At 56.6% G+C, this 57671-nt stretch carries 50 protein-coding genes and 1 tRNA gene; 13 read left to right on the forward strand and 38 right to left on the reverse strand.

The window, feature by feature from the left end; genetic code table 11:
- Positions 1 to 201 precede the first annotated feature (201 nt).
- From J5441_02720 to J5441_02750, 7 genes are all read right to left on the reverse strand, one after another.
- A tRNA-Ala gene (locus tag J5441_02720) sits at positions 202 to 277 on the reverse strand.
- A gap of 188 nt (positions 278 to 465) precedes the next feature.
- On the reverse strand, positions 466 to 2787 hold the full coding sequence (locus tag J5441_02725; protein ID MBO4934067.1) for an FtsX-like permease family protein: 2322 nt from the start codon (positions 2785 to 2787) through the stop codon (positions 466 to 468).
- Positions 2787 to 3488 (reverse strand): ABC transporter ATP-binding protein, encoded by a 702-nt coding sequence (locus J5441_02730; GenBank protein ID MBO4934068.1) that lies wholly within the window; start codon positions 3486 to 3488, stop codon positions 2787 to 2789. Before J5441_02730 ends, J5441_02725 begins: the two co-directional genes overlap by 1 nt.
- Before the next feature lie 84 nt (positions 3489 to 3572).
- A complete protein-coding gene (locus tag J5441_02735; GenBank protein ID MBO4934069.1) occupies positions 3573 to 3743 on the reverse strand; it encodes a FeoB-associated Cys-rich membrane protein in 171 nt (56 codons plus the stop codon).
- A gap of 22 nt (positions 3744 to 3765) precedes the next feature.
- Entirely contained in the window at positions 3766 to 6288 is a 2523-nt protein-coding gene (locus J5441_02740; GenBank protein MBO4934070.1) for a ferrous iron transporter B, read from the reverse strand.
- A 78-nt stretch (positions 6289 to 6366) separates the two neighbouring features.
- The gene (locus J5441_02745; GenBank protein ID MBO4934071.1) at positions 6367 to 6588 is read right to left on the reverse strand and encodes a ferrous iron transport protein A; all 222 of its coding nucleotides are present in this window, start codon (positions 6586 to 6588) and stop codon (positions 6367 to 6369) included.
- Between the two features lie 25 nt (positions 6589 to 6613).
- Positions 6614 to 6826 carry a ferrous iron transport protein A gene (locus tag J5441_02750; protein MBO4934072.1) on the reverse strand — a complete coding sequence of 71 codons (213 nt, stop codon included), beginning with the start codon at positions 6824 to 6826 and terminating at the stop codon, positions 6614 to 6616.
- 214 nt (positions 6827 to 7040) lie between these two features.
- Between J5441_02750 and J5441_02755 the strand changes: the two genes are divergently transcribed.
- The 3 genes from J5441_02755 (at position 7041) to J5441_02765 (ending at position 9513) form a co-directional block, all read left to right on the forward strand.
- Positions 7041 to 7412, forward strand: coding sequence for a metal-dependent transcriptional regulator (locus J5441_02755; protein MBO4934073.1), 372 nt, complete (start codon positions 7041 to 7043; stop codon positions 7410 to 7412).
- 407 nt (positions 7413 to 7819) lie between these two features.
- Positions 7820 to 8683, forward strand: coding sequence for a helix-turn-helix transcriptional regulator (locus J5441_02760; GenBank protein ID MBO4934074.1), 864 nt, complete (start codon positions 7820 to 7822; stop codon positions 8681 to 8683).
- A gap of 2 nt (positions 8684 to 8685) precedes the next feature.
- Positions 8686 to 9513 carry a helix-turn-helix transcriptional regulator gene (locus J5441_02765; protein MBO4934075.1) on the forward strand — a complete coding sequence of 276 codons (828 nt, stop codon included), beginning with the start codon at positions 8686 to 8688 and terminating at the stop codon, positions 9511 to 9513.
- 143 nt (positions 9514 to 9656) lie between these two features.
- Here J5441_02765 and J5441_02770 read toward each other — a convergent pair whose 3' ends face one another.
- The gene (locus tag J5441_02770) at positions 9657 to 10571 is read right to left on the reverse strand and encodes a pseudouridine-5'-phosphate glycosidase (protein MBO4934076.1); all 915 of its coding nucleotides are present in this window, start codon (positions 10569 to 10571) and stop codon (positions 9657 to 9659) included.
- A gap of 18 nt (positions 10572 to 10589) precedes the next feature.
- A complete protein-coding gene (locus J5441_02775; GenBank protein ID MBO4934077.1) occupies positions 10590 to 11501 on the reverse strand; it encodes a carbohydrate kinase family protein in 912 nt (303 codons plus the stop codon).
- A 121-nt stretch (positions 11502 to 11622) separates the two neighbouring features.
- On the opposite strand from J5441_02775, the gene J5441_02780 reads away from it, so the two are divergent.
- Entirely contained in the window at positions 11623 to 12561 is a 939-nt protein-coding gene (locus J5441_02780) for a TIGR01212 family radical SAM protein (GenBank protein ID MBO4934078.1), read from the forward strand.
- Between the two features lie 60 nt (positions 12562 to 12621).
- On the opposite strand, the gene J5441_02785 is transcribed toward J5441_02780, so the two are convergent.
- Entirely contained in the window at positions 12622 to 13305 is a 684-nt protein-coding gene (locus J5441_02785) for a hypothetical protein (GenBank protein ID MBO4934079.1), read from the reverse strand.
- A 15-nt stretch (positions 13306 to 13320) separates the two neighbouring features.
- Positions 13321 to 14013, reverse strand: coding sequence for a DNA repair protein RadC (radC, locus tag J5441_02790; GenBank protein ID MBO4934080.1), 693 nt, complete (start codon positions 14011 to 14013; stop codon positions 13321 to 13323).
- A gap of 188 nt (positions 14014 to 14201) precedes the next feature.
- Between radC and J5441_02795 the strand changes: the two genes are divergently transcribed.
- Positions 14202 to 15149, forward strand: coding sequence for an RluA family pseudouridine synthase (locus J5441_02795; protein ID MBO4934081.1), 948 nt, complete (start codon positions 14202 to 14204; stop codon positions 15147 to 15149).
- On the opposite strand, the gene J5441_02800 is transcribed toward J5441_02795, so the two are convergent.
- The 23 genes from J5441_02800 to J5441_02910 form a co-directional block, all read right to left on the reverse strand.
- Positions 15136 to 16200, reverse strand: coding sequence for an aminopeptidase P family protein (locus J5441_02800; GenBank protein MBO4934082.1), 1065 nt, complete (start codon positions 16198 to 16200; stop codon positions 15136 to 15138). The genes J5441_02795 and J5441_02800 overlap by 14 nt on opposite strands.
- 12 nt (positions 16201 to 16212) lie before the next feature.
- Entirely contained in the window at positions 16213 to 17049 is an 837-nt protein-coding gene (locus J5441_02805; GenBank protein ID MBO4934083.1) for a TIM barrel protein, read from the reverse strand.
- 2 nt (positions 17050 to 17051) lie between these two features.
- On the reverse strand, positions 17052 to 17501 hold the full coding sequence (locus tag J5441_02810) for a YqeG family HAD IIIA-type phosphatase (GenBank protein ID MBO4934084.1): 450 nt from the start codon (positions 17499 to 17501) through the stop codon (positions 17052 to 17054).
- Between the two features lie 101 nt (positions 17502 to 17602).
- Complete coding sequence (locus J5441_02815; GenBank protein ID MBO4934085.1) at positions 17603 to 17779, reverse strand: 30S ribosomal protein S21; 177 nt, start codon at positions 17777 to 17779, stop codon at positions 17603 to 17605.
- A gap of 112 nt (positions 17780 to 17891) precedes the next feature.
- A complete protein-coding gene (locus tag J5441_02820) occupies positions 17892 to 20294 on the reverse strand; it encodes a leucine--tRNA ligase (GenBank protein MBO4934086.1) in 2403 nt (800 codons plus the stop codon).
- A 23-nt stretch (positions 20295 to 20317) separates the two neighbouring features.
- A complete protein-coding gene (gene rsfS, locus J5441_02825; protein ID MBO4934087.1) occupies positions 20318 to 20671 on the reverse strand; it encodes a ribosome silencing factor in 354 nt (117 codons plus the stop codon).
- 24 nt (positions 20672 to 20695) lie between these two features.
- Positions 20696 to 21943, reverse strand: coding sequence for an LCP family protein (locus tag J5441_02830; protein ID MBO4934088.1), 1248 nt, complete (start codon positions 21941 to 21943; stop codon positions 20696 to 20698).
- 144 nt (positions 21944 to 22087) lie between these two features.
- Positions 22088 to 23281 (reverse strand): nicotinate (nicotinamide) nucleotide adenylyltransferase, encoded by a 1194-nt coding sequence (gene nadD, locus J5441_02835; GenBank protein MBO4934089.1) that lies wholly within the window; start codon positions 23279 to 23281, stop codon positions 22088 to 22090.
- Positions 23274 to 23561 carry a YhbY family RNA-binding protein gene (locus J5441_02840; protein MBO4934090.1) on the reverse strand — a complete coding sequence of 96 codons (288 nt, stop codon included), beginning with the start codon at positions 23559 to 23561 and terminating at the stop codon, positions 23274 to 23276. The genes nadD and J5441_02840 overlap by 8 nt, the downstream gene beginning before the upstream one ends.
- Positions 23554 to 24153 (reverse strand): RdgB/HAM1 family non-canonical purine NTP pyrophosphatase, encoded by a 600-nt coding sequence (rdgB, locus tag J5441_02845; protein ID MBO4934091.1) that lies wholly within the window; start codon positions 24151 to 24153, stop codon positions 23554 to 23556. The genes J5441_02840 and rdgB overlap by 8 nt, the downstream gene beginning before the upstream one ends.
- Positions 24150 to 25061 carry a signal recognition particle-docking protein FtsY gene (ftsY, locus tag J5441_02850; protein ID MBO4934092.1) on the reverse strand — a complete coding sequence of 304 codons (912 nt, stop codon included), beginning with the start codon at positions 25059 to 25061 and terminating at the stop codon, positions 24150 to 24152. The genes rdgB and ftsY overlap by 4 nt, the downstream gene beginning before the upstream one ends.
- A complete protein-coding gene (smc, locus tag J5441_02855) occupies positions 25062 to 28652 on the reverse strand; it encodes a chromosome segregation protein SMC (protein MBO4934093.1) in 3591 nt (1196 codons plus the stop codon). It lies immediately after the preceding gene.
- A 43-nt stretch (positions 28653 to 28695) separates the two neighbouring features.
- The gene (locus J5441_02860; protein ID MBO4934094.1) at positions 28696 to 29694 is read right to left on the reverse strand and encodes a radical SAM protein; all 999 of its coding nucleotides are present in this window, start codon (positions 29692 to 29694) and stop codon (positions 28696 to 28698) included.
- The gene (gene rnc, locus J5441_02865) at positions 29684 to 30367 is read right to left on the reverse strand and encodes a ribonuclease III (GenBank protein MBO4934095.1); all 684 of its coding nucleotides are present in this window, start codon (positions 30365 to 30367) and stop codon (positions 29684 to 29686) included. The genes J5441_02860 and rnc overlap by 11 nt, the downstream gene beginning before the upstream one ends.
- 10 nt (positions 30368 to 30377) lie before the next feature.
- Complete coding sequence (gene plsX / locus J5441_02870) at positions 30378 to 31376, reverse strand: phosphate acyltransferase PlsX (GenBank protein ID MBO4934096.1); 999 nt, start codon at positions 31374 to 31376, stop codon at positions 30378 to 30380.
- 16 nt (positions 31377 to 31392) lie between these two features.
- Positions 31393 to 32697 (reverse strand): methylenetetrahydrofolate--tRNA-(uracil(54)-C(5))-methyltransferase (FADH(2)-oxidizing) TrmFO, encoded by a 1305-nt coding sequence (trmFO, locus tag J5441_02875; protein ID MBO4934097.1) that lies wholly within the window; start codon positions 32695 to 32697, stop codon positions 31393 to 31395.
- Positions 32694 to 34802 carry a type I DNA topoisomerase gene (gene topA, locus J5441_02880; protein ID MBO4934098.1) on the reverse strand — a complete coding sequence of 703 codons (2109 nt, stop codon included), beginning with the start codon at positions 34800 to 34802 and terminating at the stop codon, positions 32694 to 32696. The genes trmFO and topA overlap by 4 nt, the downstream gene beginning before the upstream one ends.
- A 60-nt stretch (positions 34803 to 34862) precedes the next feature.
- Positions 34863 to 35963, reverse strand: coding sequence for a DNA-processing protein DprA (dprA, locus tag J5441_02885; protein ID MBO4934099.1), 1101 nt, complete (start codon positions 35961 to 35963; stop codon positions 34863 to 34865).
- Positions 35954 to 36736: an RNA methyltransferase gene (locus J5441_02890; GenBank protein MBO4934100.1), complete on the reverse strand. Its 783-nt coding sequence runs from the start codon at positions 36734 to 36736 to the stop codon at positions 35954 to 35956. Before J5441_02890 ends, dprA begins: the two co-directional genes overlap by 10 nt.
- Before the next feature lie 65 nt (positions 36737 to 36801).
- Entirely contained in the window at positions 36802 to 37149 is a 348-nt protein-coding gene (rplT, locus tag J5441_02895; GenBank protein ID MBO4934101.1) for a 50S ribosomal protein L20, read from the reverse strand.
- A gap of 42 nt (positions 37150 to 37191) precedes the next feature.
- A complete protein-coding gene (gene rpmI / locus J5441_02900) occupies positions 37192 to 37389 on the reverse strand; it encodes a 50S ribosomal protein L35 (GenBank protein ID MBO4934102.1) in 198 nt (65 codons plus the stop codon).
- Positions 37390 to 37406: 17 nt separating this feature from the next.
- The gene (infC, locus tag J5441_02905; GenBank protein MBO4934103.1) at positions 37407 to 38021 is read right to left on the reverse strand and encodes a translation initiation factor IF-3; all 615 of its coding nucleotides are present in this window, start codon (positions 38019 to 38021) and stop codon (positions 37407 to 37409) included.
- A gap of 150 nt (positions 38022 to 38171) precedes the next feature.
- The gene (locus J5441_02910; GenBank protein ID MBO4934104.1) at positions 38172 to 38687 is read right to left on the reverse strand and encodes a hypothetical protein; all 516 of its coding nucleotides are present in this window, start codon (positions 38685 to 38687) and stop codon (positions 38172 to 38174) included.
- Positions 38688 to 39469: 782 nt separating this feature from the next.
- Here J5441_02910 and J5441_02915 point away from each other — a divergent pair.
- A complete protein-coding gene (locus J5441_02915) occupies positions 39470 to 40813 on the forward strand; it encodes an SPFH domain-containing protein (protein MBO4934105.1) in 1344 nt (447 codons plus the stop codon).
- Positions 40814 to 40946: 133 nt separating this feature from the next.
- Here the strand turns inward: J5441_02915 and nifJ are convergent, their stop codons facing one another.
- Positions 40947 to 44486, reverse strand: coding sequence for a pyruvate:ferredoxin (flavodoxin) oxidoreductase (gene nifJ, locus J5441_02920; GenBank protein MBO4934106.1), 3540 nt, complete (start codon positions 44484 to 44486; stop codon positions 40947 to 40949).
- Between the two features lie 480 nt (positions 44487 to 44966).
- On the opposite strand from nifJ, the gene J5441_02925 reads away from it, so the two are divergent.
- A complete protein-coding gene (locus J5441_02925) occupies positions 44967 to 48281 on the forward strand; it encodes an FIVAR domain-containing protein (GenBank protein MBO4934107.1) in 3315 nt (1104 codons plus the stop codon).
- A 113-nt stretch (positions 48282 to 48394) separates the two neighbouring features.
- On the opposite strand, the gene galE is transcribed toward J5441_02925, so the two are convergent.
- Together galE and J5441_02935 are read right to left on the reverse strand one after the other, a co-directional pair.
- Positions 48395 to 49408 carry a UDP-glucose 4-epimerase GalE gene (gene galE, locus J5441_02930; protein MBO4934108.1) on the reverse strand — a complete coding sequence of 338 codons (1014 nt, stop codon included), beginning with the start codon at positions 49406 to 49408 and terminating at the stop codon, positions 48395 to 48397.
- Between the two features lie 24 nt (positions 49409 to 49432).
- Positions 49433 to 50278 (reverse strand): DNA-3-methyladenine glycosylase 2 family protein, encoded by an 846-nt coding sequence (locus J5441_02935; GenBank protein ID MBO4934109.1) that lies wholly within the window; start codon positions 50276 to 50278, stop codon positions 49433 to 49435.
- Positions 50279 to 50462: 184 nt separating this feature from the next.
- Here J5441_02935 and J5441_02940 point away from each other — a divergent pair, with 184 nt between their 5' ends.
- From J5441_02940 to prmC, 5 genes are read left to right on the forward strand one after another with little or no spacing between them, the layout of a single operon-like run.
- Complete coding sequence (locus J5441_02940; GenBank protein MBO4934110.1) at positions 50463 to 51803, forward strand: hypothetical protein; 1341 nt, start codon at positions 50463 to 50465, stop codon at positions 51801 to 51803.
- 48 nt (positions 51804 to 51851) lie between these two features.
- A complete protein-coding gene (locus tag J5441_02945) occupies positions 51852 to 52556 on the forward strand; it encodes a response regulator transcription factor (protein ID MBO4934111.1) in 705 nt (234 codons plus the stop codon).
- Positions 52538 to 53965 (forward strand): HAMP domain-containing histidine kinase, encoded by a 1428-nt coding sequence (locus J5441_02950; GenBank protein ID MBO4934112.1) that lies wholly within the window; start codon positions 52538 to 52540, stop codon positions 53963 to 53965. The genes J5441_02945 and J5441_02950 overlap by 19 nt, the downstream gene beginning before the upstream one ends.
- 34 nt (positions 53966 to 53999) lie before the next feature.
- Positions 54000 to 55160 carry a DUF1385 domain-containing protein gene (locus J5441_02955; protein ID MBO4934113.1) on the forward strand — a complete coding sequence of 387 codons (1161 nt, stop codon included), beginning with the start codon at positions 54000 to 54002 and terminating at the stop codon, positions 55158 to 55160.
- Entirely contained in the window at positions 55153 to 55995 is an 843-nt protein-coding gene (gene prmC / locus J5441_02960) for a peptide chain release factor N(5)-glutamine methyltransferase (protein MBO4934114.1), read from the forward strand. Before J5441_02955 ends, prmC begins: the two co-directional genes overlap by 8 nt.
- Before the next feature lie 30 nt (positions 55996 to 56025).
- On the opposite strand, the gene J5441_02965 is transcribed toward prmC, so the two are convergent.
- The gene (locus tag J5441_02965) at positions 56026 to 56346 is read right to left on the reverse strand and encodes a DUF1540 domain-containing protein (protein MBO4934115.1); all 321 of its coding nucleotides are present in this window, start codon (positions 56344 to 56346) and stop codon (positions 56026 to 56028) included.
- A 67-nt stretch (positions 56347 to 56413) separates the two neighbouring features.
- Between J5441_02965 and mtnA the strand changes: the two genes are divergently transcribed.
- Entirely contained in the window at positions 56414 to 57436 is a 1023-nt protein-coding gene (gene mtnA, locus J5441_02970) for an S-methyl-5-thioribose-1-phosphate isomerase (protein MBO4934116.1), read from the forward strand.
- Positions 57437 to 57671: the final 235 nt, after the last annotated feature.

A 57671-nucleotide genomic window follows, 5' to 3' on the forward strand; every position in this document is an offset into this window, starting at 1 on the left:
GAATCTTCCATGCGGACATGAACCTGTTTTGACATTCTCAACACCCCTGGGAATAAATTCATACCTCTTTATTCCCATTGTAACACAATATCTTAAATAATGCAATAAGATGGGATATATTCGGTATATGAAATTTCCCAGGGAAATCAGTGAAATATAATAAAGGGTTGCTATCCTTGTTAAAATAGCAACCCTTTTTTTTGGTGGACCTGAAGGGATTCGAACCCACGACCTCTCGGATGCGAACCGAACGCTCTCCCAACTGAGCTACAGGCCCAAATTGCCGCCGTTTTTCAGACGGCAAGAGTTAATATACCACATAGCGAAGAAAAAATCAAGAGCGAATTTCAATTTTCAGCAAAAAAATCTCAATAACGGCGTTCCGGCATAGCCGGCCCGGGCAAATCCGCGCGAGAAATCCGCCTTATTCTTACCGGTCGGGAATCATCCGCTTCGGATCATCCCTCATTCCGCGCTTTTCAGCGCTTCGACCATGTCGATCTTCTTATTCTTACGCGCTACCATCCACCCGACAAGTATCGATACTCCGAACGTCAGCAAAATGGATACCGAATACGTCAACGGGCCGAGCATCAGCTTCAGCTCGTATTCGGACGCGAGCGCCGTCAACATCCATTGAAGCGTTCCCAGACCGGCGGGAAGTCCGAGTATCACACCGATAACGGTCAGCCAGACGTTCTGAGAAATCAGCAGGCGCCCGATCTTCTTGCTTCTGAAACCGAGCACCTTCAGCGTGGCGAGTTCCCTGGAGCGTTCGACGTAGCTCATTACGCCGAGGTTATACAGGACCACTATGCCGAGTATGATCGCGGCAATGACGAGTATTAATACCATTCCGTCCATGATCTGAACGAAGCTTGAAAAGCTGTCCATAAGCTGACGTTTGTCCTGCTTGCCGGAAATCAGTTCGGACGGCGGTATTTCGCCCGAGCTCTTTTCTGTATAAACGGCGGAAACGCCGTACACGATGCCGAGTTCGTCCGCGAGTCTGTCGGTCATGGTAACGCTCTCGGTCATAATGGAGCGGTTGTATCCGGCAACCTTCACCCTGTACGTTTTTTCGCCGCCGTAAGGCGAGAACTCGACGTACTCCCCTATCTTCGCTTTATCGGCAAGACGCAGGCAGAGATAAACGCCGTCGTCCCGCAGGTCTATCGGCTCGTTGTCTTCGTCGATAACGCTGAAGCGGCCTTTTTCGTTATGGACGATATCGAGCGTCGCGGTATTCCCGTCTATACTAATGCCTGAATAGCTTTCCCAATCCGCGTCGAGGTCTGATATAAGCCCGGACGCTTCTTCAAGCCCCGTGTTCTCGACAAGGTTGACCTTCGTCGCGTAGTGGGAAACGCCGTTATCGAGCAGATCGAGAAAGCCCGCCATGGTGTCGCGCATACCGAGACCGCCGACGAGAAGGATCATACATCCGATAATACCCACGAGAGTCATAGCGAAACGGCTCTTGTGGCGCATAAGATCGCGCACGTTCCATTTGGTCGCGAAGTTCAGCCTGCCGAAGAACGGGAGCTTTTCAAGAAGCGACTTCTTCATTTTTCCCGGCGTATACGGACGCAGAGCGTCCGCTGCGGTGCCGCGCAGCTGCGCGCGCACCGAAAGAAAACTTATCAGCGCAAGCAGCAGGACCGCGCCCGCTATCACGGGATAGCAGAACGCCGGGGTATCCGCCGTCCAGTCCGGCATATCGAAGTACGTGCCCATCATCCCGTTTTCGCTCATTACCGCCTTGCATACGAAGTATCCGAGGACGGCGCCCAACGCCGAGCCCGCGAGTCCTATGAAAAGGCCGTAAAACGAATAGTGGAGCAGGATGGTGCGGTTCTTGAAGCCGAGCGCCTTCAGTACGCCTATCTGAGTTTTTTCTTTTGTGGCGATACGGTGCATCGTCGTGACCATCGTAAGCACGGCGATCGCGAGGAACAGCACCGGAAGAATTGAGCCCATCGCTTTTCCCTCGTCCGCTTCTCCCATCGCCTCTTTATAGACGACGTGATCGTCCTTCGAAACGACCATAAGCGTTTTGCCGAGCTTTTCCCTGACCGCGTCCTCCAGCTCCGTTTTTTCCATACCGGAGCGCAGATTGATCTGCGAGAAGACCTTGTCCTTCGCTGCTTCGAGCATCTCGGCGGGCGCGGAAGCGGGAAGCTTTTTCAGCAGGATGCCGTCGAGCTCCGCGGGAGAGATATACGCGTACCCGAACGTCGTGAAATCGGGCATCACCTGATTGCTGTCGGCGAGACAGATCATATGCTCGCCGGCTTTTATGAGACCGACGACCTCGATATCGATCTCCGTTCCCTGAAACTCAAGAGTCAGGGAGTCTCCCTCCGCGATATCGTTCAGTTTTGCGAATTTGTCGGAGAGCCAGAGCCCTTCGCCGTTCGCGTCATACTCCCTGCCGCTCATCAGAACGAAGGTCGAAACGGTGTAGTTTTCCGAAACGTCGAGCGCGAGCGCTTTTTTGGCGCCGCCCTTGATTTCGAGATTCACGGAAAGATACCTCGTCGCCGCGTCAACGCCTTCTATCGAAGCGATCTTGTCGAGTTCGTCTTTCGTGAATCCGGTTTCGGAATAGAGGCGGTAATCGGCGTATTCCGTATCGCTGAAGAAGCGCGAGGTATCGTATTCTATCGTTTTCCACTCCATGTTGAAGCCGAGGAAAATGCCGATCCCCAGCGTCATCATTATGATCATGGAGATGAACTGCGCCTTGTAGCTCCACGCCGTGCGGAGCAGTTTACGAATAAGCATCACCATTCCACCTCGTCGGCGGAAAGCGGCTCCGCCTGCTCTTCGATCGAGCGGATCTTTCCGTTCTTGACACGGATCACTACGTCCGCCATTTTCGCTATGCTCTGATTGTGCGTGACGATAACGATGGTCTTGCCGTAATTCTTCGCCATTTCGAGCAGCAGCTTCAGCACCATAACGCCGGTTTCGGAATCAAGCGCGCCGGTCGGCTCGTCGCACAGCAGTATCTTCGGATTTTTGCAGAGGGCTCGCGCGATGGAAATGCGCTGCTGTTCGCCGCCGGAAAGCTCCGAAGGAAAATTGTTCAGGTGGTCAAGCAGTCCGACTTTGCCGATCATATCCTTCGCGTCGAGGGCGTTTTCGGATATTTCCGAAACGAGTTTGACGTTTTCATAGACCGTCAGAGTCGGGATGAGATTGTAAAACTGGAACACGAAGCCGACCGTAGAAGCGCGGTAATCGGCAAGTTCGTTATCGGTCAGCTCGGAAATGTCCGCGCCGGAAACGGTTATCGTTCCCTCGCTCGGACTGTCAAGTCCGCCGAGCAGGTTGAGCAGCGTGCTCTTCCCCGCTCCCGACGGGCCCAGGATCACGACGAACTTTCCCTCGTCAAGCGTAAAGCTCACCTTGTCGAGCGCACGCAGTTCGTGGTCTCCGCTCGTGTATATTTTCGATACGTTTTCAAATCGCACTATAGACATAAAGCGCCTCCGGTTCGGATAATAAGTTTAATGCAGGCCCGGGAACAGACTTCTCGCGTGTTTGTTCCCGGGCCGAGCCATGCGTTATGATTTCTTTTCGCAGCAGGAGCAACCCATTCCGCAGGAGGCGCAGTTGCCGGTGCATCCGCCGCGCTTTTTGCTCTTTACCAGAGAGAGCACCGCGATACCGACCGCGGCAAGCACCGCCGCTATCGCGATTATCGTTACCGCGTTATCCGCGATCCATGCAAACATGGTTTTCAGCTCCTTTCGCCGATCAGACTCTGACTTTCTGCGTAAGCTTCGTCGCCTCGCTGTACTTCTTGAAGAACAGCATATACGCCATCAGGCAGAGCAGCGCGAAAGCGGCGACGAGACTTATGACGTTGACGACAGTGCCTGCGCCGGTGGCGAGGTTTCCGGTGAAGAGATTGCCGAACTGGTTGATCATAAGCGCGATCGCGTAGGCGAAGCCGCATTCATACAGGATTGCAAACCAGGTCCATCTTCTGTTGTTCATCTCGCGCTTGATGGCGCCGATAGCCGCGAAGCAGGGCGCGCAGAGCAGGTTGAACACGAGGAAGGAGAAGCCGGCGATCTGCGGGACGTCGAAGGACGCTCTTATGCCCGCCCAGTCGCCGTAAAGGATGCCCATCGTACCGACGATGTTCTCCTTCGCGACGAGGCCGGTGACGGACGCGACCGCGGCTTTCCAGTTGCCCCAGCCGAGAGGCGCGAAGATCCAGCCGATCCCCTTGCCGATATAGGCGAGGATCGAGAACTCCATCTCCTCTTCGGCGAGCATACGGAACGTGCCGTCAACCCAACCGAAGTAGGATGTGAACCAGACGACGATCGTCGAAAGCAGGATGATCGTGCCCGCCTTCTTGATGAAGGACCAGCCGCGCTCCCAGGTGGAACGGAGCACGTTTTTGACCGTCGGCAGATGGTACGCGGGCAGCTCCATAACGAACGGAGCGGGATCGCCCGCGAAGCGCTTCGTCTTCTTCAGCATCACGCCGGAGACGATTATCGCCGCCATTCCGATGAAGTAAGCCGACACCGCGACCCAGGGGGATTTGCCGAAAAGCGCGCCCGCGATCATCGCGATGAACGGGAGCTTCGCTCCGCAGGGTATGAAGGTGGTCGTCATTATCGTCATACGGCGGTCGCGTTCGTTTTCGATCGTTCTGGACGCCATGATCCCGGGGATGCCGCAGCCGGTGCCGACGAGCATCGGGATAAAGGATTTGCCGGAGAGGCCGAACTTCCTGAATATGCGGTCGAGAACGAAGGCGATACGCGCCATGTAGCCGCAGCCCTCGAGGAACGCGAGCAGCAGGAACAGAACGAGCATCTGCGGCACGAAGCCGAGCACCGCGCCGACGCCGGCGACGATACCGTCCTGAATAAGTCCGTAGAGCCACTCGGGAACGCGAGCGTTTCCGTCCGCGTCGAGGAGGACTTTGTCGAGCAGTCCGGGAATACCGGGCACCCATACGCCGTCGTCCGCCGGATCGGGCTCCTCAAAGCCCTTTTCGCCGAAATACGCGACGGCTTCCTTAAAGGTCATGCCGTTGGTCGCTTCTTCGTCGGCGTCATCGGGCACGGAGTCGTAATAGACGGTCAGAGTCGAGACTTCAAGCGTTTCGTCGTCGGTGACCTCGGTCTCCGCGGACGCCTGATCCGTCGTGAAGCCCTTTATTTCGGCGGCGAGCGCGTCGGCGTCGAACTCTTCGTCTTCGAGGTCGAACTCGAATCCGTAAGCGGCGAGCGCGTTCGTCGCGGCTTCGTAATTCTCCGATTTTTCCGCGTAGGCGCTGCTTCCGATACCGAACAGATGGTAGCCGTCGCCGAAGAGGCCGTCGTTAGCCCAGTCGGTCGCCGCGCTGCCTACCGTCACCATCGAAATATAGTAAACGAGGAACATGATGACCGCGAAGATCGGGAGTCCGAGCCATCTGTTGGTGACGATCTTGTCGATCTTGTCGCTTTTAGTGAGCTTTCTCGCGGTCTTCTTTTTGTAGCACCCCTTGATGACCTCGGCTATGTAGACGTATCTCTCGTTCGTGATGATGCTTTCCGCGTCGTCGTCAAGCTCGGCTTCCGCGGACTTTATGTCCTCCTCGATGTGCGCGAGCACGTCGGGCGCGAGGTTAAGCGATTCGAGCACTTTTTCGTCGCGCTCGAAGATCTTGACGGCGTACCACCTCTGCTGCTCTTCCGGCAGGTCGTGGACGACCGCTTCTTCGATATGCGCGAGCGCGTGCTCGACGGGTCCGGAGAAGCTGTGCTGCGGGATCGTTTTGCCGTTTTTAGCGGCTTCGATCGCCGCTTCGGCGGCTTCGGCTATGCCCGTTTCCTTCAAAGCGGAAATCTCGACGACCGGGCAGCCGATCTGCCGCGAAAGCTCGGCAACGTTGATCTTGTCGCCCTCTTTTTTGACGACGTCCATCATATTGATCGCAACGACGACCGGTATGCCGAGCTCGGTCAGCTGTGTGGTAAGATAGAGGTTTCTCTCGAGGTTCGTGCCGTCGACGATGTTGAGTATCGAGTCGGGGCGTTCGCTGATAAGATAGTTTCTCGCGACGACCTCTTCCAGCGTGTAGGGAGAGAGCGAATAGATGCCCGGAAGGTCGGTGATGATAACGCCGTCGTGCTTCTTGAGCTTGCCTTCCTTCTTCTCGACCGTGACGCCCGGCCAGTTCCCGACGAACTGATTGGAACCGGTCAATGCGTTAAAAAGCGTTGTTTTGCCGCTGTTCGGATTGCCCGCAAGGGCGATTCTCAGATCCATGATAAATGCTTCCTTTCTGCTCTGACGAGCTTTGAACGGTTAGCGTCCGCTAACCGCCGGCTGAAAAAATAGCAGTCTTTATTCCACTTCTATCATTTCCGCGTCTGCTTTACGGATAGACAGCTCGTAGTTCCTGACGGTGACCTCTATCGGATCGCCGAGCGGCGCGACCTTGCGCACGTATACTGGAGTGCGTCTTGTAATGCCCATATCCATGATGCGGCGCTTTACGGCGCCTTCGCCGTGGAGCTTGACGACGGTGGCGGTCTCTCCGATCTTTACGTCTCTGAGTGTTTTCACTTTATATTCCCCCTTGAATAAAATACTAAACCATTATTTTACGTGCGAGCTCATCACTGATGGCTACGCGCGATTCTTTGACCTTGACGATTATGTTTTCTCCGAGAGAATTGACGATCAGCACCTCTCCCCCGACGTTGAAGCCGAGGTTCTCGAGATGCAGCTTGACTTCCGGATTCCCGCCGATCCTTTTTATGATAAGCGGCTCCCCTTTTTCTGCTAAACAGAGCGGTATCATATCATCCTCCGCGTTAGCGATTGCTAACTACCTGTCAAAATATACGGTTAGCCTTCGCTAACCGTATATAATTATAGTTAGCGCCCGCTAACTTGTCAAGGGGTTTTTGAAACTTTTTTGAGATTTTTACAATCTTTCGGATTCATCTTGAAAAATCGCGGTTTTTACGCTATAATAGTAAGCGATCGATAGTTGCAAGCGAGGAGTGAATAGAATGGCGATGCGCGAATCCGGCGAAATGTACCTCGAAACGATACTCGTATTATCGCAGAAGAACGCGAACGTCCGCGCGGTCGACGTGGGAGAGCATATGGGCTTTTCCAAACCGTCCGTAAGCCGCGCCATGGGTCTGCTCAAAAAAGAAGGACACGTTGAAACCGACGCGCAGGGCTACATAAGGCTGACGGAATCTGGAAAAGCGATAGCTAAGAGGATATATGAGAGGCATACGCTCCTCAGCCGGCTGCTGATAAGTCTCGGAGTCGATGAAAAGACCGCGACCGAAGACGCCTGCCGCATCGAGCATTATCTCAGCGACGAAACCTTCGCCGCGATAAAGAAGCACGCGAGCGAATACGGCGGATAATAATCGCGATATAAAAAAACAAGCGCCCGAAGGGGTGCCTTTCATAAAGCAGGTTTTACCTGCCGAAAAAAGCAAAAGGAGTACGAGCGTTTTGTTCGTACTCCTTTTCACGCGCCTTGCTTACAAGGTATAGTGTGTTACACCTTTCAGATGAACTGTCGGGCGACAATGAGCCTCCCTTTACACAAGGGAGCCTTTCTTTTTGTTCATCTATAACTTGTCAATTTTCCTGACAAGCACTGCTTTTGTGGACACAAAAGCCATTTGCTACATTTGGTTGATTGTTGTGCGTTTTATTCTCCAAATCAGAGAAATGATAGAATATCGCTCTGTTGACTCTACTGTTGGTTTCGTGTATAATCTAGTCACAAGCTCCGGAACTTGAATTTTTTCGAGAGGTGAAAAATATGTACGAATGTAAGATTGCAGAAAAATTGGTGGAGCTCCGCACATCAAAGGGAGTAACACAAGAAGATGTGGCACAAAACCTATCTATTTCAAATAAAACGGTGTCCAAATGGGAGAATGGTGCCTCGACACCTGATCTCCCTATGGTTGTAGAACTCGCAAAGTATTATGGTGTCACTACTGACACGCTTCTCGGACTTTCCGAGGATAAAAAGCAAAGCACGACGGAAGAAATCCGCTCTTTGTTTGAAGGGCTTGATCGCCGCGAATCTGTGCTAAAAGCATTTGAAGCGGTAAGAGCACTTATTCCGGCTATGTATGGAACAGTTTCCCAATATAGTGATGATATATATGATAGAGAAAATGTTTTTCCGCCTGAGATATCGCATTTTTATCGTTCTAACATATCGCTTCATGAGTTTTTTGAGTTCGTAGCAAGCTCCGAAAATGCAAACGTGGCGGTAATGATGCTCCGCAACAAAGCTGATTTTGCATGGATGAACGATTCGAATAAGCAAAAAGAAATCGTTAAAATCTTCAAGTTCTTGTCGAGTGAAGATGCTTTGTCCGTTCTTTATTATGTTCATTCCACCGCATGCTCTGAAAGTTTCACGGCAGACTATATTGCAAAGAATACGGGCGTAAAGGAAGAACGAGTTTCCGAAATTCTCGATGAATTCTGTTCTGTAGGAGCATGCCATTGGGTAACAGCGCATCTTGCCGAAGGAGATGTGAGAGTGTATGAATGCCACGGAGACGGTCTTGTTCTCTCCTTAATTTCCTTGGCATTTGAAAGAATGTGCGGTAGAGAGTCCTACGAATACAACTTCAACGGAAGATGCAAAATGATCGGAGGTAAATAACTATGAGTTTATCAGCTAATATCAAAAGATTGCGTCTTGAAAAGGATATGACACAAGAACAGCTCGCTACAAAGCTCGGCGTATCTGCGCAAGCAGTATCCAAGTGGGAAACGAGCGAAACCTATCCAGACGGAGCACTTCTTGTGCCACTTGCCAACGAGCTTGAGGTATCTCTTGACGAGCTTTTCGGGAATGAATCGGTTACAATGGCAGATATTTCGTCCAAAATCGTGAAATTGATTCATGCAACAGAAGCAAATGAGCGTTTTAACGTTGCGCGTGATATCGGTTGGCAGATTGAGCGCGGTTTGTTTAACTGTCGTATGGAAATCGAAAAGAAGTATGATCCCAACGAAATCAAAAATCAGAAAAACGCATCCTATATTCTTGACGATAACGGATTTACAATCGTTTCTAATGGAATAGAACCTTTCTTCTCGGTATTTCCACAACCGACAGAGGGGTACGGACATTTTCTGAATGATAAGGACGACCTGCAAAAAATCTTTGCTGCACTGTCGCATACGGATACAATGAACGCTTTGATCTATTTGTATCATAAAACGGAGAATTATGTTTTTGAGAGCGCAGTGCTTGAGCGAGATTGCGAAATTGCAAGTGATCAAATCAATGCGGTAATAGATGATCTGTTGACGCTAAAGCTAATATGGAAACAGGAGCTTACAATTAACGGTAAAAAATGTGTTCTGTATTATTCTCGACCGAGCCACAAATTGCTTGCCGTATTGTTGATGACAAGAGAGATTGGCTATAAGGGAGCATACAGCCTACAATCACATATCAGAAATACGCCGTTTATTAAAGAATAATGAACCACCGCCGAGAGTAACCGTTTGGTCGCTTTCGGCGGTGGTTTTGTTTGGCTTATAAACCTGCTTTATCGCAGGTACGCCAAGGGCGCTTGTTTTTTATCGTCGTTTTGAGTTTTAATCGGCTTCGCTCCCCCGCTCCGCTACAGCTTCGCGAGCTCGGTGGCGGTCTTCGCGGCGAGCGCGGCGTTGTTCAGCACGAGCTTGATGTTCGCTTCCAGACTGTCGCCGCCGGTGATGTCCTTTATCTTCGCGAGCAGGAAGGGCGTCGTCGCTTTGCCGTGTATGCCGAGGGCTTCCGCTTCCTTCACCGCTTCGTCTATCGCGCCGTTGATGTAGTCGGGATCCATCGAATACTCTTCCGGTATCGGGTTGGTGACGAGTATTCCCCCGCGAAGTCCCATATCCAGCTTCGCCTTGAAAGCCGCGGCGAGCTCCGCGGGCGTATCGAGGCGGTAGTCCACGCCGAAGCCGCTCTTGCGCGTATAGAACGCGGGCAGCTCGTCAGTGCCGTAGCCGATGACGGGCACGCCCTTAGTCTCGAGGTATTCGAGCGTAAGGCCGAGGTCGAGAATGGATTTCGCGCCCGCGCATACGACCATGACGGGCGTTCCCGCGAGTTCCTCAAGGTCGGCGGAAATATCCATCGTCGTTTCCGCGCCCCTGTGTACGCCTCCGACGCCGCCGGTGGCGAAGACTTTTATCCCCGCCATCGCCGCGATTATCATCGTCGTAGCGACGGTGGTCGCGCCGTCCGCGCCCTTCGCAACGAGCACGGGCAGGTCGCGGCGGGACGCCTTCGTTACTCCCGCGCCGGTCTTGCCGAGGTATTCTATCTCTTCGGGAGAAAGCCCCGCCTTCAGCCGTCCGCAGATTATCGCTATCGTCGCGGGCACGGCGCCGTTGTCGCGGATCGTCTTCTCGACGGTAAGCGCCGTTTCCACGTTCTGCGGATACGGCATACCGTGCGATATTATCGTGGATTCGAGCGCGACGACGGGCTTGCCGACGTCGAGCGCCGCCTTAACTTCGGGCGAGATATCGAGATATTTATTCATGGGAACGACCTCCGTTTGTTATTTCAGTTTCAATTCCTTTGCGGACATTACGGCGCTGACGGCGGACGGGCTCTCAAGCGTGAGCTTCGCGGCGCGCAGGCCGCATTCCGCGGAAGCGCGCAGGTCCGCGCCCCTGCCGGAGGCGTAGACGAGCGCCGCTATGAAGGCGTCGCCCGCGCCGGAAGCGCTGACTACGGAAGCGCGTGCCGCGGGGAGCACGAATGCTCCGCTCCCGTCCGCGCAGCAGACGCCGTCCGCACCGAGCGTGATATACACGCGTTCCGCGCCGAAGGAGCGCAGCCGCGCCGCCGCTTCTTTCGCGTCCGATTCGTCCGCGATCTCGCCGCCGGCGAGCACGCCGGCTTCGGTCCTGTTCGCTTTCAGCGTGAAAAGCCGGCAGCCGCCGCGTTCAAGCGCACGCTTCAGCTTTTCCGTCTTCTTGCCGGATACGCAGTCGACGAAGGTCGGCTTGGCGGAGTTTTTCATCAGATACTCCATCGACTCTTCCGTGAGGTTCGTATCGAAAACGACCGCGTCCGCGTCGTTTATATGCTCCAGCTCGCGCTTCAGGTATTCGACGGTCACCGCTTCGCAGATATCCATATCCGCGATACCCGCGACGAGCTCGCCTTTTTCGTCGTTTATGCAGAGGTATATCGAGCTGCGCAGGTCGGGGCGGTAAAGCGCGTGAGAAAGGTCGATTTCCAGCATCGCGCAGTCCTTCGCGATTGTTTCGGCGTATTCGTCGCCGCCGATGGCGGTGAAGAACGATACGTCCGCGCCGAGCAGACGCAGGTTATGCGAAATATTCCTGCCGACGCCGCCGAGCGATTTCGTCACCGCGCCCGGATTCGAGTCCCGCGGCGCGAAGCGCGACGCGGAACGGCCGGAAATATCAATATTCGACGCGCCGATCACCGATACTCTCATTTCAAACACTCCCTGCCGCTATTATAACACCGCCGCGCGATCATGTCAACCGACGATTCCGAGTTGCGCCGGCGGCGAAACGGTGGTATAATTCAGATATAAACGCTAAAGGAGGCGCGCCGTGGACAGCCGGGAATTCATCTTCAGCGATAACGGGAAACGCTATCACACGTACGATTACTACCTGCGGAACCGCTTCGGGCGCAAGGCCGCGAAGCTTTCCGTCGACGGCGGCTTCACCTGCCCGAACCGCGACGGAACGAAGGGAACGGACGGCTGCGCCTTCTGCTCCAGCAGCGGAAGCGGCGACTTCTGCGCCTCCGGCAGCGTCACGCGCCAGCTCGAAACGCAGCGCGGAATCATGCGCGCAAAGTGGGAGGTCGACGCCTTTATCCCCTATTTTCAGGCCGGGAGCGGCACTTACGCGCCCCTGCCGCGCCTGCTCGCGCTCTGGGACGAGGCGTTGAGCTTTCCCGGCGCGGTCGGACTCGCGGTCGCGACGCGGCCGGACTGCCTGCCCGACGACGTCTGCGACGCGCTCGCGGAGATTTCGCGGCGCACGTTTCTCACCGTCGAGCTCGGTTTGCAGACGGTCAACGACGGCGTCGCGCTGAAGCTCGGACGCGGGCACGGCTTCGCGGAGTTCGAAAGCGGATTTGAAAAACTGCGGGCGCGCGGGATCCCCGTATGCGTCCACGTTATAAACGGCCTGCCCGGCGAAACACGCGAGGATATGCTGAAAACCGCGTCCGTTCTCGCCGAGATGAAGCCCGACTTTATGAAGATACATCTGCTCCACATTCTCAAAGGCACTCCGCTCGCGGAGCTTTACGCCGGCGGCGGCTTCGAGGCGATGACGAAGGAGGATTACGTTTCCACCGTCGTCAGTCAGATCGAGCTGTTCCCGCCGGAAACGGTGTTCGAGCGCGTCACCGGCGACGGCAAGGGCGAAGATCTGATCGCGCCGCGCTGGAGCCGCAGAAAGCGCGAGGTCCTCAACGCGATCGACGCGGAATTCCGCCGCAGAGGAACATTCCAGGGCGACGGATACCGCGGGTGACGATTCGTGCGATTCGCGTATACAATACAAGAGGCGGACCGCTTGGCCCGCCTCTTTCGCTTATTCACCTTGCGTTATTCCGGTATCATCGGGGATAACCTTTTCTGCTTCGGCAGCCTCTTTGGCGATAAGATCGAAGACACTGCCCGAACTCCCTGATCCGTATTCTTCACTCGCGGAATCAGCGGTTTCATCCGTCTCCGGATCCGGCACTTCCTTGAGCATCAGCATATCCTGAAGCCTCGCGCCGTATCGCATCATAGAGCTTGTTACCAGCAGCGCGATTCCGGTCGCCATTCCTCCGACCACGCCGAGGCTCTCCGCCTGCGCGACTGAAAACGATTCGCGAAGTATCACCGCCGCCATCTCCGTGGCAAGCGATATAAAGAAAAACAGCATACCGAGAACGCGAGTTCTGTGAGCGCCGCTTTCCGAAAACGGCGTGCCTTCTTTTATCTCCTTATTCAGGCATATAACCGTCGCGATAAGCAGCACGCCGAGCGCAAAAAACGAAATCGCGTCCATGATAAACAGTCCGAGAGTAACGCCGCCACCGCCGAAATCGAGCGCCTCCGCGATTCGGGAAAGGAAGCCTCCTCCGGAGAGATACTCCTCGCCTTTTATTCCCCATACGACCGCGGCTCCCGCCGCGAGCAGCGAAAGGATAACGCAGAGGACCGCGAAAACCGCGAACAGTATCCGCAGCCGCCGGAAGATTTTTTGTACTTTAAGCAGTTCGGTCATTCATACACCCCTATATCACATATCTATGAGGCCGATTTCGCGCATTGACGTACACTTACCGTCAAAACCGACTATAATGTGGTCGATCAGCTGTATCCGCATCTCTTCAAGCAGTTTCCCGATTTTTGAAGTTATGCAGCGATCGTCGCCGGACGGCTGAGCCGACGTCGATGGATGGTTATGCGCGATTATTATCCCGCTCGCTTTGTGCTTTACGGCGCTGTCGATCACCCGCGGAATAACGACGGCGGTTACGGAAGTCGAACCGACGGAGTGTTTTTCGCTGCAAATCACCTTGTTTTTTCCGTCGAGGCATACTACGTAGAACGACTCCACGCTTTCGCCTATAAAGAATCCGGATACGTAATCCGCTATATCATTTATGTTCTTCAAAACTATGCCTTTCCCCTGCTTTGACAAAGAATACCTTTTCAAGACCTCGGGGAAAAGCCTTATCAGAACCGCAGAGTTATAAGATATGCCCGGAACCTCCATAAGCCGCTCCACACTCGCTTCAAAAACCGCGTACAGCGAGCCGAAATGCTCGATAAGGCTGTGGGCGAGTTCGTTTGTATCTTTTCGCGGTACGGAGTAGAACAGTACAAGCTCCAGCACGTTGTGGTCGGCGAAGGATTCGAGCCCCGTTTCGCAGAACCGCTCCCTCACTCTCTGTCTGTGCCCGTTATGTATGCTTTTATTCTCAGACATATAAACACCACCGGAGACATTATACAACAAAAGAACAAAAATGAAAAGATATTCTTTTATTTTTGCTCAAAATGTGCTATATTTTCATTAAAGACGTTCATGATAAGGGCAACGCGGCTCCGCAACTCGGATACCGCCACGTTATTTCAGATTTGCCCGTACAGTATCGATTCAAAAGCGGAGGACACATGAAGGAGCTCGTTATCGGCAAAAACGACGCGGGGCAGCATCTCGACAAGTTTATAAGCAAAGCGTTTCCTTTTATGCCGCAGTCGATGCTCTACCGCGCCGTCCGCACGAAGCATATAAAGCTGAACGGTAAACGCTGCGAACCGTCCGACCGCCTCTCCGAAGGCGATACGGTTACGCTTTATCTCAACGACGACGTTCTGACGAAGAAAGAGCGCGCCGTTGCCGACCTGCCGCCCGTCGACGTCGTTTATCAGGACGAAAACATAATGCTCGTAAACAAGCCCGTCGGTCTATCCGTACACGACGACGAAAGCGGCGATCCCGATACGCTCATTGCCCGCGTGATCAAGTCGCTGACCGACAGCGGCGAATACTCGCCCGAAGGTGAAAACTCCTTCGTTCCCGCGCTCTGCAACCGCATAGACAGAAACACCTGCGGCATAGTTATCGTGGCGAAAAACGCGGAAGCGCTGCGGATCATGAACAGAATGATAGCGGAACGGCGCGTGAAAAAGCACTACCTGTGCCTCGTACACGGCGTTCCCGAACCGAGAAGCGCAACGCTGAAGGCTTTTATCCGCAAGGATGAAGAGAAAAAGCGCTCCTTCGTTACGGACGAGCCGGCAAAGGGCGCTTTGACTATGATAACCAAATATGAAGTTTTGAAGACCGACGGGGATATTTCCCTGCTCACCGTCGACCTGCTGACCGGACGCACGCACCAGATACGCGCACATATGGCGCATATCGGGCATCCGCTCGTCGGTGACGGTAAGTACGGAAGCAACGCGCTTTACCGCAAAAGCGGAAGGCGCTGGCAGGCGCTCTGCGCCGCCTCCGTCACCTTCGATTTCGGCGGCGAGGGCGAAACGCTCGAATACCTCGACGGAAAGACCTTCTCTGTTCCCGATCCCGACTTCGTCGGAGACGTCAGACAACGATAAGCTGCTTTTTGGAGCCGGTAAAGTTGCGAAGTCCCGTTTCGGTGACGAGCACCATATCTTCAATGCGTATGCCGAACTTGCCTTCAAAATACACGCCGGGCTCGACGGTCACCACTTGGCCGGCCTTCAGAATATCCTTCGAAACGGTGCTCTGGTATGGACTCTCGTGGATCTCAAGTCCGACGCCGTGTCCGAGCGAATGGCCGAACTCCTTCGACCAGCCGTAAGAAGCCAAAACGTCGCGCGCCGCCTTGTCCATCATGGCGGCTTTTTCGCCGGCTTTTATGCTGTTCAGCGCGACTTCCTGCGCCGCGAGGACGGCGTTGTAGGCCTCCACGGCTTCGTCCTTAATGTATCCGAGCGCGACGGTGCGCGTCATATCGGAGCAGTAGCCGTCGAACATACTGCCGGTATCCATGAGGATGAGGTCGCCGGTGCGGAACTCCCTGTCGCCGGGAACTCCGTGCGGACGGGAGGTGTTTTCGCCGGAAAGCACGATGGATTCAAAGGCGTTTCCGTCCGCGCCGTTGTTGATAAAGAAGGAGTCTATTTCGTTGCGGAGCTGCCTTTCGGTCATTCCGGTGCGGATGATGGAAAGCGCGTGCATGAACGCCTTGTCGGTTATCTCCTGCGCCTTCGCCATTCGCTCGATCTCGAACGGCTCCTTTACCGAGCGCTCCTGCGTGAAGAGCGCGGAAACGCCGACGTATCTGTATTTGCCGAGCGCGGCCTTGAAGTTTTTGAACTGCGCGACGGTCATGAATTCTTCTTCGTATCCGACGGTTTCAACGTCAAGCTCGGCGAGCAGCTTCGCGAGGCTCTCAAGCTGTTTTTCGTACATAAACACGTCTATGCCGGCCGCTTCGCCGGCTTTTTTCGCGGCCTCGATATAGCGGAAATCAACGCCGAGGAAGCAGCGTTCGGGCGTTACGACAACGTATCCGGCCGTGGATTTGAAATCGGTCAGCCAGCGGCGGTTTATCGGCGAGAACGCGACGACGGCGTCGACTTCTCCCTTGATGCGCTCGGCAAATCTTTTGTAGGTGTTCATATAATCCCTCCGTTATCCTTTTTCGTGTATGCGCTTCATTTCAAGCGCGTCCTCGTCCTGCATTCCCGCGGACTCGGAGATTATCACCGGCTCGGCGCCCCTCTTTTCGAGCGCGCGGCAGAGCGGCTCGAAATCCGGGCCGAACCGTCCGTCACGGAAGTTGAGGTGGCGTTTTTCGCCGCCGGCGGTGTATTCGATATGCGAAAAGTGTATGTGCAGATTTCTCATGCGCTCCGTACCGAGCGCGTCGGCGATCTCGTCGAGAACGGCGAGCGACGCTTCATAGCCCTCGACTTCGCCGAGCGAACGGGCGTAAAGATGGCCGAAATCGACGCACGGTATCAGCCGTTCGTCGAGCAGGCAGAAGCCGCAGACCTCGCCTACGGTGCCGAGCTGGTTCTGCTTGCCCATTGTTTCGGGACAGATCGCGATATGGCCGAGTCCGGCTTCATCGAGCGCGCCGATCGCCTGCTTCAGCGTCTGCGCCGCGAGCGCGACGGCTTCTTTGCGTTCCATGCCGGAAACGCTGCCGGAGTGTACGATTATCCTGCCCGCGCCCATCGCGGCGGCTGCCGCCGCGGACTGCATTATGTAGTCTATGCTGTTGAGCCGCTTCTGCGGATCGACGGAGCTGAGCGAAATGAAATACGGCGCGTGGAGCGAAAGGCGCACGCCGTGCTTTTCCGCTTCCGAGCGGATGCCTGACGCCGTTTCCGGCGAAACGCGCACTCCCCTGCCGCACTGGTATTCAAAAGCGTTTAGGCCTTTTTCTTTCACCCATGAAACGTATGCGACGGAGCTTTTTCCGTCATATCCGTCGGGCGTGCCGGCGGTGCCGAAATACCACATAGTTACTCCTCTTTTTCGCGCTGCTTCAGTTTCGCCGTCGATGTGACGAGAATGCTTTTCATCCCGGCGAGGCGCGCGCCGACAACGTCGTTCCAGACCTTGTCTCCCACCTTGCATACGTCGCGACGCTTCAGCCCCATCTCGCGCGCGGCTCGGCGGAGTTTGAAGGTCAGCGGCTTGAGCGACATGCGCTTGCACGGCACGCCGAGCGCCTCTCCGTATGCGCGGACGCGCTTTTTGTGCGAGTTATTCGAAACGATGCTCAGCAGAAAGCCCGCGGCGACGATGCCCTTCGCCCACTCGACGACCTCCTGAGACGGAAGCGGTTCGTCGTATCCGCCCAGGGTGTTATCGAGATCGACAATTACGCCCTTCACACCGACGGCGCGGAGCGTTTCGGCAGATATTTGGGTTACACGTTCCAAACGGACGTCGGGGGTAAAAAGCTTCAATGTAATCTCCGTTCAGCCGCGTGCGCGGCGATAAAATACAAACAAAAAAGCGGGGACGGCTCCCCGCTTTTTATTCGTGTTGAAACCCGAAAGCGTTTGCCTTACTTGAACTTTCTCTTGCGGGCAGCTTCCGACTTCTTCTTCCTTCTAACGGAAGGCTTTTCATAATGCTCTCTCTTGCGCACTTCGGAAAGAATACCGTCCTTCGCGCAGGAACGCTTAAATCTACGCAGGGCATTATCCAACGATTCGTTGTCCTTAAGCTTAATCTCTGACATTTAATTTTCCCTCCCTTGCGTAAATCAAAATCCTACTACTCTACATAGTAACATTCTAATTATAGCGTTATTTCTGTCTTTGTCAAGAGTTTTTTTGAAAAAAGTCGATTTTTTATCTCGCGACTATATTGACGAGCCTGCCCTTGACGAAGATCTCTTTGACAATCTGCTTGCCCTCGAGCTCGGCGGCTATCTTCCCGTTTGCTTTCGCGGCGGCGATGGCGTCGGCGTCTGAGGCGTCGGCGGGAATCGCAACGGTACCGCGAAGTTTGCCGTTTATCTGTACGGCTATATCTACGACGTCGTCGGCGAGTTTGCTTTCGTCATACGCCGGCCAGCTCTGCTGATGGACGTAACCGCCGAAACCGTTCTGCTCCCAAAGCTCCTCCGTAATGTGCGGAGCGAGCGGGTTGAGCAGGATCAGGAAGGTCTTGAGCCCGTCGGCGGTTATCGCCTTCTCTGCGGCGATCTCGTTGAGAAGCTCCATAAGCGCCGCGATCGCGGTATTCGCCTTGAGCGTCATTATATCCTCGGAGACCTTCTTTATCGCGCGGTTAAAGCTCTTCTCGAGCTTGCCGTAACCCTCGCCTTCGACGAGCAGCTCCGGAAGCGAATAAACGCGGTCGAGGAAGCGCTTGCAGCCCTTTATGCTCTGCGAGGACCAGGGCGCCGCTTTCTCGAAGTCTCCGATGAACATCTCGTAAAGGCGCATGGTGTCCGCACCGTATTCGTTTACGATATCGTCGGGGTTGACGACGTTGCCGCGGGATTTGGACATCTTCTCCCCGCCTTCGCCGAGGATCATTCCGTGGCTGGTGCGCTTTGCGTAAGGCTCCTTCGTCGGCACGACGCCGATATCGTAGAGGAACTTATGCCAGAAACGCGAATAAAGCAGGTGCAGCGTCGTGTGCTCCATGCCGCCGTTGTACCAGTCGACCGGAGTCCAGTAATCCAGCGCCTCTTTTGACGCGAGCGCCTTGTCGTTGTGCGGATCGCAGTAGCGCAGGAAGTACCACGACGAGCCGGCCCACTGCGGCATGGTGTCGGTCTCGCGCTTCGCGGGAGCGCCGCACTTCGGGCAGGTCGTGTTCACCCAGGAATCTATCTTCGCGAGCGGCGAAGAGCCGTCGTCGGAAGGCTCGTAGCTCTCCACCTCCGGCAGACGCAGCGGAAGCTGATCCTCCGGCAGCGGAACGTAGCCGCAATGCTCGCAGTGAACTATCGGAATGGGCTCGCCCCAGTAACGCTGGCGCGAGAACACCCAGTCGCGGAGTTTGTAGGTCACCTTCTCCTCGCCTATTCCCTTTTCGGCGAGCCAGGCGACGATCTTCTTTTTCGCTTCTTCGACGGGAAGCCCGTCGAGGAATCCGGAGTTGACCATTACGCCGGTCTCGCAGTCGGTAAAGGCGGCCTCTTCGACGTTTCCGCCCTTGACGACCTCTATAATCGGAACGTTGAACTTTTTAGCGAACTCCCAGTCGCGGGTGTCGTGGCCCGGAACGGCCATTATCGCGCCGGTGCCGTAGGAAATGAGAACGTAGTCGGAAATGAATATCGGTATCCGCTTGCCGTTGACGGGGTTGATCGCTTCGACTCCGTCGAGCTTGACGCCGGTCTTGTCCTTGGCGACCTCGGTGCGTTCAAAATCGGATTTATGCGCAGCCTCGTCACGGTAAGCGGAAACGGCGTCAAAATTCGCGAGCTTTTCGCGCCACTTATCGATGAGCGGATGCTCGGGCGCGATGACCATATAGGTCGCGCCGAAAAGCGTATCGGGACGGGTCGTGAAGATGCGGAGCGTATCGCCCGCGGTAGTCGTGAAATCGACCTCCGCGCCCTTGGATCTGCCGATCCAGTTGCGCTGCTGCGTCTTGACGCGCTCTATGTAGTCGACGTCGTCAAGGTCGCTCAGCAGGCGCTCGGCGTACTCGGTTATCTTCAGCATCCACTGGCTCTTGGTCTTGCGGATTACCTCGCTGCCGCAGCGTTCGCATACGCCGCCGACGACCTCTTCGTTGGCGAGGACGCACTTGCAGGAGGTGCAGAAATTGACCGCCATCTCCTTCTTGTACGCGAGTCCGCGCTCGAAAAGCTTCAGGAAAATCCACTGCGTCCACTTGAAGTAATCGGGATCGGTGGTGTTGATCTCTCTGTCCCAGTCGAAGGATAGTCCGAGCGATTTGAGCTGGCTCTTGAAACGCGCGATGTTGTTGCGCGTCACGATCTCGGGGTGTATCTTGTTCTTTATCGCGTAGTTCTCGGTCGGCAGGCCGAAGGCGTCCCAGCCCATCGGATACAGAACGTTATAGCCGCTCAGACGCTGCTTGCGCGCGATGACGTCGAGCGCGGTGTAGGAACGCGGATGCCCGACGTGCAGTCCCGCGCCGGAGGGGTACGGGAACTCGACGAGCGCGTAAAACTTCGGCTTCTCGCTGCCGGTCACCGCGGCGAAAGGCTTGAGCTCGTCCCATTTATCCTGCCATTTTTTCTCTATTGCTTTGAAATCGTATCCCATTTTGAACTCTTCTCTCTTGCGGATTATTTATCCTCTATTTCCATTCTCGCGCCCTCGCTGTAAAGGCGTTCGAGGCTGTAAAACTCTCTTGCTTCGGGGTGGAAAACGTGTACGATGACGTCGCCGTAATCCATAAGTATCCACTGTGCGGTGGGGTAGCCCTCAACGCGCTTGGGGTCTATTCCCTGCTCCTGTTTGAGCAGCGCTTCGACCTCGTCGACGAGGGATTTGACGTGAACGTTGCTGGTGCCGCTGGCGAGAATGAACCAGTCGGCTATGTTCGTCAGCTCTGAAACGTCTATAACTTCGATATCTACGCCCTTCTTCGAGTTGAGCGCTTTGACCGCGGTCTCGACGATCTTGTTCTTTTCTTTCATTTCAATCGCTCCTTATGTGTAAGATTATTCACCCTTTGATGATGAAGATGACGCGGACGAAGATGAAGACGAGGATGATGATCCGGCATTCGACGACGAGGATTTCTCATCCTGCGACGACGAGCTTTCGTCAATCACGTCAAAGGAGGACGGATCCTCCTCGGATGAGCCGGACTCACTCTCTTCACCCGACGATCTGCCGCGCGACGAGCTTTCGTCCTCGCTGTCGCTGTCGTCGCTTCCGCCGCTGTCGGGCTTGCCGTAGTCGCCGGGATCGTCGAACTTCACATATTTGCTCGACAGACTCTCCTCGTATGGGTTGAGATACTCGTTGAGCAGCTTGCGCGTCTGGTCGGAATAGCCCTGATAGTAGCAGGTCTTGTTCACCCATTTGTAATTGCCGGGCAGCGTATGGAAATGCAGATTATCCACGCCGATCTCCATACCGTAATGCGCGAAGGTCGTCAGCTCGGCAATCGAAAGGTTTGTTTTCATATGCTCGATCATCTGAGTAACGATGTCCAGCGCCTTCGCGGGATCGTCCTTGCAGGTATCGATACACTTCTGCATGAACACGGTAAGGAACTGTTCCTGGCGTTTCTGCCTGCTCTCGTCGCTCCCGTCGCCGCCGGACCCCTTGCGGTAACGGACGAACTGCTCCGCTTTGTCGCCGTCAAGCAGCTGCTTGCCCTTTTTCAGGTTGATGTTCAGCCCCTGCGTCGGGTCGGAGTATCGCATATCGAACGGCACGTCTATTTCGACGCCACCGATTATGTCGACTATGTTACGGAACGCCTTGAAGTTCAGCGTGACGTAGTAATTGGGGTATATCCCCATTGTGTTGTATATTATCTGCCGGATACCGTCGCTCTTTTTGCGCGCGTAGAAGCTGTTGATCTTGTAATTCCTGCCGTTAGCATGGACGAAGGTGTCGCGCAGAATATGGAGCACGTTAGCGGTCTTGGTATTCATATCGAGCGTCACGAGCATAATGGTATCCGCTCTGAATTCGTCGATATCTATGCCGCAGCAGACGAAGGTGTAAACGTCCTTTTTCTGAGTTCGTCCGTCGTTCATATCGTCGGGGGTCTTGATGTCTATATCCGCCCATTCGCCGTTGTCGTCTATAGGAATCGGCTCGCTGCCGCTGCGGATCTCCTCTTTGAAGACCGAGCCGGTCATAAGCCACGTCAGCAGCAAACCTACGCATACGGTCAGAACGACTATGACCGAAATCATTATGATAAGAAGGCGCTTATCCTTTCTGTTCATATCCTTTTTTTCGGTCTTTACTTTCTTTTTCGCATGAGCGCCTTTCCGCGCCCTCTTTTTCTCTTCAAAATACTCTTTGCTCTTGTCGGTCATTTGTTAAACAGAATCCTTTCGAAGCTCGCGGCGGCTGCCGCATTAATACTTTCAGTTCTTTACCGCGTCTCTGAAAAACGCTATCGCCTCGGCGGTATACGGATGCAGATACGCGCCGCTTTTATCAACTTTTTCCTTCGTCTTTTCAAGTGAAATAAGCATCGCGAGGTCTATATCCTCGAACGCGGCGCGTCTGATCTCTTCAACGCCGTCAAAAACGCGCCCCTCTTCAATTCCGTCGGCGAGGAAGATAATCTTTTCCAATAAGCTCATTCCCGCTCTGCCGGTCGTGTGGTAACGTATCGCATTCAACAGGTCGCTATCGCTGATCAGGAATCTGTGCTCCGCATACGCGGACGCGGTGAACGCATGCGCCACCTTCGGACTTTTATCAAACTCTTCCGCCCCGATTATACCAAACTCACGCGCCATATTCAACTGTTCCTCGTGAGTTTTTCGTTTCGTAACGTCGTGAAGCAGCGCGGCGGCGCGCGCCTTATAAACGTCGGCGCCGTAATGTTCGGCAAGCGCGACGGCGGCCTTCTCAACGCGCAGGATGTGGTTGAAGCGCTTTTCCTCTACGAGCCGCTCGGATTCGCAGCGGTACAGTTTAAGACGGTATTCCTCCGAACGGTAAACGCCCGTCTCGTCAATAATGCCGCGCACCGCCTTCGGGATGAGCCCGCCGACGGGTTTATCCTCGGAGAGAGCGGAACGAAGAACGGTCGAGGACAGGTCGACGTTCGCGCCTTTTATGAAACGCGTTTCCGTGCCGAAATCGCGTTTCAGCCCTTCGGCGTAAGCGCGTATTTCCTTCGAGCTGTGTTCACGGTCGTAGACGCACGGCTCGCAGAGCGCCATAATCTCGGCTGCTTCCTTCCATTCGCGCAGCGTAAGGAACATATCCGCGCCGACGACAAGGAGAATATTGCGGTCCGGGTATTGCTTTTTCAGCTCGCGCAGCGTCTCAACGGTGTAGCTGACGCCGTCTTTTTTCAGTTCAAAGTCGGAAATCTCGACTTTTTCGTCCTTTGCGAACGCGGCGCGGAGCATCCGCAGACGCGCTTCACCGCCCGCGCCGTCCGTTTTATCTTTGTGCGGCGGGATACGGCACGGCATCACGATGAGCTTTTCCGGCTTCATCTGCCGCAGAAAAGCGTGCGCGACACGGACGTGCCCCTTGTGGACGGGGTCGAAAGAGCCGCCGTAAAGTCCGATATTCAGTTTTCCCCTCTTATCAGACAATTATTTTCGGCTCCTTTTTGCGTTTCCGGTAAAGGACGAAGCGCGTGCCGATGACCTGAACGACGTCCGAGCCGGTGCTTTCGGCGGCGAAGTCCGCCGCTTCACGCACGGTCACGGGCGCGGTCTCGAGCAGCTTGACCTTGATGAGCTCTCTCGCTTCAAGCGCTTCGTCGACGGCCTGAACGAAGTTCGCGCCGAGGCCGTCTTTTCCTATTATGACGACGGGATCAATCCCGTTCGCCATCGCGCGCAGCTTTGCGCGCTGACTGCTTTTAAGCATCGTTATCCTCCAGAATGGGTATCAGTTTCTCTTTCAGAAGCGCGAGCGAACGGCCTCTGTGACTGTATTTCGCTTTTTCCACGGGCGAGACCTCGCCGAAGCATTCGCCCGCCTCGGTGCAGAAGAATATCGGATCGTAACCGAAACCGTTGGTCCCGCGTTTTTCAAGGAGTATCTCGCCGGGGCATTCGCCGCGCGCCTGTATGACAGTCCCGTCGGGAGCGCAGTACGTCGCGACGCTCACGAAACGCGCGGCGCGGTCGGTCACTCCCTCGAGCTCGCCGAGAAGCTTATCCATCTTCTCGCCGTCCGAGGCGTCTTCACCGGCGTAGCGCGCGGAGTAGACGCCCGGTCTGCCGCCGAGCGCTTTCACCTCGAGGCCGGAATCGTCGGCGATGCACGGCAGGCCGGTTTCCTTTGAAAACGCGGACGCTTTGATGAGTGAGTTTTCCTCAAACGTCGCGCCGGTTTCCTCCGGCTCCAGCGTAAGCCCGAGCGACGCGGGAGTCACCAGCTCGACTCCGTATTCGCCGAGTAGCGCCTGCAGCTCCTTGAGCTTCTTTTTGTTGTTGCTTCCTATCAGTATTCTCATTCTTCTATCAGCGCTTTCGCGAACATTTCGGGGTCGAACGGCATCAGATCGTCGATCTGTTCGCCGACTCCGACGAACTTGACGGGCACTCCCGTTTCAAGCTTGACCGCGCAGACGATACCGCCCTTCGCGCTGCCATCAAGCTTCGTCAGCACGATGCCGGTAAGGTGCGTGACCTTTGAGAATTCTCGCGCCTGAATGAGCGCGTTCTGTCCCGTGGTCGCGTCGATGACGAGCAGGTTTTCCCTGTCGCAGCCGGGCGCCTCGCGTTCAATTATGCGCGACATCTTCTCCAGCTCGTCCATGAGGTTCTTTTTGTTGTGAAGGCGGCCGGCGGTATCGCAGATAACGATATCGCAGCCGTTGGCTTTCGCGTAGGTGAGCGTGTCGAAAACGACGGACGCGGGGTCCGAGCCCTCGGCGCGTTTCACGATCGCTGCGCCTGCGCGTTCCGCCCAGATCTCGAGCTGAGATACCGCGGCCGCGCGGAAGGTATCCGCCGCGCCGACGACGACCTTCTTGCCCTGCGCCGTGAACATGGCGGCTATCTTGCCTATCGAGGTCGTTTTGCCGACGCCGTTGACACCGATGACAAGTATGACGGACGGCTTGGTATCCGTCTTCAGCGCGATATGCTCATCCTGCATCATCTCTGTCATTATCTGCTTCAGCGCACCGGTAACGTCGGCGGGGTCTTTCAGCCCCTCCGCCTTTATCTTCGCGCGAAGCTCGGTCATAATGTGCTCCGTCGCGGGCATACCGAGATCGGACGTGATGAGTATTTCTTCCAGCTCTTCCATCAGGTCTTCGTCTATTCTCGTGAACGACTTGAGCATCGAGCCGATGCCCGAAAAGAGCGATTCCTTGGTCTTTTTCAGACCTTTTTTGAGTTTATCGAAAAATCCCATTTACTTGTGCTTCTCCTTGAGCTGTTTTTCAAGCTCTCTCATATCCAGCGAAACAACCTTCGATACGCCGGGTTCCTCCATCGTTATACCGTAGAGCACGTCCGCAACCTCCATAGTGCCGCGGCGATGGGTTATCACTACGAACTGAATGTCTTTCATCTGCGTGACGAACTCCGCGAACTTGCCAACGTTCGCCTCGTCAAGCGCGGTATCGATCTCGTCAAGCACACAGAATGGCGACGGATGGGCGCGGAGTATCGCGAAATAGATACAGATCGCGACGAGCGCCTGCTCGCCTCCGGACAGCGCGGAAAGGTTCTTGACGACCTTGCCGGGCGGCTGCGCCTTTATCTCGATGCCGGAATCAAGCGGCGAATCGGCGTTGCTCAGCTCCAGCGAAGCGTTGCCGCCGCCGAACATTTCCGTGAACACCTCGCCGAAGTTCTTGTTTATGACGGCGAACTGCTCGTTGAACATATCGCGCATCGATTCGGTGCATTCGCCGATGATGCCGAGCAGCTGTTTCTTTGATTCTTCACAGTCGCCGACCTGCTCGTCGAGGAATTCGTAACGCTCGGAAACCTCCGCGTACTCCTCGATCGCGCCGACGTTGACGTCGCCGAGAGCTTTGATGCCGCTCTTGATTTCGTTCAGGCGGCGCTGCGCCTTGCCGATCTCTTCGGGGCGCTTGCCTACGGCTTCCGCCTCATTGCGGGTAAGACCGTATTCCTCATAGAGTTTGTCAAGTATATTCTTGTATTCAACGTCGATATTCGCTCTCTTGCTCTCGAGCGTGGTCAGCTCGCGGATGACGCCGTCGCGCTCGGAAGAAACGCTGTCTTTGCGGTGGCGGAGCACGCTTATGCTCTGCTCGCGGCTCTCGCGTTCGGAAAGCATCGCGTCCGCCTTCGCGCGGTTTTCCTCGGCCTTTCTGCGCAGCTCGGCGATCTCGCCGCCGACGTCCTGCGCCTTACCCTGCGACTGAGCGGTGCGCTCGGCGATCTCGCGGAGCTCGCGCTCGTAGTTGTCTTTCGCGTTGTGCAGCTCGGCGATACGCGCCTTCGTGTCGTTTATACGGCTCTGCTGCGCGGAAGCGGTTATCTCCGCTTCGCTGACCTTGAGCTTCAGCTCGTTGACCTTGTCGGTCAGCTCGCGGCGGCGGCCGTCTATGCCGCTTCTGCCCTCGGTGAGCGAGGCGAGCTCGGCGCGAAGAGACTCGCTGTCCTTTTCGGCGGCGGCGATACCCTTCTTCGCGGCTTCGGCCTGCGCCTTCAGCTTCGCGGCGGTCGCGTCGCCGTTTTCGCGTTCGGACGCGATGTTGTCGAGCACCTGGCGCTCGGCTTCGAGCGCGGAGGCGTGGAGGTTTACCTCGCCTTCGGCTTTGAGTATATCTTCGCGCAGGGCGGTCTGCTCGGCGCGGAGCGCGTCGTATTCCGCCTGCGACGATGCGAGCGCGTTGCGCTGCTCCTCGGCAACGGCGGTGAGTTCGTCGGCGGTCTTCTTCGCAGTCAGAAGCTCTTTTTCCAGCTTCTCGATCTCGCCGCGGCGGGAAAGTATGCCGCTGTTTTTGCTCTGCGAGCCGCCGGTGAAGCTGCCGCCGGCGTTGATGAGCTGGCCGTCGAGCGTGACTATCCTGAATCTGTATCCGTATTTCTTGGCGATCTCCGTCCCTTTGTCGAGATCGGCGGCGACGACAGTGCCGCCGAGCAGGTAGGAAACGACGCCTTCGTATTGCTTGTCATAGTTGACAACGTCCGTGCCGTAACCGATGAATCCGGCGCATTTGTCAACCCCGGATTCGTTGAGCTTTCTCCCCTTGACGGAGGTCAGCGGGAGGAAGGTCGCTCTGCCGAGTCCCTCGCGCTTCAGAACGTCTATGGCGCGTTTCGCGGCTTCCTCGTCCTTGACGACGACGTTCTGGAGCCCTGCGCCGAGCGCGGTTTCGACCGCTACGGCGTACTTCTGCTCGACCTTTATAAGCTCCGCGACAGTGCCGATAACGCCCTTGAGGACGCCCGCTTTCGCGCGGTCGGCGACGCTCTTGACGCTGCCGGAGAAGCCTTCCATGTGCTTTTCCATATCGCGCAGGGTATCGGCGCGGTGCTTGAGCGTATCGCATCTGACGAGCGCCTGCTTCTGCTCTTCCTCGGTGCGCGCAAGCTTGGCGCGCTTCGCCTCGAGCAGCTTATCGAAGCCCATGCAGGAGTTGATATTTGCGCGGAGTTTCTTATTGCAGGTCTCCTTCTGCTCCGCGGCGGTCTCGTAACGCTTCTCGGCTTCGGCGAGTTTTTCTTTCGCTTCCGCTTCACGCTGAGCGAGCTGTTCCTCGCGCGGCTTCGCCTCGTCGAGCAGGCGCTCGCAGCCGCTGAGTTCGATGCGGAGGTCAGTGAGTTCGATCTCCTTCGCGGAAAGGCGGCTCTCGAGTTCGTTTATCTCGGCGCCCGCCTTCTCGTCGTCGCTGACGACTGAAGCGAGCTCGGCCAAAACGGTTTCTATCTGCGCGGAAACGCCGTCGCGGTCGGCGTATATCTCCTTCAGCTTGGCTTCCTGCTCGTCGACGGAGGCGAAGAGCTCCTTCGCACGCTCCTCGGCGGAGGCGATCTCGGATTTCAGCTTTTCGGACGCTTCGGCACTTTTCTCGGCGTCGTAGCTCAGCAGCGCCGCCTGCTCGCGCAGCTCGGAGGCCTTCTCGTCAAATGAAGTTGCTTCGCGGCGCAGAGTATCCATTTCCGCGGTGATGCGGTTCATATCGTTGAACGCGTCGTCGATCTGCTTGTCAAAATCCTCGTCGGACTTGATTATGCTGTCGTAACGCTCTCTGACGACGGCTATCTTGCCGTCGTAATCCGCGGTACTCTTCTTCGCCTTGTCCATCCAGACGAGCCAGAGCCCTATTTCAAGCTCCTTTTTCTCATCGCGGAAGGCGTTGTACTTTTTCGCTTTTTCCGCCTGCTCCTTGAGAGGCCCGATGCGCCCTTCGAGTTCGCTGATTATGTCACGCAGACGAACGAGGTTATCCTCGGTGCGCGCGAGCTTGCGCTCGGCGTCTTCTTTGCGGTAGCGGTATTTGGAGATACCGGCTGCCTCCTCGAATATCTCGCGGCGGTCGTCGCTCTTAGCGGCGACGATCTCGGCGATCCTGCCCTGCCCTATCAGCGAGTAGCCGTCTCTGCCGAGTCCGGTATCCATGAACAACTCGTAAACGTCCTTAAGGCGAACGAGCTTTTTATTTATCAGGTATTCGCTCTCGCCGGAACGGTAGTAGCGGCGGGTGACGTTGACTTCGTCGTCGTCTACGGCGAGCTCGCGTCCGGAGTTATCCAGCACCAGCGTGACCTCGGCGAACCCCTGCGGCTTGCGCATAGGCGCGCCGTTCGGACGGCGGGTCCCGTTGAATATGACGTCCTCCATCTTCACGCCGCGAAGGGATTTTGAGGACTGCTCGCCGAGCACCCAGCGGATCGCGTCAGAGACGTTGCTCTTGCCGCTTCCGTTGGGGCCGACTATCGCGGTTATGCCTTTACCGAAACCCATGTCGAGCCGTTCGGGGAAGGATTTGAAGCCCTGTATTTCGAGTTGTTTAAGCCTCATTATCTCACTTGGCCGCGTTGCGCGGCGCTCCCTTTCGTAGTCTTTATATTCGTCTTATCGTGCCCTCCGGAAACTCTCCGGAGACGTCCGTTTTCATCTTCACGCCGAATTCGCCGGCAAGGCGGGTAAAGTTCCTGCGGTTCTGCCCGACGAAAAGCGACACGCCGCCGCTTCCGCAGGATACCGCGTATTCGCCGCCTTTTTCGGGCGGGTTCGCCGCGAAAAAGCGGCGCATGTCGGCGTATTTCAGCTCGCCGTAGACGAGCTCGCCGAAGGCGGGATGCCACGCGCCCGCAACGACGTCGCTTTCGCAGCTTTCGGTGCGCTGCAGACCGAGGCGGATGATCTTCACTCCCGCTTCATCGAAGACGCGGACGAGCTTTACGCAGAGTTCAACGGCTTCGCCGACCGTCTGCGGACGGTATTCGCCCGACGCGTACATACGCGCGAGCGCGGTGTTTTTCAGCACTACGGTCGGATATATCCGCACGCATTCCGGTGCGAGTTTCACAATTTCGTTCGCGGTGAAAAGTGCGCCTTCGTCGTCATCGCCCGGCAGGCCGGTCATCATCTGCAAGCCGAGGCGTATATCCTTCGCTTTTATCAGCGCGGAGGCACGGCGCGTGTCGTCCGCGGTGTGCCCTCTGCCGCTTTTGAAAAGCACTTCGTCGCGCATGCTCTGTGCGCCGAGCTCGATTACCGTAACGCCCGCGGCTTTCAGCTCGCCGAGCACCTCTTCGTCGATACAGTCGGGACGGGTGGAAAGACGTATGCCCGAGAAACCGCCTTTATCGAGTTCTTCCCGCGCCGCATTAAGCAGCAAACGCATATATCCGCGCTCTATCGCAGTGAAGCTTCCGCCAAAGAAGGCAATCTCGGCGTTCTCCGCGCCGGCGTTTCTGACGCGACGTGCGGCGATATGCACGTCCTCCGGCGTCGCGGGAACGGTAACGCCCGCTATCGTGCGCTGGTTACAGAAGACGCAGTCGTTCGGGCAGCCGAGATGCGGCACGAACACCGCGGCTCTCGCTTCAGTTTTCATCGGAGTAATTTTTCAGTGCCTCGGCGGCCGCGCTCTGCTCGGCTTCCTTTTTGCTGGACGCCTCGCCGCGCCCCGCGAGCTTGCCGTTGACGTAAAGCTCTATACGGAAACGCTTGGCATGGTCGGGTCCGTCTTCGCCGGCGAGCACGTATTCGATACGGCTGCCCTTCTTGCGCTGGACGAGCTCCTGAAGCGCGGACTTCGCGTCCTCGCGTCTTATCTCGCGCTTGCGGAATCCCTCGGTAATGAAGGGCAGAACGAATTTCTTCGCCTCATCCATTCCGCCGTCTATGAAAATCGCCGCGATAAGCGCCTCGAACGCGTCGGAGGTCACGGACGGACGCGTTCTGCCGCCGGTCGCCTCCTCGCCGCTGTTAAGGAACAGCTCATCGCCGAGTTTTATCTGCGCGGCGTATTCCGCAAGCGCCTTCTCGTTGACGAGCGCGGCACGAACGCGGGTAAGCAATCCCTCGCGGCTGTCCGGCAACGCGGAATACAAAAACTCCGCAGTTATCACCGAAAGCACGGAATCGCCCAAAAACTCCAGGCGTTCGTTGCATTCCGCGCCCTTGTGCTCGTTCGAGTAAGATGAATGCGTGAGCGCTCTGAAGAGCAGACTCTCGTCTTTGAATTTATACCCTATTCTGTTTTGCAGATCGGTTTTGTCGCTGATATTCACGTTGTTATTCTGCCTCTTCTCCCGCCATGCTCTCTTCTATTATGCCGATAACGTTGTTCTTTTTATACAGCACCGCCTGCCTGACGGCGTTGCAGATCGCGAGCGCCTTGGAGCTGCCGTGCGCCTTGATAACGGGCTTCCTCATGCCCATCATAGGCGCTCCGCCGACGGTGGAGTAGTCCATCGCGCTGTTGACCGCGCGAAGTCCCTTTGAGATCATCAGCGCCGCGCCCTTGGTCATGAAGTTTTTGCCGAACATATCCTTCAGATAGTGCTTCGCCATGAAGCCCATGCCCTCGGTGACCTTCAGCACCACGTTGCCGGTGAAGCCGTCCGCGACGGCGACGTCGCAGCCGCCCATCGGGAGCTCCCTGCCCTCGATATTGCCGATGAAGTTATACTGCGCGGCTTTCATCATCTGATACGTTTCGCGGAGCAGGTCGGTACCCTTGTTCTCCTCGGTGCCGATATTGACGAGACCGACTCTGGGAGCGGGACGCCCCTCGACCTTTTCCATATAGACGCTGCCCATAAGGCCGAACTGCGTCAGCACTTCGGGGCTTACCTCTACCGTCGCGCCGCAGTCGAGCAGCAGGTAGTTGCCGCCGACGCAGGGAACGAGCGAGGCGAGCGCGGCTCTGCGGATGCCCTTTACGCGCTTTACGATAAGCGACGCGCCGAGCATCATCGCGCCGGTGTTTCCGGCGGAAACGTATGCGTCTCCGTCGCCTGCGGCGAGCATGCTCAACCCCTTGACGAGCGACGTCTCCATGCCCTCTTTGACCGCGAGAGCGGGATTGCCGTCCATCGGGAAAACCTCGTCCGCGTTCGCGATCTCGGCGCGTTTGCCGGAGATCTGGTTCTTCTCCAAAACGCGCTTTATTTCATCCTGCTTTCCGACGAGAATCACGTCGACGTCGAACTTCTCGGCTCCCATTACGGCGCCTTTGATTATTTCCAGAGGAGCGTTGTCCCCTCCAAACGCGTCGATTATTACTTTCATTCGTCTTTCCTCCCTATCAAATGTCGTTTTCGGAAATATATCGTTTCAGCGCCGCGGCCGATCTTTCGGAAAGCCGCCTGCGCTTTTCTTTTTTGTCTCTTATGTGCTCTTCCGTGTCCGGAAGTATGCCGAAGTTGATATTCATCGGCTGGAAATCGGCGTTTTCGGACGAAATATACGCCGTTAGCGCGCCGATGCCCGTTTCACGCGGGAACGGCGGGAGCGTTACGCCGTTCAGCCGCTTGAAGCACGCAATTCCCGCGACGAGTCCGCTCATCGCGGATTCGATGTAGCCCTCGACGCCTGTCATCTGCCCCGCGAAATATATGCGCGGATCGCTTCTCAGCGAAAAGTCGTAATCGAGCAGCCTCGGCGAATCGAGGTAGGTATTTCTGTGCATCACGCCGTAGCGGACGAATTCCGCGTTCGCGAGCGCGGGTATCATCGAGAAAACGCGCTTCTGCTCGCCGAATTTCAGGTTCGTCTGGAAGCCGACGAGGTTGTAAAGCGTGCCTTCCGCGTTATCCTGCCGCAGCTGGAGCACCGCGTAAGGGCGGCGTCCGGTCGCGGGATCGACGAGCCCGACGGGCTTGAGTATCCCGAAGCGGAGAGTGTCGGGGCCGCGCTTCGCGGCAATCTCGACGGGCATACAGCTCTCGAACACCTTGCACTCCTTCTCGAATTCGTGCAGCGGGGCGGTCTCTGCGGCGACGAGCTCGCGCCAGAACGCCTCGTATTCGTCTTTGGTAAGCGGGCAGTTGATGTAATCGTCGCCGCCCTTGCCGTAACGCGCGAGGCGGAAACTTTTGGAAGCGTCGACGCTTTCAGCGGTCACTATCGGCGAAGCCGCGTCGAAAAAGTGCAGTCCTTCCCCGCCGGTCAGCTCCTCGATCTTTCGCGCCATCGCGTCGCTCGTAAGCGGACCGGTGGCGATTATCACTTCGCCCTCCGGTATTTCAAGCGCTTCCTTGCGTACGACGGTTATATTGCCGCATTCGGATACCCGCTTCGTGACCTCGGCGGAAAAGGCGTCGCGGTCGACCGCCAGCGCTCCGCCCGCGGGAACGGAAGTAATGTCCGCGCAGGAAAGCACTATCGAGCCGAGCATACGCAGCTCCGTTTTCAGCATTCCGGAGGCGGTGGCGGGATCGTCGGATTTCAGCGAGTTCGAACAGACGAGCTCGGCGAAGTTTTCGCTCACGTGCGCGGGCGAAAACCGCTCCGGTTTCATCTCCCGAAGCTCGACTTCGACGCCGCGCCGCGCGAGATAATACGCCGCCTCATAGCCCGCAAGGCCGGCGCCTATGACGGTCGCTTTCACTTGTTGTCTTCCTTATCAGATCTGGAGCTCTTGTTGAGCTTTTCGTAGCCGCAGCCTTCCTTCAAACAATGCACGCCGACGCGGAATCTGAAGTTGCGCTTGACAAAAAGCGTGCTGCCGCATTTCGGGCAGGACTCCTTTGTCGGATCGTCCCACGTCATGAACTTGCATTCCGGGTAGTTGGAGCAGCCGTAGAACTTCGCGCCCTTCTTGCTCCTGCGCGCGACGATCTTGCCTCCGCACGCGGGGCATCTGCCTTCGGCGTCCTCGGTAAGAGGCTTGGTGTTGCGGCATTCCGGGAAACCCGGGCAGGCGAGGAACTTGCCGTTCCTGCCCATCTTGATTACCATGTTTCTGCCGCACTTGTCGCAGATAACGTCCGTAACCTCGTCCGGCACCTTGACGCGGGTATCGCCGAGCTTCTTCTCGGCGTCGGTCAGCTCGCCCTTGAAACCGTCGTAGAAGTCGGCGACGACCTCGTTCCAAACCTTTTCGCCGTCGGCGATCTCGTCGAGCTTCTCCTCCATGCCGGCGGTGAACTCGGTGCTGACTATATCGGAGAAGTTATCCTCCATCAGCTCCGTGACCGCCTCGCCGAGCGGAGTGGGCTCGAAGAACTTGCCGTCCTTGCGGATGTAGTCGCGCTTGCTGACGGTGCCGATTATAGCGGAATAGGTGCTCGGTCTGCCGATCTCTTTATCCTCAAGCTCCTTGATGAGGGTGTTTTCGGAATATCTCGCCGGAGGCTGCGTGAACTTCTGCTCGGGAATAAGCTTCACAAGCTCCGCGATCTCGCCCTCGGACATTTCGGGCAGCTTCTTGTTGTCCTCTTTGTCCTCCTTCGCTTCCATCCACACGGACATATAGCCCGGGAACTTGACGGTGAAACCGCTTGCCTTGAAAACGCTGTGGTTGGCGGTGATATCTATGCTGACGCTGTCGAGCAGCGCGTTTGTCATCTGGCAGGCGATGAAGCGTTCCCAGATGAGCTTGTAGAGGCGGTACTGGTCGGAGGAAAGACTGCTCTTTATCTCCGACGGCACGAGGTAGGGATCGGTGGGCCTTATCGCTTCGTGCGCGTCCTGGGCGCTCTTCTTGGTCTTGTATACCTTCGGCGAGGACGGCAGATACGCGGAGCCGAAACGCTCGCCGATGAAGTTTCTGGCGGAGTGTATGACCTCGTTGGAAAGGCGGAGCGAGTCGGTTCTCATATACGTTATCATACCGACGGTGCCGCGGCCGGCGATGCTTACGCCTTCATAAAGCTCCTGCGCGATGCGCATTGTGCGCTGCGAGGAGAAGTTGAGGCGCTTGGCGGCCTCCTGAAGCAGCGTTGAGGTCATAAACGGCGGCATCGGCGCACGGGATTTATCGACGTGCTTGATGGAAGCGACCTTAAACTCCGCACCCTTGACGTCCGCGAGGACGGCGTCGGCGTCGGCCTTGCACGAAAGATCCTTCTTCTTGCTGGCGGTGCCGTAATACTTGGCGGTAAACGGCTTTTTGCCCGCGGTGAGCAGGTCGGCGTCTATCGTCCAGTACTCCTCCGGCTCGAAGGCGCGAATCTCGCGCTCGCGGTCAACTATGAGCTTGACGACGACCGACTGCACTCTACCCGCTGAAAGGCCGGGCTTGACCTTCTTCCAGAGGAACGGACTGATCTTGTATCCGACGATACGGTCGAGAACGCGTCTCGCCTGCTGGGCGTTGACGAGGTCCATGTTTATGCTGCGGGCGTTGCCCATTCCCTCTTTAATGGCGGACTTGGTGATCTCGTTGAAGGTCACGCGTACGTCCTTGTCGGGATCGAGGTCCAGCAGAGTGGCGAGATGCCAGCTGATCGCTTCGCCTTCGCGGTCCGGGTCAGGCGCAAGATAGACCTTATCAGCGGTCTTCGCCAACTTCTTCAGATCGTTGATCACCTTCGCCTTGCCCCTGATGGAGATATACTCCGGAGCAAAACCGTTGTCTACGTCTATGGCAAAGCGGGATTGCGGCAGGTCACGGACGTGACCGACGGACGCGGCAATGGTATAGCCCTTGCCGAGGTATTTTTTGATGGTTGCCGCCTTGGTCGGCGACTCGACGATTACGAGTTTTGTCATATCTTCATCCTTCCTCCGGATCGCTCCGGCAAGCTCCTTGGAGCCGGGATTATTAACGTGTTAAAGCGAAAACTTCTTCATTGGGAGAGACTTGCATCTTCCCTTTATCTCGAGCATCGAAAGCGCGGAAAGCGCCTCCTGCACGCTCAGTCCTGTCTTGGCGAGGATTTCCTCAAGCGGCGCCGGCTCCGTCGCGAGCGCGGAAAGCAGCAGCTTCTCCCGCTCGTTCAGCTCCGCGTCGTCGGCGCGCTGCGGCGTTCCTTTTTTCTCCGGCTTCTTCCCTATCTGCGGGAAAAGCCGGACGTATTCCCTGACGATATCGTCGACGTCCGTCACGGCGACGGCGCCGTCTCTTATCAGTCTGTTGCTGCCTACGCTTTCGTAGGAATTGATGTTGCCCGGAACGGCGAAAACGTCTCTGCCGTATTCGAGCGCGTAGTTTGCGGTTATAAGCGCTCCGCTGTTTTCCGGCGCCTCGACGATGAGCGTTCCGACGGAGATGCCCGCCATTATGCGGTTCCGCAGCGGGAAATTGCCTTTGCCGATCTTGGCGGTCGGAGCGTATTCGGAGATCACCGTTCCGCGCTTCATCATCGCGCGGCGGAGCCCGAAGTTCTCGGCGGGATAGTTCTTCGCCAGTCCGCAGCCGAGCACGCCGACCGTGCTTCCGTCCGCGCGGACGGCGCCGGCGAGAGCGGCGGCGTCGATGCCTACCGCGAGTCCGCTGACGACGCAGAAGCCGCGCGCGGCGAGCTTGCCCGCCATAACGTAGGCGGCTTTGCGGCCGTATTCGGTGCAGTCGCGCGTTCCGACAATCGATATGAGCGGACGCGAGTCCGCGTCGAGCGGTTCGCCCTGCGCGTAAAGCAGCGCAGGCGGCGCGTATACGTTCGCAAGGCGCTCGGGATACTCATCCGAGGCGTACGGGATCAGGCGTATGGCGAGGCGTTCGCAGCGTTCGAGCGTATCTCCGGCGGATTTCAGGTCTTTATCGAGCAACGCTTTCAGCGCCTTCTCGTTCGTGACTCCGGCGGCGAGGTAGTCGTTTTTCTCCGCGGCGTAGACGGCTTCGCAGCCGCCGAAGGCCTTGAGGAGCGTATCCATCGTCCTCGTGGCGGGAGCTATCCTTTCGGAAAGCCAGATCGCAGACCTCACTTCCATCCGGATACCTCCCACATCAGTATGCCCCCCGCGACGGCGGCGTTGAGGGACTCCGTCCCCTGCGCCATCGGGATACGGACAGCTTCGTCGCACGCCGCGACGGTTTCGCCGTCGAGCCCGTTGCCCTCGTTGCCGATCAGAAGCAGCAGCTTATCCGCGAAGCCGACGCTTCCGAGCGAAACGGCGTCCGCGTTCAGCGCGGCGGCGTAAGCTTTGAAGCCCGCTCCGCGCATTTCGCGCACGAAGCCGCGAAGGTCGGCGACCGACACCACGGGAAGTCTGAACGTCGCGCCCATCGCGCCGCGCAGCGCCTTGACGGAATAAACGTCGGCGCAGTCGGCGGAAAGGACGACGCCGTCGAAGCCGAACGCGGACGCGCTTCTGATGAGCGCGCCGACGTTGCCGGGCTCCTGCACCCGCTCGAGGCAGAGGTATCTGCGGCCGTCTTTCGGCAAACCCGAAGATTTATACGCAAAAACCGCCGTAATGTCCTGCGGCGTTTTGCTTTCTGTTATTTTGTTCATTATCGGCTGCGTCACCGCGTAGACGGTGCCGCTGACCGACGGAAAAAGCGCCTCGTACGCGCCGAGCGCGTCCTTGAGCACGAACAGCTCGAGCAGTTCGCAGCCGCCCGCAAGCGCCTCTTCCACGAGCTTTCTGCCCTCTGCGACGAAGGCGCGGGCTTCGTCCCTTGCCTTCTTCGACGATGACAGCTTAGCGATGGATTTGACCGCCTCGTTGCCCGGGGCGGTCACGGTCAGAAGCTTCTTCAACCGTTTCACCCCGCTGATTCGCGACGTTCTTTTCTGTGCTGAAAAATGCCGAAAAGGCTTCGAAATTACTTCGAAACCTTTTCAATCAGCGCGGAAAAGCCTTCTTTATCGCTTATGGCCATTTCGGAAAGCATCTTTCTGTTCAGCTCGACGCCGGCCTTCTTGAGATTGTTCATAAACGTGGAATAATTGGTGCCGTTCGCTCTGCAGGCGGCGGAAATACGCGCGATCCAAAGCTGACGGAAATTGCGCTTCTTCTGCTTTCTGCCTATATATGCGTAAACGAGTGACTTTGTGACTGCCTGATTAGCTGTTTTGAAAAGCTTGGATTTCGCGCCTCTGTAACCCTTCGCGAGCTTCAGGATCTTTCTCCTTCTTTTTCTGGTGGTTACTGCGCCCTTAACTCTTGCCATTGTAAACTCTCCTTTATTGTTCGGCGGTTACGCCTTTGTTTCTTATTTGTAAGGCATCATTTTTCTGAGGTTGGCTTCGTTCGCGGGTGTCGCGATCGTGGGCTTCCTCAGGTTTCTCTTCCTCTTGGTCGACTTCTTGTTCAGAATGTGCGACTTGTAGGCGTGGAACATCTTGACCTTACCGTTCTTCGTAACCTTAAAGCGTTTCGCCGCTCCTCTGTGCGTCTTGATCTTAGGCATGGTAATTCTCCTTTATGTTAGTTTTGTTCTGACTCCTGTGGTTTCTTTGCCTTTTCGGGCTTGACGGGCTTGGGGGTAAGGAACATCATCATGTTGCGCCCCTCGAGCTTCGGCGCGCGGTCGACCGACGCCAGCTCGGAAAGGTTCGCAGCGAAGCGTTCCATACGCTCCTGCCCCAGCGCGGTATGCGCCATCTCGCGGCCGCGGAAGCGGATCGAGACCTTGAGCTTGTTTCCGGCGGAGAGGAACTTCTTCGCCTGATTGAGCTTGGTGTCGAAATCGTGCACGTCGATGTTGTACGACAGACGGATCTCTTTCAACTCGATGGTCTTCTGGTTCTTGCGCTGATCCTTTTCTTTTTTGGCCTGCTCGAACTTATACTTGCCGTAGTTCATAATGCGGCAGACGGGCGGAGCCGCGTTCGGGGCGATCATAACGAGATCGAGCCCTTTGCCGACCGCGATATCCAGGGCCTCCCTGCTCGACATGATGCCGAGCTGCGTTCCGTCGGAATCGACAACGCGGAGTTCAGCCGCTCTTATCTGCTCGTTCAAAAGCATCTCCTTTGCGATATCAAACACCTCCAGTATAAAACAAACCTTGCGCAAAACAGCCGTCTGCACAAGGTCCATCTCTGATATGGTCCGTATGGCCGCCGCGAATCGTGTCACGGCCGGCGAGAACTTCCGGCGGTTCTGCTTTCCGGAACGGTCGCCCGTTCCTTTACCCGACTATTATATCATCCGTTTCGGTTTTGTCAAGCGTTTTTTGAAAATATTTTCTCATCTGAGACCGACGGCTCTGCGGAGTATCGCGAGCGCGTCGGCTATCGTAAGCTCATTGTACTCCTCTTCTCCTTCGTCGCAGGCGTAAGACGCCACGAGGCGCCCGATGAAATCAGGATTCTCCGGGTTGCGTATCCAGCAGACGTTGAGATAAGGATCCTCGACCACGTCTTCGCCGGTAATGTTTTTCGGCAGGTCGTATTCAAACACGTACATACGCAACGCAAGCAGTGCGTCGGAAACCGTCACTTCCCCGTCGTCGTCCACGTCGCACGGGAGGAAGGTTCTTATGCGCTGTACGCCTCTCGACGTCCAGTAACACCGGTGCTCCCATATAGCAACCTTAATATCCGCAACACCTTTTGACTTTGCCTCGATTTCAGCCGAATACATATAACCCGGCATATACGGCGACACCTCGGAAGTTACATATACGTCCTTTTCCGAAAAATCGTAATCAAGATACACTTCGTACTTATCATACCAGTCGGAGCAGGCATCCTCATCTTCCATCGGATCAGTGTCGTAATCCGATGGCCACTTTTGCTTGTGAGCAGACGTGAAATCAACGACGTCGGATCGAGTTGATCTCCAAAGCGTAAAGATAGCAACGTGCCCCTCAACTCTCGTGAAAGAAAAATCCATAGGGTTCCAAGACGTAGGCAAAACCATCGGATTATTTATTCTCAATTCAATACTGTCACCTATCGGAAGATAAATGATATCACGTTCAGACTCAAAAGAAATCTTCGGATAATCATTATTGACCGCAGCGACATGTGCGGGAGCCAAAAACAGCAGAACCACCACTATTATCGAGGTTATAATCAGGCCGATACTTTTTCTCACTTCACTCAACCTCCTCTATCCATTAGGTATCATCAAGAAAAAACGACGGGATAATCATAGTATAACTCAGGCGGAACTGAAGTAAATACATATGTTGGTGAAATAGCGGCCTCAAGAACAAATAATACAACAAAAATAGAAACCGTCATTAATACCTTTTTTTATCATAATAGTCCGCGCCCCTTATTCCATCTTTTTATTCATAAAATATCATAACATAACAAAATATGATATGTCAAATATTATTTTGGTTTATTAGCATAGTTTAATCTTAAGTGTCTTTTAGACAATAAAAGGAATTACTACCACCCATATGCCCGCATCTGTTTTTTTATCAAACCACTTGACGAAATATACGCGCGGAGTTATAATATATATCGTATATAGGCGGCTGACCGCCGAATAAAGAAAAGCAATACCAAAATATCATAAAGGGAGATGTTACAATGGGACTTATTAAAGCGGGCCTCGGCGCCCTGGGCGGAGTTCTCGCCGATCAGTGGAAGGAATTCTTCTACTGCGAAGCTCTGCCGGAGAACGTCCTCGTCACCAAGGGACAGAAGGTCGTCAACGGCAAGCGCAGCAGCAACACCAAAGGCAGCGACAACATCATTTCCAACGGCTCGAAGATTGCCGTCAACGAGGGTCAGTTCATGATCATCGTCGATCAGGGCAAGGTCGTTGAGTTCTCCGGCGAGCCCGGCGAATTCATCTACGACTCCTCCACCGAGCCCAGCCTCTTCGCCGGCAAGTTCGGAACCTCGCTGAAGGAGACCTTCAAGCTCATCGGCAAGCGTTTCGCCATGGGCGGCGACACCGGCCACGACCAGCGCATCTACTTCTTCAACACGAAGGAGATCATGGGCAACAAGTTCGGCACTCCGAACCCCATCATGTTCGACGTCGTCAACAAGGACATCAACATGAGAAGGACCGTTCAGGTCAGATGCAACGGCGTGTATTCCTACACGATCACCAACCCGCTCGTCTTCTACTCCAGAGTCTGCGGCAACGTTGAGAGCGACTACACCAGAGACCGCATCGACCAGCAGCTGAAGACCGAGTTCATCGACGCGCTGACTCCGGCGCTCGCCTCGATGTCCGACCTCGGACTGCGTCCGGCGCAGCTCCCCGCGAAGTCGGTCGAGCTGAAGACCGCGATGAACCAGGCGCTCCAGAACGAATGGGTGGACGCCCGCGGCATCACGGTTGAAAAGATCGCGCTGAATCCGATTACCCTCACCGAAGAGGATATGAAGAAGATCAACGAGATGGAAGACGCCGCGACCATGGGCTCCAACGCCTTCATGATGGCCGGACGTATGACTAACGCCACCGCTACCGCGATGGAGAACGCCGCGAACAACCCGAACGGCGCCTTCACCGGCTTCCTCGGCATGAACATGGCGGGCGGCGCCGGCGGAAACGGCGGCGGATTCGCCGCGGCTCAGAACTTCTATGCCGCCGGCGTTCAGCAGCAGCAACAGCAGATGGCTCAGCAGCAGGCGCAGCAGGCCGCGGACGCGTGGAAGTGCGAGTGCGGCGCGGAGAACACCGCGAAGTTCTGCTCGAACTGCGGCAAGCCGAAGCCGGCTCCCGTCCAGGGCTGGACCTGCGAATGCGGCGCCGTCAATCAGGGCAAGTTCTGCGCCGAGTGCGGCAAGCCGAAGCCGGCCGGAGCGAAGCTCTATAAGTGCGACAAGTGCGGCTGGACCCCCGCGGATCCGGAGCATCCGCCGAAGTTCTGCCCCGAGTGCGGCGATATCTTCGACGACAAAGACGCGCAGTAATAAACAGCGCGCAAACGCGAACATATCAAAAGGAGCGTTCCCGACCGGGAGCGCTCCTTTCTTAATATAATGATAGTTAAAACAGCCCGACGGAAATCTCCGCCGGGCTGTTCCGTTTGCGCTTCCGCAATGATTATTCGTACAGCTCCTTGAGCTTGAGGAGGTGCTGATACTTCTTCGCGGCGTTTTCCTTCGCCTTGTTGAAGAGCTCTTCCGCTCTCTCGGGCGACGCCTGCATGAGGCGGGTGTATCTGGTCTCGTTCTTGATGAACTCGATGTAGTCCGCGGTCGGCTCCTTGCTGTCCAGCGTGAAGGGGTTCTTGCCCTCCGCCTTCAGCGCGGGGTTGAAGCGGAACATCTGCCAGTAACCGGCCTCGACGGCCTTCTTCATCTCGGACTGGCTGTTGGTCATGCCGCCCTTGACGCCGTGCATTTCGCAGGGCGAGTAGCCGATGATGAGGGACGGACCCGGATAGGCTTCCGCTTCCTGCAGCGCCTTAATGGTCTGGTTCATGTCGGCGCCCATCGCGATCTGCGCGACGTAGACGTAGCCGTAGGACATCGCGATCTGCGCGAGGTCCTTCTTGCCGATCGCCTTGCCGGCCGCGGCAAACTGCGCCACCTGACCGATCTGGCTGGCCTTGGAGGCCTGACCGCCGGTGTTGGAGTAGACTTCGGTATCGAAGACCATGACGTTCACGTCTTCGCCGGAGGCGAGAACGTGGTCGAGGCCGCCGAAGCCGATGTCGTAAGCCCAGCCGTCGCCGCCGAAGATCCATACGGACTTCTTGGAGAGGTAATCCTTCTCGGCGAGGATCTTCCTGCCGAGCTCGCAGTCGCACTTCTCGAGCATTTCGACGAGCGCCTTCGCGGCGGCGTCGTTGGCCTTGCCGTCGTTGACGGTCTCGAGGTAGCGGTCGATGACCGCTTTCTTATCGGCGTCTTCGACCTTCTCGGCGAGCTCCTTGACGTAGCCGATGAGGCGCAGTCTGATGGTCTTCTGGCCGAGGTACATTCCGAGGCCGTGCTCGGCGTTGTCTTCGAAGAGGCTGTTCGCCCACGCCGGTCCCCTGCCGCTGTCGCGGTTGACGGTGTAAGGCGTGGCGGGCGCGGAGCCGCCCCAGATGGAGGAGCAGCCGGTCGCGTTGGAGATATACATTCTCTCACCGAAAAGCTGGGTGATGAGGCGCGCGTAGGAGGTTTCGGCGCAGCCGGCGCAGGAGCCGGAGAACTCAAGCAGCGGCTGATTGAACTGGCTGCCTTTGACGGTCGTGTCGGCGAAGGGGGTCTCCTTCTTCGTCACGTTCGCGACGGCGTAGTCGAACGCAGCCTGCTGTTCCTTCTGGCTCTCCTGCGGGACCATCTTAAGCGCTTTTTCCTTCGCGGGGCAGATGTTGACGCAGAGTCCGCAGCCCATGCAGTCGAGCGGGCTGACGCTCATGGTGAAGACGTAGTCCTCGCAGCCCTTGCCCTTCATCTGCGCGGTCTTCGTGGAGGCGGGAGCCGCGGCGGCTTCCTCCTTGCTCATCGCGAAGGGGCGGATGGTGGCGTGCGGACAGACGTAGGCGCACTGGTTGCACTGCAGGCAGTTCTCGGGGATCCACTCGGGGACGTCCACCGCAACGCCGCGCTTCTCGTAAGCGGCGGCTCCCTGCGGGAAGGTGCCGTCGACGTGAGGCACGAACTTGGATACCGGCAGGCTGTCGCCGTTCATCTTGGAGACCGGAACGACGATGTCCTTGACGAACTTGACCAGCTCGGGGCGCTTGCCTTCGATGGCGACTTCCTGCGGCTTGACCTCGATGGTCTTCCAGCTCTCGGGAACGTCGACCTTGACGATGGCGTCGACGCCGGCGTCGATGGCCTTATAGTTCATTTCGACGACCGCTTCGCCCTTCTTCATATAGGACTTCTTGGCCGCTTCCTTCATGAAGGTGACCGCCTCGTCGATGGGCATGATGTTCGCGAGCGCGAAGAACGCGGACTGCAGGATCGTGTTGGTGCGCTTGCCCATACCGATCTCTCTCGCCTTGTCGATGGCGTTGACGGTGTAGAAGTGGATGCCGTTCTCGGCGATGTAGCGCTTCGCCTCGGCGGGCAGATGCGTTTCGATCTCTTCGGGAGTCCACTGGCAGTTCAGCAGGAAGATTCCGCCGGGCTTGACGTCGTTGACGATCTTGTAGCCCTTGATCATGTAGGACGGGTTGTGGCAGGCGACGAAGTTCGCCTTAGTGATGTAGTAAGGAGACTTGATGGGGCTGTCGCCGAAACGCAGGTGCGAGATCGTGACGCCGCCGGTCTTCTTGGAGTCGTACTGGAAGTACGCCTGGATGTATTTATCGGTGTGGTCGCCGATGATCTTGATGGAGTTCTTGTTCGCGCCGACGGTGCCGTCGCCGCCGAGGCCCCAGAACTTGCAGGAGATAGTGCCGGGCGCGGCGGTGTCGGGCGCAGGCTTCTCCTCGAGGGAGAGGCCGGTCACGTCGTCGACGATGCCGACGGTGAAGCTGTGCTTCGGCTTGTCGGCCTTGAGGTTCTCATATACAGCGAAGACGCTGGACGGAGGAGTATCCTTCGAGCCGAGGCCGTAGCGGCCGCCGACGACCTTGCCGGTGTAGCCGTTCATGTTAAGCGCGGCTACGACGTCGAGGTAAAGCGGCTCGCCGAGGGAGCCGGGCTCCTTCGTGCGGTCCATGACGGCGATCGCCTTGACGGTCTTCGGGATGGCGGCGAAGAACTTGTCCGCGACGAAGGGTCTGTAAAGGCGGACCTTCACGAGGCCAACCTTCTCGCCCTGCGCGAGCATATAGTCGATGACTTCTTCGGCGACGTCGCAGAAGGAGCCCATCGCGACGATGACTCTCTCCGCGTCCGGAGCGCCGTAGTAGTTGAAGAGCTTATAGTCGGTGCCGATCTTGGCGTTGACCTTGTTCATATACTCCTCGACGACGGCGGGGAGCTCCTGATAATACTTGTTGCACGCCTCTCTGTGCTGGAAGAAGATGTCGCCGTTTTCGGCGGAGCCGCGGAGCACGGGGTGCTCGGGGTTGATAGAGCGGGCGCGGAACTCCGCAATCGCATCCTTATCAATCATCTCTTCGAGGTCGGCGTAATCCCAGACTTCGATCTTCTGGATCTCGTGGGAGGTGCGGAAACCGTCAAAGAAGTTGATGAACGGCACTCTGCCCTTGATGGTGGAAAGGTGCGCAACGGCGCCGAGGTCCATGACCTCCTGCGGGTTGCTCTCGGCGAGCATCGCGTAGCCGGTCTGGCGGCAGGCGTAGATGTCGGAGTGGTCGCCGAAGATGTTCAGCGCGTGAGAAGCGACGCAGCGCGCGGAAACGTGGATAACGTTCGGCAGCAGCTCGCCCGCGATCTTATACATATTCGGGATCATGAGCAGAAGTCCCTGCGAAGCGGTGTAGGTCGTGGTGAGCGCGCCCGCCGCGAGGCTTCCGTGAACCGTACCGGCGGCGCCGGCTTCGGACTGCATCTCCATAACCTTGACCTTGTCGCCGAAGATGTTCTTCAGCCCGCCGGCCGACCAGGAATCAGTCAGCTCCGCCATAACGCTCGAGGGCGTTATCGGGTAGATCGCGGCTACTTCCGTGAACGCGTAACTGACGTGCGCGGCCGCGGTGTTGCCGTCCATGGATTTTCTTTGTCTTGCCATTTTTCTTCCTCCGTTTTTGATTAAAGTAGTGTGCTAAACATACAAAAAGTATTTTAGCACTCTTTCTTCTCCGTGTAAATGCTTTTTGTAAAAAATCCGGGAAAATATTTTCCTGTTAAAAAGTCGCGGCGTTTTTTGTGTTTTTTACACAAAAGTATTTACTTTTTTTAGTCCCCGTGATATTATTTGTATAGATATCAAGTTCTGAAAGGAGTGTGAATCGCAGCGCGGGCGTACTGACGCCGTTCGCTGTTGAACAGAGGCGCCCACACAGACCCGCCGTGCGTCAAAGCGTGCGGCCGCCGCGGCTTTGCCGGAGTCTGGGGTATCCCGCCGCCTTTCGCGACAGGCGTGCGTGCGGACCGTCGCTGTTATCGCCGTTGCCCCGTTCGGAAACGGGGACCGGCCAATCCGACGGGAGCTTCCCGCCGGGATTCTCACTTGCGCATTTTATTATCCAAAAGAAAGGAAGGCAGTTTTATGTTTAAGAAAACACTCGCAACGATCCTCTCGCTGGTGTTCGCGTTTTCGGCGTTCGGCGTCGCGACGCTGTTCGGCGGAGTGATCACCGCAGGCGCGGTGTATTATGACTATTACAATTACATCAAGCTCCCCGGCTGGAGCGAGTTCACCTCGCAGGATCTGACCGAGATCTACAATCCCGGGCTGTCGCTCTCACAGGGCGACGTGCCCTCCTACGCTCCGGCGAACGTCGATAAGGTAACGAAAATCGACGTCATCAACAGCAAGCCCGGCGATTATCCCGGTCACATAACGATCGGTTCCTTCGTCACGCTCAACATCGGCGAGATAAACCCCGACAACAACCCCATCAACCTCCAGTGGTGCGCGAAAAAGGCTCCTTCAAGCGGCGCTACTTTCGCCGGAGGACGCGATTTCTCCGACGATACCGGCTTCTGCTTCTGGGTCGCCCACAACGGCGAGGGAGAATGGATCGGCAATGTCAAGATCAATCTGTTCTGCCTGCCGTACGCCGGCCCGACCTCTTATTACACCGGCGACGACCCGGATATGGAGGACGCGATGAACGGCTTCTGCTTCGAAGCGAGCAAAACTCCCGACGCGGACGGCTACCTCTACTTCGATTTCAAAACCGACTTCGAGCAGATCGACTGGTTCTGGAAGCATGACGACGGAAAGAACTACTCCGTTTTCAGCGGCAACGGCAAGCGTCCGCTCCCCTATAATGCGCTTCCCCACATAAACGCGATTTCCATCACCATCGGCTCCGCTTCCGACGGCGACGTTTATTACATTGGCGACTTCTGCGCCTACAGAGACTCCCGCATTCATCCGGACGAGCTCGCCGAAGCGATCGACGCTTTTGACGCGCTCGATCCCGAGGCTTACACCGAGGAAAGCTACGCCGACGCGACCGAGGTCTATCTCCGCGCTTATGAAATGCTTCTCGACGAGAACCTTCAGACCGCCTACACGCAGCGCGAGGTCGACGCGATGGCGCGCGAGCTTTTCGACGCGATAAACACGATGCTGCCGATGTTCCCCGGCAGAGCCCCCGTAGAACTCAACGGCTTCGGCGTCTGGACCGACGAAGACCTCGAGGCGATATCCGACGGCGGCGTCTCGCTCGATCCCGTCGTGTTCGCCGAGGAAGGCGTCGGCCCCGATGATTACACTCTCGAAATAATAGCGAACGGCGACAGCACTTACGCCGAACCCTACTACGGCTGGAGCTGCTTTAAGAGCACCGTCGAAGAGGACGGCGAGGAAGTTGCGGTCAAGAACCCCTTCGGCGCCGACCTGAGCGACACCAACGGCATCCGCTTCTGGCTGAAGAATCCGGACGAGCTCGTTCCCTCATCGATGCAGATTATCGTCGGTACCGCCGGCGAAGCCGAATTCGCGGTCGAGGACTGGGGCATATCCCGTCCGATGGAAGCGGGACGGAGCGGATACGTTTCCGCGTCCTGGAGCAGCTTCTACGAAACCACCGACACCGGCTCCGAGATCTTCGATTACCTCGACAGGCTCGACTATTTCGGCATTCAGTTCGAGGATCTGCGTCAGGTGTTCTACTTTGTTTCCGACCTGCACGCCTTCAACTGGAGCCTGCAGAACGCCGATATGAACGAGCTGATTTCCGTCTTCAACAAGACGCGCGCGTACGTCGATACCCTCAACGAGGCCGACTATACTCCGCGCTCCTGGGAAAAGCTTCAGATCGCCCTCAGCAACGCCGAGGCGCTGTTTGACCGCTACGGCGTAACGCAGGACGAAGTCGACGCCGCGGTCGAAGAGATCAATTACAGAGTAAACAAGCTCTTCCTGATCGGCCCCGGCGCTACTCTCGATGAACTCAACTATCTCTACTCGCTGATCAGCTGCGCAAAGAACTACTGGCGCGGCAACTACGTCGCAACGTCGTATAACGCCCTTAAGTCCGTTATTGACGTCGCCGAAGAAGCAGTCGAGGACAACATCACCTCCGAAGACTGTCAGCGCATCTGCGCCGACCTTGAAAACGCCATTGCCGGACTTATTCCGATTACCCACAGCGGAGCTATCGAAAAAGGCTTCTTCAGTTTTGAAGACTACTCCGGCCGCGATCTTTCCAAAGCGAGCGGCGACCGTACTCCGAACGTCAGATACACCCTCGTGAAGAAAAAGGACGCTCCGATCCTTCCCGAAGGCTACGATCAGGCGCTGCTGATGGAGTCCCTTGTGGATATGTCCTCCGGCGAGGGCGACGAGCACGGTGTGCTCCAGTTCAAGTCCATGTACCGCAACGGCGCCGGCAGCCCGATATTCATCGAGCCCTACAGCGGCGATAAGCTCGTCGGGGATCTGACCGGTTCGGACGGCTTCCTCGTCTGGGTAGGCGTCAACGACGTCAGCCTTGTCTCCGGCGGCACATTCCGCGTCGGTATGTCCTGCTGCGACATAAACCCGCTGTTCGAAATGCACGCGATAGATATCCCGCTCCCGCCCACCGGCAGCGGCTGGATCTACATCCCGTGGAACTACTTCGACCACTATGACGACTGGACCCACGGCGAACCGATACGCCTCCACGAGATCCGCTTCTACATCTTCCGCTTCGACGGACAGATCAAGCAGGGGCTCCAGGTCTACATCACCGGTATGCAGGCGTACACCGGGACCGCGCGTACGACCAACGTTCAGCCCGCCTTCTCCAACCTCGTCAACGGCCAGACCGTCGACGTCTCCGAGGGAGACTTCGTGCCGATGTGGAACCTCGGCAACGCGATGCTCGACGGCAAGTATTTCACCTACGGCGACGGCATATCGGAAAACGGCGAGCACACCATCAAGCTGATCAACGGCGACAAGGTCACCGAGGTCAACTTCACCGTAACCGGCGGCGAAACGGTTTATGAAAGACCGATCGTTTACGGCGTAGCCAACGGCGGCGAATATGACGCAGCCGTCACGCTGACCTGGAACGTCGGCACGGCAACGCTCAACGGCGAACCGATCGAGCAGAGTACCGTAGTCAGCGCGCCCGGTGAATACACAGTCACGGTCGTCAACGGCGATAAGGAAACGACCGTCTCCTTCACCATCAAAGGCGAAACGCCTCCCGCGGTCAAGAAGGGCGATATGGACAAGGACGGCGAGATCACCGTCAACGACGCGCTGAAGGCGCTGCGTATCGCCGCGAAACTGGCTGCGGCGTCCGATGAGGATATGCTGATCGGCGACACCGACGGCGACGGCGATATCACCGTCAACGACGCGCTGAAGATCCTCCGTGTCGCCGCGAAACTCGCGGACGAAAGCAGCCTCGGATGAGACTGTCCGCCGAATAATTATTAACAAATGATCCGCGCTTCCGATCGGAAACGCGGATCATTTTTAACCGTTATACGCGCTTATTCAACAAGCGCCGCTGCTTAACCCTCCGGTCAGTCTTCGGGATAACCGTCCGGGTTGTTTTTCTGCCAGTTCCACGCGTCGCGGCACATATCGACGAGGTCCTTTTCCGCGTGCCAGCCGAGTTCCTTTTCAGCGAGCGCGGGGTCGGCGTAACACTCTGCGATGTCGCCGGGACGGCGTTCAACTATGTCGTACGGAATCTCGAGACCGTTCGCCTTCTCGAAAGCCTTTACCGCGTCGAGAACGCTGTATCCCCTTCCGGTACCGAGGTTGTAGGTATAAATGCCGTTTGCGGAAAGCTTTTTCAGCGCCGCGATGTGTCCCTTGGCGAGATCGACGACGTGGATGTAATCGCGAACGCCCGTGCCGTCCGGAGTCGGGTAGTCGTTTCCGAAAACGCGCAGGCGCTTCAGCTTGCCGGCCGCGACCTGCGAGATGTACGGCATAAGGTTATTCGGTATGCCGGCGGGGTCTTCGCCTATCCTGCCGCTTTCGTGCGCTCCGACCGGGTTGAAGTAACGCAGCAGCACGATGCTCCAGCTGTCGTCCGAACGGTAAAGATCGCGGAGGATATCCTCTATCATCAGCTTCGTTCTTCCGTAGGGGTTGGTGACGGAAAGCGGAAAATCCTCCGTTATCGGCACCGACGCGGGATCGCCGTACACCGTCGCGGAGGACGAGAAAACAAGGCGCTTCGCGTCGTATTTGCGCATCATCTCAAGCAGGTTTATCGTGCCGACGATGTTGTTGTGGTAGTACTCAAGCGGCTTGGCGACGGACTCGCCCACCGCCTTCAGGCCGGCGAAGTGGATAACGCCTTCCGGGCGCTCGTCGGCAAAGACTTTCTCAAGCGCTTCGCGGTCGAGCAGGTCGACTTTGCGGAAGGAGAAATCCCTTCCCGTTATCTCTTTTACGCGCTCCAGCGCCGCAGACTTCGAGTTGGCGAGGTTGTCGACGACTACGACGTCGTGACCGGCGTTAAGTAGTTCAACACAGGTGTGACTGCCTATGTAGCCGGCGCCGCCGGTGATGAGAAGCTTCATACAAACGCATCCTTTCGATGTTTATTATTTGCCGAATCTATCGAGATATTTCTCCTGCCTTGCGAGAACGAAAAGGTACTGCTGCGCGACTCCCGCGTAGCCGCCGAAATGCCCGCGAACGTCGATCGAACCGTCGTACAGCACGCGCACGACACGCTTCATCCAGACGTCCATCGGGAAGGAGTCGAGACGCCCGAGTCCGTATAGCATAACGCAGGCGGCGACTTTATCGCCGACGCCGGTAACGCCCTTCAGCGCGAGCATACACGTTTCCTCGTCCGCGGCCGCCGCGGCGGAGAGGTCAAGCTCGCCGGACGCGACCTTCCGCGCCGCTTCGATTATGTAGCGCGCGCGGTATCCGCAGCGCAGCGGCGCGAGGTCTTCCTCGCTCAGTGAGGCGAGCTTTTCAGCCGACGGGAACGAGCTTATACCGTCGCCGAGCGGCGTGCCGAAGCAGCCGCAGAGCGTTTCTACTATGTTTTTTATGCGCGGGACATTGTTGTTCTGCGAAATAATGAACGAGATGAGCGCCTCGAATGGCTCCTGCTTCAGTATGCGGAGGCCGCGGCAGGTGTTCATCGCCTCCGCGACATAGGGATCGGCGGAGATAACGCGTTCGATCTCCGCGTAGTCGCGGTCGAGGTCAAAGTATGACGTTACCGCGGCGGCAAGCAGGCCGGTATCGCAGTCTGCCGAAAAAAACAGTCCGCCGGCGCGTTCGGCAACGGTTATCAGCTTGTCTCCGACCGCGGCGCGGAACCCGTCTCCGTAAGGACGCCAGCGGAACGCCTGCCCGCAATCCAGCGTCAACGGAAGGTTGATCCCGCACGAGCCGCAGTATATTCCGTTGTTTTCTTTTCGGAACTCCATCTTCTCGCCCCAACGTCCGTTATATCTGCTGTTATTTTATCATAAAAAGCTGCTCCGTTCAATACGTCTTTTGAAAAAATATTTCCCCCGGATTTTTTTCGTTTACACTTGATATCACAAAACGTATCTGATATAATGCAATATGTATAGGTAGGATTATGCCCTGCCGGATTCGGAGATAGGTATGTTCAAGAAAGCGATGATAGTTATATTGACGCTGGCGCTGCTTCTCGCGGCTTCCGGCTGCTCGCTATATGAAGGCGAGATAAGCGACCTGTTCCAGCCTCCCCGTTTGGGCGAGGAGCAGCAGGCGCTGCTTGACGCGCTCAAATCCGTTATCGGAGCGGAATATACGCTGAAGCATCCGCACACCGGCTCGATACGTTCCTCCGTCATCTTTGCGGATATGGACGGAGACGGCTCCGATGAAGCGGCGGTCTTCTGCCTGCTCGGCGGAATGACTACGGTCCAGCTCCACTTTTTCGACAGCGTTGACGACGAATGGAGGCAGATCACGGAAATCAACGCCGACTGCTCCGAGATATACCGCTGCGAGCTCGCCGACATCGACGGCGACGGCGCCTTCGAACTGGCGGTCGGCTGGGACATTTCGCTGGGAGAATCCCCGCGATCTGCGGAAGCATCCGTTAAAGGTCTGAGTATTTACGGCTTCTCCGAGGACGGGTATAAGCAACTCTTCTCCGCGCCTTATTCGTATATGCTGAAGGTAAACCTCAACTCCGACGCCGCGGACGAGATCGCGGTCATTTCCACGAGCGGCGATCCCGACGTCGAGGGCGAGACGCCCAAGACCACCTTCACGGTCATCGAAAGCAGTAACGGCGCGATCGTTGCGGAAAAATCGGCAGAGCTTTACAGCGGAGTCTCGTCCTACGTCAGCATGCTCAGCGGCAAAATCGGCGAAGGCAGTCCCGCCGTCTTCCTCGACGCGAGGCTCAACAGCGGCGAGTACGTGACACAGGTCATACAGTACAGCGGCGATTCGCTCGACCTGCTCTTCCCCGCCCTTAGCGACAATCCGACGCTCCGCGCCAACGCCGTATACTGTATGGATATCGATCAGGATACCATAGTCGAATTCCCCATATGCTCCCCGCTCCCGGATTATGACGCCGACTCGCCCACCGTCCGTTACAGGACCGACTGGTGTACGGTGGAAAACGGTATCTTCACAACGGACGTCAGCTCGATAGTCAGCCTTTCATACGGCTTCTATATCAAAGTGCTCGAAGAAAACCGCAATACCCTGACGGTAGAGGTCAATCCCGAAGACGCGCTCTATACGGTCCGCAGCGCGAACGGCAGCCTGACCGGCGATCCGATCTTTTACATAAAGCGTTTCGCAGAAGAGGACGGCGCCGAAGCGGCCTCCGAGGGATACACAATACTTTTCAGGACCGGCGGCTATATAATAACCGCGAAAACCGCCGCGGAGTCCTTCAACGGGCGCAAGCTCGATATTGACGAAATCACCAGGATAGTCCTGCCGCTTTCAACCGGTTGATAAACACGCGTTTAACAAACCTGCATTCACATCACACAGGAGGCAAACATGAAAAACATACTCGTTCTTGAAGACGAAGCTACGATACGCGACTTTATAGTCATAAACCTGAAACGCGCGGGCTACGACATCGTCGAGGCCTCGACCGGCGAGGAGGCGCTGAGCATCATCGAAAGCAAGCCCTCCGGATTCGCGCTATACCTTCTCGACATAAACCTTCCCGGCATCGACGGCTTCGCCGTCTGCCGCAGCATAAGGGAGCGCTCCACGGACTCCGGGGTCATCATGCTCTCGGCGCGTTCGCAGGAGATTGACCGCGTCAGCGGACTGATGCTCGGCGCGGACGACTACATCACTAAACCCTTCTCCCCCTCCGAGCTCGTGGCGCGCGTCGATGCGCTTTACCGCAGAGTAAGCGGAAAATTCGAACGCTCCGAACGCGCGGGAGAAGATTTCAAATGCGGGCGTTTCAGACTGATAGGACTGACGCGCACGCTCATCAAAAACGACGAGCGGATCGAGCTGACGCAGGTTGAGTATCTTATGCTCAAACTCTTCTTTGAGAATCCGGACGTGGCGATCAGCCGTGAAACCATTTCCGATACCGTTTGGGGTGACGGATACCACAGCGACCTTAAGGTCGTCGACGTCAACATACGCAGACTTCGCATGAAGGTGGAGGACGATCCCTCCGATCCGAGAACGATAATCAAAGTGTGGGGGTACGGTTACAAGTGGGTTTCAAAATCCTGAAATCCGGCATAACCCGCAGATGGGTTATCAATATCTTCACTATCGTGTTCGTAACGATATGCGTGCTTATCGTCGCGGGCTCTCTTGCGGTACGCGGATACTACGTTTCATCCGCGCGGCAAACGCTTATGAACAAGGCGGAAAGCGACGGAGCGTACTTCGAGAACTTTTATACAAAGGAACCGGATCTTATCGAAAGCGTGCGCACGTACGTTGAAGACTACGCGCAGAAGGACAGGATCGAACTGATGGTCGCCAACTCCGTCGGCCGCGTGACGCTGACGTCGAGCGGCTTCGCCTCGGATACCGACTATCCGGACGACGTTATGGCCGCGCTCGCCTCCGACACCGGCAGTTTCGTCGGGAGCAACTCGTACGGCGAAAACGTCATAGCGGTTTCCCGTTCGGTCAAGGTCGGCGACAAGGTAGCCTGCGTACTGCGCTACGTTATTTCGATGCGCGGTATCCAGGGGCGCGTGCTTTCGGTAATACTGCTGCTGTCCAGCTTCGGGATACTGCTCCTGCTCGCCTGCTACTTCTCAGGCAGATACTTCGTAAAATCAATAATCAAGCCGCTTGCGACGATAACAGACACCACAAAGAAAATAGCGCAGAACGACTTTTCAGTCCGCATCGACGATAAGTACCCCGATGAGATCGGAGATCTCGCGCACGAGATAAACAACATGGCGGCCGCGCTCGGCGCGTCCGAAGCGATGAAAAACGATTTCACCTCTTCCATTTCGCACGAGCTGCTCACCCCGCTTACCGCTATTCGCGGCTGGAGCGAAACGCTTTCCGATCCTAATATGCGCAGCGACGATATGATTGAAAAGGGTATGAAGGTCATTTCGTCAGAGAGCACGCGCCTTTCCGCGATGGTCTCGGAGCTGCTCGACTTTTCACGGCTCCAGAACGGCAATATGACGCTGAATATGACCAGGCTTGACGTCATCGCCGAGCTTGAGGAAACCGTGCTGATGTTTGAAGAAAGGGCGAAGAAAAACAACATTTCGCTGGTGCTTACGGCTCCGGAGAACTGTTCTCCGGTATTCGGAGACGCCGCCAGAGTCAAGCAGGTCTTCGTCAATATCCTCGACAACGCGATCAAGTATTCATATCCGGAGGGCGGCAAGGTCGAAATAAACCTCTTCGAAAAGAAAGATCGCGTCTGTATAGTCTTCACCGATAACGGCATCGGGATCTCGCCCGAGGATCTTCCGAAGATAAAGCAGAAGTTCTTTAAGGGCGCGAGCTCGCGTCCCGGCAGCGGAATAGGCCTCGCGATAGTCGCCGACATCGTGAACCTTCACGGCGGCGAATTCGAGATCGACAGCGTTCCCGAAAAGGGTACGACTGTAATGATTGCATTCCCGATAATGCAGACGGCTCTGCAGGACGGCAAATAAAATAACACAGAGTATTTCAGAACGGAGAAACGATATGGCAAAGAAAAACAAGGTCTGCTACGCGAACGTGGGAGGTCAGGCGCTCATCGAGGGCGTTATGATGCGTTCGCCCGAAAAAACCGTTATGGCGGTCCGTCAGCCGGACGGACACGTCGTTATAGAGGACGTGCCGCTTAAAAAGCGCGGCAAGGTCTTCAAGTTCTTCTCAAAAATCCCTTTTATAAGAGGCATACTCGGCTTCCCCACTTCTATTGCGCTGGGATACAAGTCGCTTATGCGCTCCGCGGAGCTGAGCGGGCTCGAGGATATTGAGGAAACCGAAGAGCCCGGCAGATTCGAGAAGTGGCTCAACAAGATCTCCGGCGGCAATATAATGAAGCTCATAAGCGGTATCAGCATCTTCCTGAGCATTATTATATGCATAGCGGTCTTTATCCTGCTGCCCGGATTTCTCGCAAAACAGCTCGGGCTTCTCTTCTTCGGGAGCAAGGATTACCCGCATTTCGACACCTACGTCACGATAATCCACGCGGTGCTGAAGATAATCATTTTCATAGGTTATCTCGCGCTCTGCGCGGTGATGAAGGACGTGCGCCGCACGCTTATGTATCACGGTGCCGAACACAAGAGTATACACTGCCTCGAATCCGGTCAGGAACTGACCGTCGAAAACGTCAGAAAATGTTCGCGCTTCCATCCGCGCTGCTCGACGTCGTTCCTGTTCGTAATGCTGGTTTTCAGCATCGCGTTTTTCGTTATGATGCAGCTCGTCTTCCCGCACATCGTGAACTGGGATAATCTTCTGATGCGTTACCTCATAAACATCGCCTGCGTGCCGATAATCATGGGCGTCGGTTTTGAGATAATCAAGTTCCTCGGCCGTTACAACAACTGGTTCACGAAGATCCTTGCGGCGCCCGGACTCTCCATGCAGTTCTTCACCACGAAGAATCCCGACGACGCGCAGATAGAGGTCGCGATAGCGTCCCTGTGCGCCGCGCTCGGCAGAGAGGTGCCGAACTTCGACCGCTGTGAAGCAAAGAGCGAAGAAGCGGACGAAGGCGCCGAAAATAAGATTGCCGAAGCGGTCGAAAACGCCGGCACCGGCGCGGCGGAAACCGTCGAAACGGCCGCGGAGATCGCCGACGATGCCGCTGCCGAAGCGACCGCCTCGGAGGAGCGCGAAGATGCCTGACGTCAGGACGGCTTACGAGCGCGTCTGTGCGCTGCTCGACTCCCCTTTCATCGAGGCGCCGCAGTTTGAATCGAAGCTGATACTCTGCCGCTTCATCGGCGGCGAGCCGGCGGAGCTGCCGCTGAAATACGCGCTCGAGCTCTCCGAGTCCGACTTCGCTGAGGCGTGCGAAATCGCAGAAAAACGCGCGGCCGGAGAGCCGCTGCAATACCTTCTCGGGCAGTGGGAGTTTATGTCGCTGCCCTTTTTCGTAGGCAGAGGAGTCTTCATCCCCTCACCCGATACCGAGCACCTCGCGCAAGCCGGCATCGACTTCGCGAAAAGCGCCGGAAAGCGCGTGCGGCTGCTCGACCTATGCGCCGGAAGCGGCTGCGTAGGCATTTCCGTCGCGCACTATTGCAAAAACGTATACGCCGACCTCGTAGAACTTTACCCCGCCGCGTTTGACTACCTCGAACGCAATATCGAGCTTTCCGGAAATGAACGCTGCAACGCGGTGTTCGCGAACGCTCTCACCTTCACGAGCGAGGAAAAGTACGATATAATCCTGTCGAATCCGCCGTATATCACCGCCGAAGAGTACGCCGGACTGCCGCCGGACGTAGCCGCGCAGCCGGAAACCGCGCTCACCGACGGCGGCGACGGCCTGAAATACTACCGCGCGATCACAAAAAACGCCGCCGGACTGCTCCGCGAAGGCGGTATGCTCGCCTTTGAGATCGGGTTCAAGCAATACGAACCGGTCAGCGCGATGCTCTCCGGCGCCGGTTTCAGACACGTACACTGCCGCCGCGACTACGCGGGTTTGCGCCGAGTAGTATCCGGAGTGCTCTGAAAAGCGCCTGCGCCGCGTTCGCTTCCGCCGTCAGCGGCGAAGGCGGAAGCTGTCGCATTCAGTATCGTAGCATTTCGTCGCCTTTCTGCCGGTGATGCTGACGGTCACCGCTTCGCATTCGCCGCGGTTGTTATAAGCGCACCCTTCAGCGTCGCACCCGATATCCGTTGCCGGCTCGGCGTCGAACGCGTTGATCGAGTTTTTGGCGAACATCTTTCTTTCGCCGAACGACATACAGCAGGTCTCGCCGCAGTTCGTCGCCGTCTTGCCGGCCACGTCCACCTTCGGCAGGCAGCATTGCAGGTTTTCGTTATTAACGCAGGTCCTTACGCCGCATCTGAGATTTGTCATATTGTTTCCTCCCGCATTTTTGATACTATCATTATCTGCCGTTCGCGGCGCATTATACCTCTTTGGAGTGATTGTTTTGAAAGACACGCTTTGGCTTGACGACGCGAAAAGCGCGCTGGTCATAATCGACCAGACGCTGCTCCCGAACGAGGAGTATTTCGCGGAGCTGACGACTACGGACGAGATCGCCGACGCGATAAAACGTCTGCGCGTACGCGGAGCGCCCGCGATAGGAGTCGCCGCCGCCTGCGGCGCCTACCTCGCCGCGAAAAAGGCGCTGCGCGAAGGCGCCGATTTCTACCCCGCCGTGCGCGGCGATATCGCGATCCTCGCCGCTTCGCGCCCGACGGCGCATAATCTCTTCTGGGCGCTGGAGCGTATGGAAAAAGCGCTCGCGTCATCGGATTCGCCCGCCGCTTCCGTCGCCGCGATGAAGGCCGAGGCGGAGCGCGTCATCGACGAGGATATCGCCTCCTGCACCGCGATAGGCGAATACGGCGCTCCGCTTTTCACCGACGGAATGCGCGTGCTTACGCACTGCAACGCAGGACGGCTCGCCGCCGTCCGCTACGGCACCGCGCTCGCGCCGATCTACCGCGCCGCCGAAAAGGGCGTCAGGCTCAAGGTCTACGCCGACGAAACGCGTCCGCTCCTTCAGGGAGCGCGGCTGACCGCCTACGAGCTCTGCTCCGCCGGTATCGACTGCACCCTGCTCTGCGACAACATGGCCGCCGGACTGATGGCCAAAGGAGAAATCGACGCGGTTATAGTCGGCGGCGACAGAGTCGCGGCGAACGGCGATACCGCCAATAAAACGGGCACGCTCTCCGTCGCGGTCGCTGCAAAGCATTTCGGCATACCCTTTTACGTTGCCGTCCCGTATTCGACGATAGATCCGTCCTGCGCAACGGGAAATGATATAGTCATCGAACAGCGTTCGCCCGGCGAGGTCACGACGCTGTGGTACGATAAGCCGATGGCGCCCGACGGCGTAAAGGTTTATAACCCCGCCTTCGACGTCGCTCCCGGCGAGCTCATAACCGCGATAATAACCGACCGCGGACTGCTCCGCCCGCCGTATCGTTTCTAATCCGAAAGCGTGATAAATAACCATCCTCTCCGCCGTTCCGAAATCCGGAACGGCGGATTCGCTTTGCTTGATTACGCCGAAAGCCCGCGATAAAAAGCCGCTTGCGCCTCCGCCCGCGCTACCTGACCGTTCCGCAAAAAAAAGTTTCCCAAATATCACAAATCAGTAATAAAGTCACAGGACGACAAGACTGTTTTACCTTGCGATTGTATTATATATACGTATGATTATGTTC

Source organism: Clostridia bacterium (genome assembly GCA_017620395.1).
Classification (GTDB): domain Bacteria; phylum Bacillota; class Clostridia; order Oscillospirales; family RGIG8002; genus RGIG8002.

What these genes read in the sequence shown, in the direction of transcription:
- J5441_02760 (MBO4934074.1), top strand. Translation starts at nt 7,820, where the DNA reads ATGTACGAATGTAAGATTGCAGAAAAATTGGTGGAGCTCCGCACATCA.
- J5441_02945 (MBO4934111.1), top strand. Translation starts at nt 51,852, where the DNA reads ATGAAAAACATACTCGTTCTTGAAGACGAAGCTACGATACGCGACTTT.
- J5441_02765 (MBO4934075.1), top strand. Translation starts at nt 8,686, where the DNA reads ATGAGTTTATCAGCTAATATCAAAAGATTGCGTCTTGAAAAGGATATG.
- galE (MBO4934108.1), bottom strand. Translation starts at nt 49,408, where the DNA reads ATGAAGCTTCTCATCACCGGCGGCGCCGGCTACATAGGCAGTCACACC.
- J5441_02830 (MBO4934088.1), bottom strand. Translation starts at nt 21,943, where the DNA reads ATGAACAGAAAGGATAAGCGCCTTCTTATCATAATGATTTCGGTCATA.
- J5441_02775 (MBO4934077.1), bottom strand. Translation starts at nt 11,501, where the DNA reads ATGAGAGTATCGGTGATCGGCGCGTCGAATATTGATATTTCCGGCCGT.
- rplT (MBO4934101.1), bottom strand. Translation starts at nt 37,149, where the DNA reads ATGGCAAGAGTTAAGGGCGCAGTAACCACCAGAAAAAGAAGGAGAAAG.
- J5441_02910 (MBO4934104.1), bottom strand. Translation starts at nt 38,687, where the DNA reads ATGGAAGATGAGGATGCCTGCTCCGACTGGTATGATAAGTACGAAGTG.
- J5441_02770 (MBO4934076.1), bottom strand. Translation starts at nt 10,571, where the DNA reads ATGAATAAATATCTCGATATCTCGCCCGAAGTTAAGGCGGCGCTCGAC.
- J5441_02800 (MBO4934082.1), bottom strand. Translation starts at nt 16,200, where the DNA reads ATGAACACCTACAAAAGATTTGCCGAGCGCATCAAGGGAGAAGTCGAC.
- dprA (MBO4934099.1), bottom strand. Translation starts at nt 35,963, where the DNA reads ATGGAAGTGAGGTCTGCGATCTGGCTTTCCGAAAGGATAGCTCCCGCC.
- plsX (MBO4934096.1), bottom strand. Translation starts at nt 31,376, where the DNA reads ATGAAAGTAATAATCGACGCGTTTGGAGGGGACAACGCTCCTCTGGAA.
- J5441_02750 (MBO4934072.1), bottom strand. Translation starts at nt 6,826, where the DNA reads ATGATACCGCTCTGTTTAGCAGAAAAAGGGGAGCCGCTTATCATAAAA.
- ftsY (MBO4934092.1), bottom strand. Translation starts at nt 25,061, where the DNA reads ATGGGATTTTTCGATAAACTCAAAAAAGGTCTGAAAAAGACCAAGGAA.
- J5441_02785 (MBO4934079.1), bottom strand. Translation starts at nt 13,305, where the DNA reads ATGACCGAACTGCTTAAAGTACAAAAAATCTTCCGGCGGCTGCGGATA.
- J5441_02815 (MBO4934085.1), bottom strand. Translation starts at nt 17,779, where the DNA reads ATGTCAGAGATTAAGCTTAAGGACAACGAATCGTTGGATAATGCCCTG.
- J5441_02730 (MBO4934068.1), bottom strand. Translation starts at nt 3,488, where the DNA reads ATGTCTATAGTGCGATTTGAAAACGTATCGAAAATATACACGAGCGGA.
- nifJ (MBO4934106.1), bottom strand. Translation starts at nt 44,486, where the DNA reads ATGGCAAGACAAAGAAAATCCATGGACGGCAACACCGCGGCCGCGCAC.
- J5441_02820 (MBO4934086.1), bottom strand. Translation starts at nt 20,294, where the DNA reads ATGGGATACGATTTCAAAGCAATAGAGAAAAAATGGCAGGATAAATGG.
- rsfS (MBO4934087.1), bottom strand. Translation starts at nt 20,671, where the DNA reads ATGAAAGAAAAGAACAAGATCGTCGAGACCGCGGTCAAAGCGCTCAAC.
- J5441_02795 (MBO4934081.1), top strand. Translation starts at nt 14,202, where the DNA reads ATGAAGGAGCTCGTTATCGGCAAAAACGACGCGGGGCAGCATCTCGAC.
- J5441_02955 (MBO4934113.1), top strand. Translation starts at nt 54,000, where the DNA reads ATGGCAAAGAAAAACAAGGTCTGCTACGCGAACGTGGGAGGTCAGGCG.
- topA (MBO4934098.1), bottom strand. Translation starts at nt 34,802, where the DNA reads ATGACAAAACTCGTAATCGTCGAGTCGCCGACCAAGGCGGCAACCATC.
- J5441_02935 (MBO4934109.1), bottom strand. Translation starts at nt 50,278, where the DNA reads ATGGAGTTCCGAAAAGAAAACAACGGAATATACTGCGGCTCGTGCGGG.
- rpmI (MBO4934102.1), bottom strand. Translation starts at nt 37,389, where the DNA reads ATGCCTAAGATCAAGACGCACAGAGGAGCGGCGAAACGCTTTAAGGTT.
- prmC (MBO4934114.1), top strand. Translation starts at nt 55,153, where the DNA reads ATGCCTGACGTCAGGACGGCTTACGAGCGCGTCTGTGCGCTGCTCGAC.
- radC (MBO4934080.1), bottom strand. Translation starts at nt 14,013, where the DNA reads ATGTCTGAGAATAAAAGCATACATAACGGGCACAGACAGAGAGTGAGG.
- infC (MBO4934103.1), bottom strand. Translation starts at nt 38,021, where the DNA reads ATGGACCTTGTGCAGACGGCTGTTTTGCGCAAGGTTTGTTTTATACTG.
- J5441_02755 (MBO4934073.1), top strand. Translation starts at nt 7,041, where the DNA reads ATGGCGATGCGCGAATCCGGCGAAATGTACCTCGAAACGATACTCGTA.
- J5441_02965 (MBO4934115.1), bottom strand. Translation starts at nt 56,346, where the DNA reads ATGACAAATCTCAGATGCGGCGTAAGGACCTGCGTTAATAACGAAAAC.
- J5441_02940 (MBO4934110.1), top strand. Translation starts at nt 50,463, where the DNA reads ATGTTCAAGAAAGCGATGATAGTTATATTGACGCTGGCGCTGCTTCTC.
- J5441_02860 (MBO4934094.1), bottom strand. Translation starts at nt 29,694, where the DNA reads ATGAAAACTGAAGCGAGAGCCGCGGTGTTCGTGCCGCATCTCGGCTGC.
- J5441_02740 (MBO4934070.1), bottom strand. Translation starts at nt 6,288, where the DNA reads ATGGATCTGAGAATCGCCCTTGCGGGCAATCCGAACAGCGGCAAAACA.
- J5441_02925 (MBO4934107.1), top strand. Translation starts at nt 44,967, where the DNA reads ATGTTTAAGAAAACACTCGCAACGATCCTCTCGCTGGTGTTCGCGTTT.
- J5441_02735 (MBO4934069.1), bottom strand. Translation starts at nt 3,743, where the DNA reads ATGTTTGCATGGATCGCGGATAACGCGGTAACGATAATCGCGATAGCG.
- J5441_02725 (MBO4934067.1), bottom strand. Translation starts at nt 2,787, where the DNA reads ATGCTTATTCGTAAACTGCTCCGCACGGCGTGGAGCTACAAGGCGCAG.
- J5441_02840 (MBO4934090.1), bottom strand. Translation starts at nt 23,561, where the DNA reads ATGCTTAAAAGCAGTCAGCGCGCAAAGCTGCGCGCGATGGCGAACGGG.
- smc (MBO4934093.1), bottom strand. Translation starts at nt 28,652, where the DNA reads ATGAGGCTTAAACAACTCGAAATACAGGGCTTCAAATCCTTCCCCGAA.
- J5441_02915 (MBO4934105.1), top strand. Translation starts at nt 39,470, where the DNA reads ATGGGACTTATTAAAGCGGGCCTCGGCGCCCTGGGCGGAGTTCTCGCC.
- J5441_02805 (MBO4934083.1), bottom strand. Translation starts at nt 17,049, where the DNA reads ATGTGGTATTTCGGCACCGCCGGCACGCCCGACGGATATGACGGAAAA.
- rdgB (MBO4934091.1), bottom strand. Translation starts at nt 24,153, where the DNA reads ATGAGAATACTGATAGGAAGCAACAACAAAAAGAAGCTCAAGGAGCTG.